Annotated in this window: 51 protein-coding genes, 2 tRNA genes and 1 pseudogene (2 of these 54 cut by a window edge); 29 read left to right on the forward strand and 25 right to left on the reverse strand. The window is 59.7% G+C overall.

The features are described from left to right. A protein-coding gene (locus tag H3T90_RS06425; protein ID WP_198230045.1) for a D-alanine--D-alanine ligase family protein crosses the window boundary here: on the forward strand, positions 1-978 show its 3' portion. 171 nt of this gene lie to the left of the window's left edge; the window shows 978 of its 1,149 coding nt (coding positions 172-1,149); its start codon lies off the left edge, out of view; its stop codon occupies positions 976-978. A 69-nt stretch (positions 979-1,047) separates the two neighbouring features. Further along, positions 1,048-3,576, forward strand: coding sequence for a DUF4268 domain-containing protein (locus H3T90_RS06430; protein ID WP_198229982.1), 2,529 nt, complete (start codon positions 1,048-1,050; stop codon positions 3,574-3,576). Between the two features lie 26 nt (positions 3,577-3,602). On the opposite strand, the gene H3T90_RS06435 is transcribed toward H3T90_RS06430, so the two are convergent. Beyond that, positions 3,603-4,433 carry a mechanosensitive ion channel family protein gene (locus H3T90_RS06435; RefSeq protein WP_110424933.1) on the reverse strand — a complete coding sequence of 277 codons (831 nt, stop codon included), beginning with the start codon at positions 4,431-4,433 and terminating at the stop codon, positions 3,603-3,605. A gap of 80 nt (positions 4,434-4,513) precedes the next feature. Next, complete coding sequence (locus tag H3T90_RS06440; protein WP_198229983.1) at positions 4,514-4,966, reverse strand: GNAT family N-acetyltransferase; 453 nt, start codon at positions 4,964-4,966, stop codon at positions 4,514-4,516. A gap of 201 nt (positions 4,967-5,167) precedes the next feature. Between H3T90_RS06440 and H3T90_RS06445 the strand changes: the two genes are divergently transcribed. Further along, the gene (locus H3T90_RS06445; protein WP_408610695.1) at positions 5,168-5,839 is read left to right on the forward strand and encodes a sugar O-acetyltransferase; all 672 of its coding nucleotides are present in this window, start codon (positions 5,168-5,170) and stop codon (positions 5,837-5,839) included. On the opposite strand, the gene H3T90_RS06450 is transcribed toward H3T90_RS06445, so the two are convergent. Next, positions 5,799-6,611, reverse strand: coding sequence for an ABC transporter ATP-binding protein (locus tag H3T90_RS06450; protein ID WP_198207446.1), 813 nt, complete (start codon positions 6,609-6,611; stop codon positions 5,799-5,801). The two genes, H3T90_RS06445 and H3T90_RS06450, sit on opposite strands and share 41 nt — an antisense overlap. Positions 6,612-7,006: 395 nt before the next feature. On the opposite strand from H3T90_RS06450, the gene H3T90_RS06455 reads away from it, so the two are divergent. From H3T90_RS06455 to rsmD, 4 genes and pseudogenes are all read left to right on the forward strand, one after another. Then, positions 7,007-8,032, forward strand: coding sequence for a helix-turn-helix transcriptional regulator (locus tag H3T90_RS06455; protein ID WP_198207445.1), 1,026 nt, complete (start codon positions 7,007-7,009; stop codon positions 8,030-8,032). 124 nt (positions 8,033-8,156) lie between these two features. Beyond that, complete coding sequence (gene rpmB / locus H3T90_RS06460; RefSeq protein ID WP_029677698.1) at positions 8,157-8,351, forward strand: 50S ribosomal protein L28; 195 nt, start codon at positions 8,157-8,159, stop codon at positions 8,349-8,351. A gap of 100 nt (positions 8,352-8,451) precedes the next feature. After that, positions 8,452-10,929 (forward strand): ATP-dependent DNA helicase RecG, encoded by a 2,478-nt coding sequence (locus tag H3T90_RS06465; protein WP_198229984.1) that lies wholly within the window; start codon positions 8,452-8,454, stop codon positions 10,927-10,929. A gap of 10 nt (positions 10,930-10,939) precedes the next feature. After that, a pseudogene (gene rsmD, locus H3T90_RS06470) lies at positions 10,940-11,545 on the forward strand (16S rRNA (guanine(966)-N(2))-methyltransferase RsmD); the annotation flags it as partial. Between the two features lie 25 nt (positions 11,546-11,570). Here the strand turns inward: rsmD and trmD are convergent. Then, positions 11,571-12,521: a tRNA (guanosine(37)-N1)-methyltransferase TrmD gene (trmD, locus tag H3T90_RS06475; RefSeq protein WP_198229986.1), complete on the reverse strand. Its 951-nt coding sequence runs from the start codon at positions 12,519-12,521 to the stop codon at positions 11,571-11,573. A 348-nt stretch (positions 12,522-12,869) separates the two neighbouring features. On the opposite strand from trmD, the gene H3T90_RS06480 reads away from it, so the two are divergent. The 3 genes from H3T90_RS06480 to H3T90_RS06490 all read left to right on the forward strand — a co-directional run bounded on the left by H3T90_RS06480 (position 12,870) and on the right by H3T90_RS06490 (position 16,558). Beyond that, complete coding sequence (locus H3T90_RS06480; RefSeq protein WP_198229987.1) at positions 12,870-13,493, forward strand: hypothetical protein; 624 nt, start codon at positions 12,870-12,872, stop codon at positions 13,491-13,493. Beyond that, complete coding sequence (locus H3T90_RS06485) at positions 13,490-14,599, forward strand: helix-turn-helix domain-containing protein (RefSeq protein ID WP_144178077.1); 1,110 nt, start codon at positions 13,490-13,492, stop codon at positions 14,597-14,599. The genes H3T90_RS06480 and H3T90_RS06485 overlap by 4 nt, the downstream gene beginning before the upstream one ends. 555 nt (positions 14,600-15,154) lie before the next feature. Beyond that, a complete protein-coding gene (locus H3T90_RS06490) occupies positions 15,155-16,558 on the forward strand; it encodes an MFS transporter (RefSeq protein ID WP_144178076.1) in 1,404 nt (467 codons plus the stop codon). A 29-nt stretch (positions 16,559-16,587) separates the two neighbouring features. On the opposite strand, the gene H3T90_RS06495 is transcribed toward H3T90_RS06490, so the two are convergent. After that, positions 16,588-17,604 carry a YdcF family protein gene (locus H3T90_RS06495; RefSeq protein WP_232350616.1) on the reverse strand — a complete coding sequence of 339 codons (1,017 nt, stop codon included), beginning with the start codon at positions 17,602-17,604 and terminating at the stop codon, positions 16,588-16,590. A 358-nt stretch (positions 17,605-17,962) separates the two neighbouring features. Here H3T90_RS06495 and H3T90_RS06500 point away from each other — a divergent pair, with 358 nt between their 5' ends. The 3 genes from H3T90_RS06500 to H3T90_RS06510 are packed head-to-tail and all read left to right on the forward strand — an operon-like array spanning position 17,963 to position 20,984. Beyond that, on the forward strand, positions 17,963-18,781 hold the full coding sequence (locus H3T90_RS06500; protein WP_198229988.1) for a (Fe-S)-binding protein: 819 nt from the start codon (positions 17,963-17,965) through the stop codon (positions 18,779-18,781). Continuing rightward, the gene (locus H3T90_RS06505) at positions 18,778-20,283 is read left to right on the forward strand and encodes a LutB/LldF family L-lactate oxidation iron-sulfur protein (protein WP_144178073.1); all 1,506 of its coding nucleotides are present in this window, start codon (positions 18,778-18,780) and stop codon (positions 20,281-20,283) included. The genes H3T90_RS06500 and H3T90_RS06505 overlap by 4 nt, the downstream gene beginning before the upstream one ends. Then, positions 20,280-20,984: a LutC/YkgG family protein gene (locus H3T90_RS06510; protein WP_046322446.1), complete on the forward strand. Its 705-nt coding sequence runs from the start codon at positions 20,280-20,282 to the stop codon at positions 20,982-20,984. Before H3T90_RS06505 ends, H3T90_RS06510 begins: the two co-directional genes overlap by 4 nt. Positions 20,985-21,091: 107 nt before the next feature. On the opposite strand, the gene rimM is transcribed toward H3T90_RS06510, so the two are convergent. The 5 genes from rimM to ffh form a co-directional block, all read right to left on the reverse strand. Continuing rightward, positions 21,092-21,667: a ribosome maturation factor RimM gene (rimM, locus tag H3T90_RS06515; RefSeq protein ID WP_198230047.1), complete on the reverse strand. Its 576-nt coding sequence runs from the start codon at positions 21,665-21,667 to the stop codon at positions 21,092-21,094. A 26-nt stretch (positions 21,668-21,693) separates the two neighbouring features. Further along, positions 21,694-21,927 carry an RNA-binding protein gene (locus H3T90_RS06520; protein WP_015021362.1) on the reverse strand — a complete coding sequence of 78 codons (234 nt, stop codon included), beginning with the start codon at positions 21,925-21,927 and terminating at the stop codon, positions 21,694-21,696. 36 nt (positions 21,928-21,963) lie between these two features. Continuing rightward, the gene (gene rpsP, locus H3T90_RS06525; RefSeq protein WP_046322448.1) at positions 21,964-22,422 is read right to left on the reverse strand and encodes a 30S ribosomal protein S16; all 459 of its coding nucleotides are present in this window, start codon (positions 22,420-22,422) and stop codon (positions 21,964-21,966) included. 171 nt (positions 22,423-22,593) lie between these two features. Beyond that, positions 22,594-23,556: an endonuclease/exonuclease/phosphatase family protein gene (locus H3T90_RS06530; RefSeq protein WP_198229989.1), complete on the reverse strand. Its 963-nt coding sequence runs from the start codon at positions 23,554-23,556 to the stop codon at positions 22,594-22,596. 30 nt (positions 23,557-23,586) lie between these two features. Beyond that, entirely contained in the window at positions 23,587-25,203 is a 1,617-nt protein-coding gene (gene ffh, locus H3T90_RS06535; protein ID WP_046322450.1) for a signal recognition particle protein, read from the reverse strand. 324 nt (positions 25,204-25,527) lie between these two features. On the opposite strand from ffh, the gene H3T90_RS06540 reads away from it, so the two are divergent. The 8 genes from H3T90_RS06540 (at position 25,528) to H3T90_RS06575 (ending at position 33,820) form a co-directional block, all read left to right on the forward strand. After that, positions 25,528-26,787, forward strand: coding sequence for an ABC transporter substrate-binding protein (locus H3T90_RS06540; protein ID WP_110424860.1), 1,260 nt, complete (start codon positions 25,528-25,530; stop codon positions 26,785-26,787). Next, positions 26,784-27,710, forward strand: coding sequence for a carbohydrate ABC transporter permease (locus tag H3T90_RS06545; RefSeq protein ID WP_232339504.1), 927 nt, complete (start codon positions 26,784-26,786; stop codon positions 27,708-27,710). The genes H3T90_RS06540 and H3T90_RS06545 overlap by 4 nt, the downstream gene beginning before the upstream one ends. A 1-nt stretch (position 27,711) precedes the next feature. Continuing rightward, positions 27,712-28,656, forward strand: a complete 945-nt coding sequence (locus H3T90_RS06550) for a carbohydrate ABC transporter permease (protein WP_232339503.1) — start codon at positions 27,712-27,714, stop codon at positions 28,654-28,656. 19 nt (positions 28,657-28,675) lie between these two features. Then, on the forward strand, positions 28,676-29,131 hold the full coding sequence (locus tag H3T90_RS06555) for a hypothetical protein (RefSeq protein ID WP_198229990.1): 456 nt from the start codon (positions 28,676-28,678) through the stop codon (positions 29,129-29,131). Between the two features lie 286 nt (positions 29,132-29,417). Next, entirely contained in the window at positions 29,418-30,728 is a 1,311-nt protein-coding gene (locus tag H3T90_RS06560) for an ABC transporter substrate-binding protein (protein ID WP_198229991.1), read from the forward strand. Between the two features lie 31 nt (positions 30,729-30,759). Further along, entirely contained in the window at positions 30,760-31,695 is a 936-nt protein-coding gene (locus H3T90_RS06565; RefSeq protein ID WP_024627639.1) for a carbohydrate ABC transporter permease, read from the forward strand. A 20-nt stretch (positions 31,696-31,715) separates the two neighbouring features. Then, the gene (locus tag H3T90_RS06570) at positions 31,716-32,597 is read left to right on the forward strand and encodes a carbohydrate ABC transporter permease (RefSeq protein ID WP_046322455.1); all 882 of its coding nucleotides are present in this window, start codon (positions 31,716-31,718) and stop codon (positions 32,595-32,597) included. 98 nt (positions 32,598-32,695) lie between these two features. After that, a complete protein-coding gene (locus tag H3T90_RS06575) occupies positions 32,696-33,820 on the forward strand; it encodes a glycoside hydrolase family 172 protein (RefSeq protein WP_232350633.1) in 1,125 nt (374 codons plus the stop codon). Between the two features lie 5 nt (positions 33,821-33,825). On the opposite strand, the gene H3T90_RS06580 is transcribed toward H3T90_RS06575, so the two are convergent. Both H3T90_RS06580 and cysS read right to left on the reverse strand, forming a co-directional pair. After that, entirely contained in the window at positions 33,826-34,854 is a 1,029-nt protein-coding gene (locus H3T90_RS06580) for a LacI family DNA-binding transcriptional regulator (protein ID WP_198229993.1), read from the reverse strand. A gap of 4 nt (positions 34,855-34,858) precedes the next feature. Beyond that, positions 34,859-36,436, reverse strand: coding sequence for a cysteine--tRNA ligase (gene cysS / locus H3T90_RS06585; RefSeq protein ID WP_198229994.1), 1,578 nt, complete (start codon positions 36,434-36,436; stop codon positions 34,859-34,861). Positions 36,437-36,527: 91 nt separating this feature from the next. Between cysS and H3T90_RS06590 the strand changes: the two genes are divergently transcribed. Next, entirely contained in the window at positions 36,528-37,253 is a 726-nt protein-coding gene (locus tag H3T90_RS06590; protein ID WP_198229995.1) for a type 1 glutamine amidotransferase, read from the forward strand. A gap of 2 nt (positions 37,254-37,255) precedes the next feature. On the opposite strand, the gene H3T90_RS06595 is transcribed toward H3T90_RS06590, so the two are convergent. The 9 genes from H3T90_RS06595 to coaD form a co-directional block, all read right to left on the reverse strand. After that, positions 37,256-39,220 (reverse strand): ATP-binding cassette domain-containing protein, encoded by a 1,965-nt coding sequence (locus H3T90_RS06595; protein WP_198229996.1) that lies wholly within the window; start codon positions 39,218-39,220, stop codon positions 37,256-37,258. Between the two features lie 62 nt (positions 39,221-39,282). Continuing rightward, a complete protein-coding gene (locus tag H3T90_RS06600; protein ID WP_198229997.1) occupies positions 39,283-39,942 on the reverse strand; it encodes a sugar O-acetyltransferase in 660 nt (219 codons plus the stop codon). Between the two features lie 30 nt (positions 39,943-39,972). After that, entirely contained in the window at positions 39,973-40,527 is a 555-nt protein-coding gene (gene ilvN, locus H3T90_RS06605; protein WP_015021375.1) for an acetolactate synthase small subunit, read from the reverse strand. A gap of 14 nt (positions 40,528-40,541) precedes the next feature. Then, complete coding sequence (locus H3T90_RS06610) at positions 40,542-42,482, reverse strand: acetolactate synthase large subunit (RefSeq protein ID WP_198229998.1); 1,941 nt, start codon at positions 42,480-42,482, stop codon at positions 40,542-40,544. A gap of 217 nt (positions 42,483-42,699) precedes the next feature. Continuing rightward, positions 42,700-43,461: a ribonuclease III gene (gene rnc / locus H3T90_RS06615; RefSeq protein ID WP_198229999.1), complete on the reverse strand. Its 762-nt coding sequence runs from the start codon at positions 43,459-43,461 to the stop codon at positions 42,700-42,702. A gap of 105 nt (positions 43,462-43,566) precedes the next feature. Then, positions 43,567-43,761 carry a 50S ribosomal protein L32 gene (gene rpmF / locus H3T90_RS06620; RefSeq protein WP_015021378.1) on the reverse strand — a complete coding sequence of 65 codons (195 nt, stop codon included), beginning with the start codon at positions 43,759-43,761 and terminating at the stop codon, positions 43,567-43,569. A gap of 64 nt (positions 43,762-43,825) precedes the next feature. Next, positions 43,826-44,446, reverse strand: coding sequence for a YceD family protein (locus H3T90_RS06625; protein ID WP_198230000.1), 621 nt, complete (start codon positions 44,444-44,446; stop codon positions 43,826-43,828). Beyond that, a complete protein-coding gene (locus tag H3T90_RS06630) occupies positions 44,443-45,135 on the reverse strand; it encodes an SPFH domain-containing protein (protein ID WP_198230001.1) in 693 nt (230 codons plus the stop codon). The genes H3T90_RS06625 and H3T90_RS06630 overlap by 4 nt, the downstream gene beginning before the upstream one ends. Next, positions 45,132-45,641, reverse strand: a complete 510-nt coding sequence (coaD, locus tag H3T90_RS06635) for a pantetheine-phosphate adenylyltransferase (protein ID WP_144178058.1) — start codon at positions 45,639-45,641, stop codon at positions 45,132-45,134. Before coaD ends, H3T90_RS06630 begins: the two co-directional genes overlap by 4 nt. Positions 45,642-45,703: 62 nt before the next feature. Between coaD and H3T90_RS06640 the strand changes: the two genes are divergently transcribed. After that, positions 45,704-46,015, forward strand: a complete 312-nt coding sequence (locus H3T90_RS06640; protein ID WP_024627652.1) for a DUF3039 domain-containing protein — start codon at positions 45,704-45,706, stop codon at positions 46,013-46,015. Positions 46,016-46,040: 25 nt separating this feature from the next. Here H3T90_RS06640 and H3T90_RS06645 read toward each other — a convergent pair whose 3' ends face one another. Then, positions 46,041-47,060, reverse strand: coding sequence for an aldo/keto reductase (locus H3T90_RS06645; protein WP_198230002.1), 1,020 nt, complete (start codon positions 47,058-47,060; stop codon positions 46,041-46,043). Continuing rightward, complete coding sequence (locus H3T90_RS06650; RefSeq protein WP_198230003.1) at positions 47,060-48,406, reverse strand: nicotinate phosphoribosyltransferase; 1,347 nt, start codon at positions 48,404-48,406, stop codon at positions 47,060-47,062. Before H3T90_RS06650 ends, H3T90_RS06645 begins: the two co-directional genes overlap by 1 nt. Positions 48,407-48,509: 103 nt before the next feature. On the opposite strand from H3T90_RS06650, the gene H3T90_RS06655 reads away from it, so the two are divergent. From H3T90_RS06655 to H3T90_RS06670, 4 genes are all read left to right on the forward strand, one after another. Continuing rightward, positions 48,510-49,148 carry a Pr6Pr family membrane protein gene (locus H3T90_RS06655; RefSeq protein ID WP_198230048.1) on the forward strand — a complete coding sequence of 213 codons (639 nt, stop codon included), beginning with the start codon at positions 48,510-48,512 and terminating at the stop codon, positions 49,146-49,148. Between the two features lie 65 nt (positions 49,149-49,213). Further along, complete coding sequence (rph, locus tag H3T90_RS06660) at positions 49,214-49,978, forward strand: ribonuclease PH (protein ID WP_046322477.1); 765 nt, start codon at positions 49,214-49,216, stop codon at positions 49,976-49,978. 35 nt (positions 49,979-50,013) lie between these two features. Continuing rightward, the gene (locus tag H3T90_RS06665; RefSeq protein ID WP_198230004.1) at positions 50,014-50,700 is read left to right on the forward strand and encodes a non-canonical purine NTP pyrophosphatase; all 687 of its coding nucleotides are present in this window, start codon (positions 50,014-50,016) and stop codon (positions 50,698-50,700) included. Between the two features lie 285 nt (positions 50,701-50,985). Further along, positions 50,986-53,865: a hypothetical protein gene (locus H3T90_RS06670; RefSeq protein ID WP_332468244.1), complete on the forward strand. Its 2,880-nt coding sequence runs from the start codon at positions 50,986-50,988 to the stop codon at positions 53,863-53,865. 78 nt (positions 53,866-53,943) lie between these two features. Here the strand turns inward: H3T90_RS06670 and H3T90_RS06675 are convergent. Together H3T90_RS06675 and H3T90_RS06680 are read right to left on the reverse strand one after the other, a co-directional pair. After that, positions 53,944-54,024: transfer RNA gene (locus H3T90_RS06675), tRNA-Leu, on the reverse strand. Between the two features lie 40 nt (positions 54,025-54,064). After that, a tRNA-Thr gene (locus tag H3T90_RS06680) sits at positions 54,065-54,137 on the reverse strand. Between the two features lie 123 nt (positions 54,138-54,260). On the opposite strand from H3T90_RS06680, the gene H3T90_RS06685 reads away from it, so the two are divergent. Further along, positions 54,261-55,385 (forward strand): mannose-1-phosphate guanylyltransferase, encoded by a 1,125-nt coding sequence (locus H3T90_RS06685; protein ID WP_198230005.1) that lies wholly within the window; start codon positions 54,261-54,263, stop codon positions 55,383-55,385. Positions 55,386-55,514: 129 nt separating this feature from the next. Then, positions 55,515-56,881, forward strand: partial view of a glucose-6-phosphate isomerase gene (gene pgi / locus H3T90_RS06690; RefSeq protein ID WP_198191483.1) — the 5' portion only. 331 nt of this gene lie beyond the right edge of the window; the window shows 1,367 of its 1,698 coding nt (coding positions 1-1,367); it begins with the start codon at positions 55,515-55,517; its stop codon lies off the right edge, out of view.

Below are 56,881 nucleotides of genomic sequence, written 5' to 3' on the forward strand. Positions count from 1 at the left end.
CAGTGGGGTCTGGGCGATGCCAGTCTGCCAACCGTGCAGATAACCGAAGGCAGCCGTCCGGTCATCCTCGACATGGCTCGCGGCAGGGATGGGTTTCTGATTGGTGACCATGCCGATCTGGTTTCTGGAGCAGAGCCTTCCAGGACCGTTGGTTCCCTGGAGCCTTTGGGGCATGTTGACGTGGTCTTTCCGGTGCTCCACGGCCCATACGGTGAGGACGGCACCCTGCAGGGCCTGCTTGAAATGATGGGCCTGCCCTACGTCGGATGCGGGGTCTTCGCCTCTGCTGCATGCATGGACAAGCACTACACCAAGATTCTGCTCAGCCAAGCCGACATACCTGTGGCGCCTGGCATCACCATTGACTCCCGTGAACAGCGGTCCGGGGCCAACCTGTTGGCTGCTGTGCAGAAGGCGGAGCTGCATTATCCTCTCTTCGTCAAGCCCTCCCGTGCAGGATCCAGCTTCGGCGTGGTCAAGGTGGAAGAGCCTCAAGCCGAAGCCCTGGCTGCCGCAGTCGCCGAGGCTGCCAAGCACGACTGGCGGGTCCTGATAGAGGAGGGCATTGAGGGGCGGGAGATCGAGTGCGCCGTGCTCGCCTCCAGCAAGGACAGACAGCCCCGTACAGCCTGGCCTGGCGAGGTGGTGCTGGACAAGGCTGATCAGGACGAGGCCTTCTACGACTTCGACAGCAAGTATGTGGACTCCTCCGCCTCCCACGTGGAGGTTCCCGCGGATCTGCCAGAGGAGACTCTTCAGAAGGTTCGCGACCTGGCTGCCAAGGCCTTCAGAACCGTGGACGGCGCCGGTCTGAGCCGTGTCGACTGCTTTGTGACGTCCGAAGGCAAGGTCATCGTCAACGAGATCAACACCATGCCTGGTTTCACGCCCATCTCCATGTATGCCAAGGCCTGGGAGGCCACGGGGATTACCTACACCGATCTGATCACCGATCTGATTGAGGGCGTATCGGCCTGACTTTAGCAGTGAGTGCTTCCTATAATGGGAACGTCCGCTCTTGTACTCGCTGGTAAGGCAAGGTTCCCCATGGATGCTGGTCCCGTTAAGCTGCTGAGTCTGATTGCCGATAAGAGCAAGCGTTTTATCGTCCCTGTATATCAGCGCCCCTATTCCTGGGATGAAAAACAATGCGAGCAGCTTTGGAGCGATGTGCTTCACGTTGAGCGTTTACGCAAAAGCACCCATTTCATGGGTTCAGTGGTATGGATTCAAGAGGGTACCATGTGCGCCGATGGGGTGACACCAGCCCTCATTATCGACGGCCAGCAGAGAATCACAACTGTCAATCTCCTCCTAGCAGCTCTTGCTGAATATGCAGACAGCCACCCAAACCAGGCCAAAGGATTGCAGTTTTCCTGCGACGAACTCATAAATGAATTTCTGGTCAATGCTTTTCGTGAAGGCGAAAGACATTATCGTTTATGCCTCTCGCAGGGTGATCGTGACACATACGAGTCCGTCATTCACCATTTGGAGGATTCTAAAGCTCCGATTACAAGTGAGTCTCATAGACTAATCAATAACTTCCAGTGGTTCAGCGATCAATTGAAGGAGATGAAGGATCCGAACAGTGTGTGGGCTGGGCTCAGGCGCTTGGAGGTAGTGTCGATCTCCTTGACACAAGATCAGGATGATCCACAGGCCATCTTCGAGTCCATGAACTCAACCGGCAAGGACCTGTCGACTGCAGATCTGGTTCGTAATTATGTGCTCATGCGGCAGCCCCTGGAGATGCAGGGACGGTTGTATGAAGATCATTGGAGAAGAATTGAAATAGCGCTTGGCGTGGATGTCTATGATGACGTTTTTGATGATTTTCTCTATGACTGGCTTGCCATCATCAACGCCCCCAGGCCTGTGCATACACGAGATGTATACCGGTTCTTTAAAGACTACGTGACCGACAATGGTTACGATAACCATGGTCAAATAGCCGGATTTCTAGATCAGATGAGCAGGTTTGCCGGGTATTATTCACGCATCACTTCGAGCTCGGGGGATGATCCAGAAATAGATCGATTGTTTGGTCGTATTCATGCTCTGAATATGTCCGTCGTCAACCCCCTGCTCATGACCCTTTTGGATGATTACCAGGAGGGGGATGATCTCTTCAGCCGGAGTGATTTTGTATCCATGCTGAAGCTGTTGGAGAGTTATCTCTTCCGCCGTATTGTCTGCCGGATGTCCAACAACGGGCTGAACAGTTTTTCACTTTCGGTCATAGCACGTCTCAGACAGATAAAGGAAGATGGATCACCCGGCTATCGGCAGACTTTTGAAGCAGCCTTGCTGGGCGGTGATGAAACGAGTCATCGGATGCCGGATGACAATGAATTTCGTCAGGCCCTTCTTTCGCGCGACTTCTATCCCTTTTCGCGTTGTTATTACATGTTGACAACACTGGAAAATGCTTATCATCCTAAGAATCCAATCAACTTTTCTTCAGGGAAACTCACCATTGAGCATATTCTGCCCCAGAATGCGCTCGCTCATGAGCAGTGGCGGCAGATGTTGGGTGCTGATTGCGAAAGGGTTTTTGCGGAGCATGTCAACAAGCTGGGTAATTTGACTCTGACCGCTTATAACTCGGAACTCTCGGATGGGTTGTTCAAGCAGAAGAGGGATCGAATTGTCGGTGGATATCAGGATGAATACCTGTCTATTTCGCGTGAGTTGCGTGATGCGGAGACTTGGAATGCCGAGTCCATCGAAGCCAGGACGTGTCGGCTAGCCGATGAGGCTCTGCAAGTCTGGTCTATGCCGAAGATCGATCGTGCGACCATCGACAAGTATCAATCTGATAAGCAGGCGAAGATTCCGGCAAAGATGGTTTCCTTGCACATGTTGGGTGTCAGTGGCCTGCTGAAGCCTGGCGATCAACTGGAAAGCCTTTCCCGCAAGTATGAGGCCAGCGCTCTGATTACTGAAGAGATGATGATTAGGGTCTCGGACGGGCGTGAATTTGAGAGTCCCTCGTCGGCGGCTTCGCATGTTCTCAAATTGGCTGGGGCGAGCAGCAGCTCAATCAATGGCTGGACGTTCTGGGGGCATGGGGGCATCAGCCTTGACGATTTTCGTTCTCGTTACCGGGTTTCGCAAGGTGATATGGAGTCTCTGGACCGCTCGAAGTTGAGGGCCATGTTCTGGGATGGGTTCGTTGACTTCTGCAAAACCAGGAATGACTTCATGGCCGCTTTCGGTTCGGCCTTTACCAGAGCCGACCATACGAGGTACCTGTTGAGTTTTGGCTCGCCCGTGTCTGGCTGCAATCTGGCAGGTCTCATCGGCATCAGGGACGGATACGCCACTGTTGAATTCCTCTTTCATGATCCTGTGCAATACATGGACTTCCTTAAGCACAAGTCTCAGGTCGAGAGCGACCTGTCAGACCAGGAGGGTGATGTGGACTGGGATGATAAGGATGCAGACAAGAAGTCACGCCACCTGACTCTGACTAGGCGTACTGATTACAAACAAGACCAATGGGATGATATCTATCGCTGGCTGGCCGACGCTTTGCTCAAGATGAAAAGCGTCAGCAAATACGTCCGCTAGTGATTTGGGGCCCAAACCTAAAGCAATCAGTTGGCTTGGTCTACATCGTTCTCTGATTGGAGCTCGGCCTCTTGGACCAGATAGTCCTGGCCGGCAAGAGCGCGGGTGGCGGCATCCTGCATATCGGCGGCGATGACGCCCTGCTTGGCGAACATGACCACTTGGCCCTTGATGCCATAAGGGGTGAAGCCCTGGAGCTGGACAATGGGCGGGTTGGATGGCATGGCCATGCCCTTGGTTGCCTGGGCCACCACCTGTGCAATGGAGTGGGAGGACTTGGCTATATCGGCATCTCCTCGCAGGGTGAAGGGAACTGTGGTGGCGGCTTCGCCGGCCTCGGTGATCTTCTCGAGCGCCGTGGTGTTGAGGATGGAGTTGGGGATCAGCAGCTGGTTGCCAGTTCTGTCGATGACGATGGTATGACGCCAGGTCACATCGCGGACGGTTCCGGTGGTGCCCTGGATGGTGATGATATCGCCGGGCTGGACCACCTTGCTGACCATCAGTCCAAAGCCGCCGACGATATTGGCGATCGTATCCTTCAATCCGAAGGAGAGGGCCAGGCCGCTGACGCCCAGGGCGGCGACCACTGTGGATGGGTTGATACCGAAGACGGGTTGCAGGACTGTGGCAGCAGCGAAGATCCAGATCAGGGCGCGGACAATGTTGACGAAGATGGAGGCACTGGGCAGGTTGGTCCGTTCCAGAGCGCGTCGCATGGCCGCCGCCACAATCTTGGAAATCAATGCAGCGCAGACAGCCACGACGATCAGAAGGATGATCTTTCCGAAATTCTGTCGAAACCAGTAAATGACGGCATCGCTGAAGCTGGAGATGGCCTGTTCGGACCTTCCCATGGGATCCTTATTCGGATTCATACCTGTGATGCTTGTGCTGGCTGGAGCTGATATTTCATTGGCAAAATTGGCGGTCAGATTCATGAGGCCTGGTCCTCTGGCTCGTTTCCGGTGCTGCCCGTCAGGGGCTTGTCCATCCACATGTGCGGGCATCCCTCGTCTTGATCGTGTATGCCCATGTCCCCATAGCCTAAAGACTCATAGAAGCCCGCCACCCGTTCCTGGGCGTGAAGCGTGAGCCGGTCGGCCCCGCGGCTCCGAGCGGTCTCCTCAGCCTTGCCTACCAAGTTCGAGCCCAGGTGCTGACCGCGGTAGGGCTTAAGAACGGCCAAACGGCCAAGGGTCCATGTATTGCCACGGTCGGGAAAGATTCGGCATACGCCGGCGGGATCATCCCCATCGTAGGCCACGATGTGAAGACTGACGTCATCGGTCTGGTCGAACTCGTTGTGAAAGCCCTGCTCCTCGACGAATACGGCCTTACGGATGGCCTTGGCATCCTCGGGAATAGCCTCGCTCACCTCATACCGCATGCTTCCTCCTCGCCACGGCCCTCCGCTGTCTCTAATCTACCAAGCCTGACCCTTGGCGTGAACGGATGTCCGCAACAGGATGACGAATGGTACGTATGGCTGCAGGCTGTCTGACCCAGACGATTACATGGACAGGGACTCTGTAAGCAGTGTGAGCTTGCAGAAGTGACAGTGAAGTGACACAGGAACGATGGGATGGCCATGGACAAGGACTCAAAACTGACAAGTGCGACTGGCGGAGCTGGTAAAGGGAATTGGCGCTCGCAGAAGGAGCGGATGCTTGCTGGCGAGCTCTATGACGCATCGGATCCCGACCTGAGCCAGCTGCGAGTCAAGGCCCACGAACTTTGCCGTCTTTTCAACGCGTCTTCCGAGCAGGAGCGGGAGCTGCGCAGTCGGCTTCTGGACGATCTGGTGCCCGAACATGGTCAGGACGTGGACTTTATGGGGCCTATCTACTTCGACTATGGGCGCTTCACCAAGCTTGGCTCGCGCATCTTTGCCAATTTCAACTTCACTGTTCTGGATACTTGCCCTGTGCAGATTGGCGACGATGTGATGATCGGCCCCAACGTCACCCTGGCAACCCCCCTGCATCCCCTGCGGTGGCAGGAGCGGAATCTGAGACGCCATGAGGATGGCACCCTCTACGACTACGAGTTGGGCGCCCCGATCACCATCGGCTCCAACTGCTGGCTGGCATCAAATGTGACTGTGGCCGGGGGAGTGACCATCGGCGATGGGGCGGTCATCGGGGCCGGATCCGTGGTCACCCATGACATCGCACCTGACTCCCTGGCCGTAGGCGTGCCCTGCCGAATAATTCGGGCCATCACCGAGGCTGATCGGATGCAGCTGCCAGTGGAGGGCTGAAGGCTTCCTGGTCTGGAACAGCATCCATGCTGGCCAGCTGCTGGGCTATGGTCTGCGGGTTTCCGCCCGGGCATGCCGCCTGAATGCGCCCGTCTTGGAGAAAAACGACGCGGTGGGCCCGGGCGGCGACGTTGGGGTCGTGGGTCACCATGAGGATGGTCTGGCCGCTGCGGACGGCCAGGTCGAAGAGGTCCATGACCTCCCGCGAGCTATGGGTGTCCAGGGCGCCGGTGGGCTCGTCGGCCATGATGATCTCCGGGCTGGCGGCAAGGGACCTGGCGATGGCCACGCGCTGCTGCTGGCCACCGCTCATGTCGGCCGGATAGGTGTTGGCGTACCCTTCCAACCCGACGTTCGACAGGGCAGACAGTGCTGCTTGGGTGGAGATTTTTCTGCCACCGAAGAGGCTGGACAACATGGTGTTCTGCAGGCAGGTGAAGGCGTTGACCAGGTTGTAGTCCTGGAAGACGAAGCCGATATGGTCGCGCCGAAGCCTGGTCAACTCCCTCTCTTTCATGCGCGTCAGGTCCTCCCCGGCGATGGCCACCCTGCCCTGCCTGACTTGGAGCAGTCCTGCGGCGCAATAGAGGAGGGTCGATTTGCCGGCGCCTGAAGGGCCCATGATGGCCGTCCAAGTCCCCGCCGGACATTCCAGGCTGATTTCGTCCAACACTCTTGTGCCTTGCTTCTGCCGGGTTCCGTAGTCGTAGCAGACCTTGTCCAGAATGAGCGGAATCTGTGCGTATGGATCCTTAGCCGTCCGATGCTGCATCGTTGCCTTCCTTTCGGTTGTCGCCTGCCTGGTTTCTTCTTCTATGAGACCATGGCGAGAGCTCCTGTCAGGGTGTTTTCAGGGTCGAATCGGGGACGGTTCAGGGTGGAATCCACAGGATTCGCATTTGCTTCTGAAGGGTATGTATCGTGAACGTAGAGGGGTCCCATTTCTTGCCGGAAGGGGGATTGATGGGCGGGTCGTCATCAGGATGACAGGACTTCAGTGATCACTTATTTCCTTGGAATTGCAAGGATGCAACCGTCAGTTGACAGCAAATATCGGTGTCTTTGCCGGGTGCAACCCAAAGCTGGTGGCGGTCGGAGCCCTGCACGTTTCATCATGGCCTCGTTGCTGGTTGAATCGGCATTCTGCTGATCGGGAGAAAGAACAATATGAGTTTCAGAACCAACGTGCAGTATCTGCGTTCGCAGCGCAATATGACTCAGGAGCAGCTGGCCATGCTGGTGGGGGTGTCCCGTCAGGCGGTGTCCAAGTGGGAGTCGGAAAAGGCATATCCTGAGATGGACAAGCTCCTGGCCATCTGCGACCTCTTCGGCTGCACCCTTGATGATCTGGTCCTGGGCGATGTTCGGCATCCGGGTTCAGGGCAACGTGCGTCCAAGCCTGACCATCAGGACGCCGCCCAGGCGACTTCGACAACCCATGTGACTGCGCCTGCCCAGTCTGCCATGGAAGACGTAACCGGCTACGCATCCTTCAGCAATGCCTACAGTCTTCGGATGGCTTTTGGCATCGCCCTTATCATGCTGGGACTGGCTTTCGGTGGTCTCTTTGCCGGAGTCAGCCAGCCGACCGACGCACAGAATGGTCTGGCCTTTCTTGCTCTGATGATCGGCATCGTCCTGGGACTGGCCTGTCTGATACCGGCAGTTTCCGCCAGGAGGGATTTCCGCCGCAGACATCCTTATGTGGCGGATTTCTATACCGATGAGGAGCGCTCGCGAGTATACCGGCAGACTACTTGGGAGTTGGTCTGCGGTTTGGCTGTCGTGCTCTTGGATGTGGGGATCAACTCTGCTGGGTTCCTGGTTTGGGGCTGGTCCCATCAGGTCAGAGGGTTTGTCTTCTTCCTTCTTCTGGCTCTGGGGATCTTCCTATTAGTCCATGCGGGAACGAGCCACAGAATGATGAACCTCCGAGCCTACAACAGGCAGATTGATTCCGTCGATGACGGTCGGTGGGACACCTATCGTTACGAACACCGGATAAGCAATGCCATCAGCGGAGTCATTATGGGCCTTTGCACGCTGGTGGCCCTGACCATGCTCTTCTCCGGCAATTACGACAACCTTTTCGGTTGGCGCATCCCATTCTGGGCCATCTGGATCATCGGCGGGGTATTTTGCGGAGTGCTTCAGTCTCTGATCGGCGTCTTCCGCAAGCCTCCTCGTGCCTGAAACTGTTAATTTGCCTTATTTGGCGGAATGTAGTAATCTAACAAAGTTGTGTGTTCAACCGTAGCCTTGTGTTGCGGCCTGGAGCACCTGGGACGACTTGGAAAACAACGTAAAGGAAGTCATCATGGCAGCTCGTTGCGCGGTGTGCGGCAAGGGCCCGCAGACCGGTTACAGTGTTTCTCATTCGCATATCCGGAACAAGCGCATCTTCCGCCCCAACCTGCAGTCGGTGCACACCACCGTTGATGGTCAGAACGTGCGTCTGCGCGTCTGCGTCAAATGCCTCAAGGCCGGCAAGGTGCAGCGCGTCGCCGCCTGAGTGCGGTTCGTCGGTCGTATTGGGACCCCCGGGGGCAAAGCTCCGGGGGTTCTTGTCATCCTAAGGGATGATGGTCGGCGCTTGCGGGAGGTGATCGGGTATGTCGGCAGTGGCTCATGTTGGGCTGCACAGCACCGTGGCCTCGCTGGTGGCCAACAGGCGTCGGGTGAGCGCTCTCAAGGCTCTCGGCGTGGTCACGGTCGGGGATGCGCTGACCTATTATCCTTTCCGCATCACCGATCCCATGCAGGTCACCACTATTGCCGGCATTCGGCTGGGTGAGCCCTGTGCCTTCGCCGCCCGGGTTGATCAGGTGCGTCTGGTGCCGCTGAGCGGTCACCGGGGCTTTCGGCTGGACGTGATGGTGGACGATGCGGCCTTCGTCAGCAGCCAAGGTGGCACTCCGCTGGCGGTCAGGCTGGTCTTCTTCTCTCATAAGAAGCCTTATATGGACTGGATGGTCCGTCGGCTGCAGGTAGGGGCGGATTTGGTCGTGGCCGGTGAGCCCGGCATCTACATGGACCAGCTCCAGTTCACCCACCCTGAGACCCTGGTTGTTGCTAATGCCGATCAGGAGGTTTCTGCGGACGCATCTCGGCCTGATGTGGCCAGCCTTGACGAGGCACTGGAGCGTGTGCGTCGACCGCGGCCGGTTTACCATGCCAGCTCTCGCATCTCCTCGGACCATATTCACGATGTTATTCTGGGGTTTCTGCGTCTGCTGGCGCAGGCTGATAATTCACCTGGCTCAACTCCCGCAGCCAGTGCTGCCGAAGAGGGGCAGCCCAGTGCCGATGTCCGTATCGATCCAGAAGCGCTGGGCTGTGCCATACCTGATGTGCTACCCGAGCAGGTCCGTGCCGACCAAGGGCTGTTGCATCGTGCCCGTGCCCTCTTGGGCATGCATGCGCCCGACAGTCCTGGCGACTTTGCTGCGGCGCGGAAGACCCTGCGCTATGAGGAGGCCTTTGTCTCGCAGACAGCTCTTCTGCAGACCCGTCGCCAGACCCAGCAGCAGCCCACTTATTCATGCATGGATTCGGGCGCTGACCGTCCAGACACCCTGCCTGCCCGTTTCATCGACTCCCTGCCATTCCAGCTGACCGACGGCCAGCGTCAGGTCATCAATGACATCGGCGTCGACATGGCTAAAGATCAGCCCATGCAGCGGCTTCTGCAGGGCGAGGTCGGCTCCGGCAAGACCGTGGTGGCCTTGGCAGCCATGCTCCAGGCGGTCCAGGCTGGCCATCAGGCTGTCTTGGTGGCTCCGACCCAGGTGCTGGCCGAGCAGCACTATGCTTCCATCGGTGGCATGCTCAAGGCTATGGGCACCGATGTGACCGCAACTGCCGTAGAGGGGCGTCACAAGCCTGTGGACAATGTCACCATGATTCGCATGACAGATCAGTTGGTCCTGCCTTTGGTGCTGTTGACCGGGGGTATGAGACTGGCCCAGCGCCGCTCCGCCTTGGCTGTTTCGGCCTCGGGCCGTCCCTGCATTGTCATCGCCACCCATGCGGCCTTCTCCAAGACCTTTCAGGCTCCCAATCTGGCCCTGACCGTCATCGACGAGCAGCATCGTTTCGGGGTTGAGCAACGCGAGGAGCTGCGCCGCAAATCCGAGCGCGTTCCCCATCTGTTGATCATGACTGCCACGCCCATCCCGCGTACAGCCGCCATGACCTGGTTCGGAGATCTTGACATCTCCACCCTGACCGAGCTGCCCAGCAACCGCAAACCGGTCCGCACACACGTCATTGCTGAGTCCGACGGAGCGACCATGGGCGCCATGTTCTTGCACTTACGTCGTCGGATCGAAGCTGGGGAAAGGGCCTACGTGATCTGTGCCCGTATTGACGATGAAGACGATCCTTCGGCCGCTTCAGACCGCTCCGGCCAATCCGGTGGGTCTGACTCCCAGCCTGAACTGCTGCTTGAGGAGGGCCAAGGTGATGGCCAGCGTCCGCCACTGCATTCGGTGGCTGAAATGAGTCAACGACTGGCCGCCCTGCCGCAGTTCCAGGGCATCGCCATGGCCACGCTGACCGGGCGAGACGACGATGCCACCAAGAACGCCGTCATGGCGGACTTTGCCTCGGGTCACACGCCCTTGCTGGTGGCCACCACTGTAGTGGAGGTGGGGGTGGATGTGCCCCAAGCCTCCTGCATTGTCATCTTCGATGCCGATCGGTTTGGGCTCTCCCAGCTTCATCAGCTGCGCGGCAGGGTGGGACGTGGCGGCACTGACTCTTGGGCCTTCATGATCTCGCGCGCCCCAGCGGATTCACCAGCTGCCGAGCGGCTTGAGGTCATTCGCGACACCACTGACGGGGCCAAAATCGCCGAGGAGGACATACGCATCAGGGGAGCCGGCGATGTGCTGGGAGATGCCCAGTCCGGCGGTCATTCTTCTCTGAAGCTTCTGCGGGTGGTCACTGATGCGCCCATGATCGCCCGCGCCCGCGCCCAGGCAGGCCAACTCCTGGAGTCCGACCCCACCCTGGCCGAGCAGCCCGAGCTGGCTGGCGCCGTTCTGGACTTCATGAGGGGCAACGAGGGTTTCCTGGTCTCCAGCTGAAAGGACAACGGACCATATGCACATCATCGCCGGCCGATTCAAGGGATTCCCCATTCCCGCAGCCCTCAGGGGCACCCGGCCCACTACCGAGCGGACCAAGGAGGCCATTTTCTCCCATCTGGAGTCCGAAGACCTGCTGTCCGGTGCTCGGGTCCTGGACCTGTTCGCCGGCACAGGGGCCTTGGGATTCGAAGCCCTATCCCGTGGTGCCCAGAGCTTGGTGGCTGTGGAGTCTTCTGGCCGTGTCGCTGGGCTGCTGTCACGTTCAGCTGCAGGGCTGCGCCATCACCCGGCTTGGGATTCAGCCATGGACATTCGCGTCAGCAGAAACCGTGCCGAGCGCTTTGTCCGTCCCCTCTCCTCAGGTCATGAGGATGCTGGTCTGTCCGAAGCTTGCTTCGACCTGGTCTTCATGGACCCGCCTTATGATTTGTCGACGGATGACTGCCAGAGCATTATGACCGGTCTGACTGCCCGAAAAATGGTGGATGATGGAGGCATGATCGTTCTGGAGCGATCGACACGCACCCCGGCGCCCACGGCTCCTGAAGGATGGGCCATTGATCAGGCTCGCAGCTATGGGGAGACAGCAGTCTACTATCTGACGGCCCGCTGATCAGCCCTGCAAATTTGACGGGCAATCAATTTGACGGCTGGTCCAGAGGTCTCGGATGGGTTTCCCCTGTGCCCCAACCCAGGTCTTCCAAGAGACGGCGGTCGTGCTTATCGAGAGTGGAGCAGTCCAATCGGGCGATCAGGTCGGGACGGATTCGACTGGTTCTCCTGATGGCCTCGTCGCGCCGGAATCTGTCCACCTTTCCGTGGTCGCCGCTGGTCAGTATCTCGGGCACAGCCATGCCACGCCAGGTGGTGGGGCGTGTGTACTGGCGATACTCCAGCAGTGGCTCATCCCCGGTATAGGACTCTTGCACGATGGATTCAGGATTGCCCATGAAGCCAGGCAGGAGCCTGGTGATGGCCTCCAGCATGACCGAGACGGCCACCTCGCCCCCATTAAGCACGTAGTCGCCAATGGAGTACTCACGAACGTCGATTCCCTGATTCCGGTAGTAGTCGGGGATGCGTGCGTCATACCCTTCGTAACGGCCGCAGCCGAATATCAGCCTCTCCGTCCGAGACAGCTCGGTCGCATCGGCCTGGGTAAACAGAGGAGCGGATGGGTTGGGGAAGATCAGGACTGGTCCGGCGAGATCAGCCTCATGGCTGTCTGCAGATAGATCTGCCTCGGATGCTATGCCGTGGCTTTTGTCGCCGGAACTCTTCATTGCCTCTTTTTCTTCTTCGGTATCGGCAGTGTCGGTTGTGTGATCCATGGTGGGTAGTTGCAGAGCCGACCCGTCTGGCATGTCCAGCAGATCGTCCAGGCACTGGCCCCAGACTTCAGGTTTCATGACCATGCCAGCTCCACCGCCCACCGGCGTATCGTCCACGGAGTGGTGCACGTCATGGGTCCAGTTGCGCAGGTTGTGGGCGCGTATGGTCACAAGGCCTTTCTCCTGCGCTTTGCCTAGCAGGCTGAGTCCAGTTACGTCAAAATACTCGGGGAAGACGGAGACGATATCGATTTGCATGTCACCAACTCTACTCAAGCTTGTTTGGGTTGGAATCGAGCGCGGAGTGGCACATTTTAAGTTCGCCTAAAGGTTCACCACGATGGCGAAATTCGTTTCCAACGAGTCTGTCAGATTGATGGCTGCTGTGCAGCAACTGTTCGGAGATGGTCAGCTCAGTGGGCTATATCGTCTCCTGGTATTTGTCGTCATGAAGATTCATGACAACATTGACGGTGAAAAGACAAAGCAAATCTGCATCTATTCTGACTTGATAGATTAATTTTGCGATAGTAAACTCAAACTCAAATAGTAAAATAAAACAATGCTCCAAATATCAAACATGAACGCGCGTTTTAAGGAGACTCCTTGGAAAAACTTGAGCTCATTCGTCAGAACCTCACGCCAATCAATGATGCCCTTCCAACATTGTTGCCGCAGGCCAGGCTTCGCTCACTGTCGGCCATGAACACGCTTGGCACTCCTCGAATTAAGTATCCGAAGCTCTATGCAGACAACTTCAATGCGACGCTCCGCGCAGAAATCGCAGATGAGCCAATCGACGGCTGGCAACTTACGAAGTCCACCTCTTGTCTTCATCTGCGCAATATCGGTTCAGGCCTCAGGCTTCGATTCCTCAAGAAGTTCAAATTCGAGGGAAGTGTTCCTCCAGCTGGTCCTAACTTGCGACGTAGGGAGGCATGGGTGCAACCAGCTATGCTCGACCAGGAGCTTTCAGGCAAGAAGCCGCTGAGCGACTCAGAAATTGTCTTGGTTTGGACCGAAGCAAACGGCATTTTCCATTGTTCTGCCTACCAGCCTACTGGAACCGGCCGGTTTCCTAAGGGCGCTCCCTGCATTGCCCTCATGGTTCTTCAGATGGGTGAAGGTTTCAACGGTATGGCGTTCAACGGTGATGATGAGGGGAATGAGCTGTTGGTCCCTCGCTCAAATACAATTGTCCAAGAAGAAAGGGAAGAGACAATCCGATGAATGAGTTCAATCCCACGCGCATTGAGCTTGCACGGAAGTATCGGGGTTGGACCAAAAAAGAGCTTGCCGAGCGTTCTGGCATGACCCCGACCTACATCGGCATGCTGGTTGGCAATCCGACCACTCATCTTACGGAATCGAGCGTCGAAAAGATAGCCTACGCAACCAGCCTTCCTCTGTCTTTCTTCATGCTGCGCGATCCAGGTCTTGACTGGAATCGCCTCGCTTTTCGTCGCAAGAAAACAATCACCAGGAATCTCAGCAATCGCATCTGCGCGGAGTTTGAGATGTTGGCGGACACGGTCTCCAGGGTCAGTTCGATGTCAAATGTGCCAGATAAGACGGCATCCTGGCTAGATGAGATTGCACCGACCTTGGACCCTCAGGCACAGGGAGTTCGCCGCATTGCGGCAAACGCGCGCGCGATACTGGGGCTGCCTTCCAAGGGAGCAGTGCGTAACATGATACGAAGCGTGGAACGCAAGGGAGTGATCATTGCACCGCTAACGACGAAGGTAGCTGATTCGGTCAGTGATGGAGTTACTTACCCAGACAAGGCCCTTATAGGCTATTTTCCCGAAAACAAGCCTGGTGACCGGCTCAGATTCACTATTGCTCATGAGCTAGGGCATCTGGTTCTGCACCGGTACCGCCGTCCCAAGGATGTGTCCTTGATGGAGAGGGAGGCTAACGAGTTTGCTGGCGAATTCCTTTTTCCTGAGTCCGACGCGCGAGCGATCATCAGCCCGAGCATGATGCTGGAGGACTACCTGTACGTAAAGTCCGGATGGGGAATTTCCATTGGTGCAGCTGTGCGCAGAGCCTTCGATCTGGGTCTGATCGATGGCGACAAATACAAATCCCTGTACGTTCGCATGGCGCAGCGTCATTGGATAAAGCATGAGCCCGTGGAGGTCAAGGCGGAGCATCCGGTACGTCTTGCTCAAACGCTCGGCCGTGCGTTCGGCGGACTGGACGACACTGGTCGTTCCACGGTGCCCAGGGATGGGATTGAGGGATTCCTTGGTGTTCCCTTCGAACTGGCGAACGATTGGTGTGACAACAGGCTGACGGAAAAGGCGGCGAGCTGGACGATCATGAGATAGGCAAAGCGGCTATAGAAGCATCTCCATAAAGGCCATATTCGTCAGCAAGATATTCGGAAATGACTTACATGCCGGTAATGTCAAGTCAAAAAAGAAGCTCAGTGGGTTCTTTGTTGACAGAACAGGAAAGTATGACCGGAACAGCGAGGGCTAGACTTGTCCAGGATCATCGAAGTCGTGGCAAAGTTAAAAAACCAACGGAGGGGTAGCCTGGCCTGATCGATGTTGAACGTGAGTTGCAGGAAACACATCAGCGTTAACAGCAAATCTCAATGTCACCAACTCTACCCAAGCCTGTTCAGGTACAGAGTGAGCGCGGATTGGTACCCCTGCGGGTGCTACACTAGCTGGGTCTTCAAAGGTTATGGAGGTGAACCGGCTCTTCGCAGCATGCGGCTGTCAGTCCGGCGCCACCTTGGAAGATGTCATCAACGCAGCCAGAGAGCTATAACCGTTGCGCAAACTGCAATGAGAGCGACATCGGATGATGCCATGCCGTACGGATCCGTGGAGATGGCTATGCGAACAGTCTGATGCGTGAGGAGCGGACGGTCCATGGTCGACCATGTTGATAAAAGAACAAAACTGCTGATTGCCGGCACTGCCGGGCTCGCCTTCTGCGGGGTCCTTTTGGAGACCTCGCTCAACGTCACTTTTCCGGAGATGACCCAGTACTTCAAAACCGGGCTGGGCACAGTTCAATGGCTGACTACAGGCTATCTGCTGGTGGTAGCCTTGACGGTTCTAGCCGCCGCCTGGCTGGAGCATTCATTCACGACCCGCGCATTGATCCTCGCCAGCGTGGGAATATTCCTGGGTAGCGACCTGATGTGCATCCTTGCCCCATGCTTTCCCGTCCTTATGGCGGGACGCCTCCTGCAGGGCATCAGCACTGGTATTGCTCTTCCCTTGGTGTTCTCTCTGATCATGAAAAAGGTTCCCCTTCACATCCAGGGCCGTTACGTGGGCAGCGCCGGCATGGCGGTGGCACTGGCACCCTCCTTGGGTCCGACCTTTGGCGGAGCCGTTATCCAAGCCTTATCCTGGCGGGCCATCTTCCTGATCGTGCTGCCCATCGAGCTGGTATTCGGGATTATCGCCTTCATCTCAGTAGACAGGGAGACGGCCCATGTCGGTGCTTTCGCCTGGCTCCAGTTCCTTTTTCTGGGTGTCTTTCTGACCGGTCTGACCATGGGACTGAGCACCTTGGATGTGCATGGCCCTGTCACTTGGCTGTCCTTGTTCATTGGGGTTCTGGCACTTGTTGCAGGCATCTGGACCCTTACGCACCAGCGCACCAGGCTGATCAACATTGCGGTCTTCCGGAACCGTACTTTCACCCTTGCCTTGATCCTCTACTTCCTGGTCCAGTTTGTTCAGATCGGCCTGACGTTCATCCTGCCCAACATGGCCCAGTCCGTACTGGGTGAGACCTCTACCGTGTCTGGCCTCCTTCTGCTGCCGGGGAGCCTGCTCTCTGCGCTCTGCCAGCCCGTCACAGGCGGCTATCTGGATGGCCATGGCCTGCGTGGTCTGCTCGCGGTGGGAAGCGCCGCTTTCTTCCTCTCGGCCTTTGGCTTCCTGGTCCTCAGCCGGCACTTGTCCGTTCCGCTGATGATTCTTCTCTACGCCTGCTACATGGTTGGTCAGGCCTGCGTCTTCAACAACCTGCTTACGGTCGGACTGCAGCATATTCCGGCGAGACTGGTGCCTGACGGCAACGCCCTCTTCAATACGCTTCAGCAGTATTCCGGCGCCGCCTCGACCGGCGTCCTGGCAGCCATCATCACTGGCATGCCCAAGGCCAGAGGGATTCATGCCGGCGCTCAGGCCTTCCAGTTCGGAGCCGTTTGGGCTTTCGTTTTCGTCTTTCTCATCGTCCTGGTCATCCTTCTGGTGGCCTGGTTCCTAGAACATAGCCTGGCCAGTCAGGATAAGGGTGGGGTTCAGGTTGTATGACCTCTGATTCCTTCTGGAAGGCAGTGGTTTTAATTCAGCAATGAGATACCGACCCAGACGGCCCAGCCCAGTGCAAGGACCAGGTAGGGCCACCAGTGCATGCGGGTGATGGCCACGAACTCCCGGATGAAGGCGGTCGGCCAGTAGTAGCCCTTGGTGTGTGAGCCGATTCCATCGGCATTCAGTCCGACCTTGCTGGCGTATTCGCTGGCCCGGAAGACGTGGTAGTCGCTGGTGACCAGGGCCACACGGTAATGCTCGGGTCCGGTGCCCATCTCGTAGCGGTCATCCAGGATCTGCTTGGAGTAGCGCAGGTTCTCCAGGGTTGTGGTCGACCTGTCCTCCATGATGATGGCCTCGGCTGGCACCCCGCAGGAGTTGCGCAAATACTGAGCCATGGCCCTGGCCTCGCTGATGACCTCGTCGGGACCCTGCCCTCCGGAGACCACGAAGCGCCCACGCCGTCCCTGCCGCTTCCAGAGGTCTACAGCCTTGTCCAGTCGTCCCCGGAGCAGCGGCGTAGGTTCTTCGCCGCGCAGGCCGGCTCCGTGGATGATGATGTAGTCGTAGTGACGCTTGCGGGGCAGCATCCTGTAAAAGTTGGAATAGAGCAGCAGGGCTAGGAAGGAGAAGAAGAACCAGGTGGCTTCCAGGTCGATCAGCCCGGCCAGCTTCTGCAGCCATGAGGGTGCGCCAAAACCAGCCAAGAGGGGTGAAAGAAGCATGTAGGCCACCACGGCCAGTGCAAGTAGGCCGGGCAGCAGAGTGGTCAGGGAGACCCCCTCGTGTCGGATGACGATGACCGTGTTGGCCAGCAGGAAGCAAATCACCAGCAGGGGAGCGGCGATGAGCAGGATGACCAGGGGCAGGATTAGCCAGCGCATGCCGAATTGCAGAAGAAGCGCTCCGCCCAGGGTCAGCAACAGGAGCAGCAACCAGATGGCATTGCGGAACTGCCGTGGCTCCTTGTGCAGGTCCCAGAGGAAGAGCAGGCCGAAGATGATGGCGGGTGCATAGAGCAGGAGGAGTTGCAGGTGGTTGGACATGCGCCGATTGCCCCTTTCACGAGAATGGCCGCGCAGGGTCTGAATCCACTGTAGCGAATCGACCAGTCACCTCCATCCTTGACATGCCAAAGACTCCTAGACCGCCGTGGTAAGGTATATGTGGTAAATCTCACACGTTCAAAAGCTGAGGGTGGGCGATTTTCGACGGCGCGAATTCCAGGTCGAGACCATGATAATGATGGGTCCTTTTCAAGGATTGCGCATCGATGACCGCATGAGCGTGGTGGTCGCAAGGCAGCGATGTGTTGGAAGGATTAGGGGTTCAGGTGATGTTGGGTTTCTCCGCAATCCAGAGATGGTTCGGACCTGGCGTGCAAGGTTGTAGAGAGGTGCGGTAATGAAAGTAGTTATATTCTCCACCTGCGTGGTGGACCTCATGTTTCCGAACGTGGGGAAGGCCATGGTGGAGGTGCTCGAGCGGTTCGGCTGCGACACCTATCTTCCCAAGGAGCAGATCTGCTGCGCCCAGCCCACTTTCAACAGCGGGTATGTCAAGGAGAGCATGCAGGTCATGCGCAACGAGGTCGATGCCCTGCTGAGCGTGGATGCCGACTATATCGTGGGTCCGGCAGGTTCCTGCGTGAATATGCTCAAGGAGCTGCCCTTCCATTTGCGGGCCGACCCGGTCTATGCAGCCAAGGCCCAGACCATGGCCGATAAGACTTATGAGTTCTCGCAGTTCCTCTACCGGGTGCTGGGTGTGCTGGATGCGGGTGCCGAACTCGATGCTGTGGCCACCTACCATCGCTCCTGCCACATGACCCGGCTGCTGGGGGAACGGACCAGCCCCTTCGTCCTGCTGGACCATGTCAAGGGCCTGACCATGGTCCCCCTGCCCCACATCGAGAACTGCTGCGGGTTCGGCGGCATGTTCTCCATGAAGGAGCCCGAGATCTCCAAGCAGATGGTCGATGAGAAGGTAAACGACGTGCTCAGCACCAAGGCCAGCGTCCTCATCTCCTGCGATCCGGGCTGCCTGATGAACATCGGCGGTCGTTTCAACCGGCGTGGCGAGAAGATCACCATCATGCACCTGGCTGAGGTGCTCAATCACAACGTGGATATGAGTCGCGTCAAGTATGTGGAAGGCCGCTCTGCTGGTGATGGGGCCGCGGGCTCCGTCAGGGCTGCCGAGGAGGAGGGGGCTCTGGTATGAGCAGCATGGTCAATGGCAAGAAGGCCGCGCAATATCTGCGGACCAGCAAGGCTCCCTTCCTGACCAGGGTCAAAGAATCCGAGCAGGACAAATTCGCCCAACAGGCCGTGGCCAAGGCCCAGGATGCGCAGTGGGTCAAGCGGGAGGCCGCCCGTCAGGAACTGGGCAACTGGGAACAGTGGCGCGACCTTGGCGAGCAGATTCGTCAGCATGTCATCCGCTACCTGCCTGACTACCTGGAGGAGTTCGCCGACAACGTGGAGAAGCGCGGCGGCCATGTCTTCTTCGCCCAGACCGACGATGAGGCTGCCCAGTACATCAAGCAGATCGCCATAGAAAAGAAGGCCAAGCACGTCGTCAAGAGCAAGTCCATGGTGACCAGCGAGATCAACCTGGATCCCACGCTGATGACTGTGCCCGGCCTGGAAGTGCTGGAAACCGATCTGGCCGAGTTCATCCTGGAGGAGGATGATTGGGACCAGCCCACGCATCTGGTCTTCCCCGCCCTGCACAAGAACCGCGAACAGGTTCGGCAGGTTTTCGAGAAGAAGCTGGGTTACAAGGGCGACAACGACCCTCAGCACATGGCCCGGTTCTCGCGCAAGGTTCTGCGCAAGCACTTCCTCGAGGCGGACATGGGCATCACCGGTTGCAACTTCGCCGTAGCCGACACGGGCATGATCAACCTGGTGACCAACGAGGGCAACGCCGACCTGGCCATGTGCATCCCCAAGACCCAGGTGGTGGTCATGGGCATGGAGCGCTTGGTGCCGACCATGAAGGAGGCCGAGACCATGGACAACATGCTGGCCCGGTCCGCTGTCGGCCAGAAGCTGACCTCCTACCTGACCTACACCGCGCCACGCACTGGTCAGGAGTCGGACGGACCGGACGATTTCTATGTGGTCATTCTGGACAACGGCCGCTCAAACGCTCTGGGAACGGTCTTCGAGCCCATCCTCCAGTGCATCCGCTGCGCCTCCTGCCTGAACGTCTGCCCCATTTACCGGCACATCGGCGGTCACGGCTACGGATCCATCTATCCGGGCCCTGTGGGCTCGGTGCTTTCGCCGGTGCTGGACGGCGGCTATGACGACTTCGGAGACCTGCCCTACGCCTGCAGCCTGTGCGCGGCATGCACGGCCACCTGTCCGGTCAAGATCCCCCTGCATCAGCTCATGATTGAGCACCGGCGGATCATGATGGATGACCAGTCCCAGGCCAATCTGATCGACGACACGGTCATGAGGGTCATGGGCCTGGGAACCGGCCACTCCTCGCTCTTCCGCACTGCACTGGGTGTGGATCACACCATGCTGACCCCCATATCCAAGAAGCAGCCGGAGACGGCCAAGAACCTCTTCGCCAGTGATCGGCATGTGGAATGGATGCCCTTCGTCTTCGGCGGATGGACCAAGGTACGTGATCTGCCGGATCCGCCCAAGCACGGGGAGAACTTCCGCAGTTGGTTCGCTCATCACAAGAAGGAGCAGCAGGCATGACCGATCGTGAGGTATTCCTGGACTATCTGGCCAAGAAGAGCGGACGGCCCCGTCACCAGCTCAAGGACCACCCTCTGGTGCCGGTCAACGATCTGCCGGAGACCACCCTGTCGGGTCATACCCAGGATGAGCTGCTGGAAATCGCCCGGAAGAGCAGCGAGGCTGTCCATGTGGACTTCCGCACATGCACCAAGGCTGAGCTTCCCACTGCATTGGACGAGTTCATCGATTCACGCAAGGACGACAGCGACCATGTGATGCTGCCCACCTCCGACCTGTTCGCAGACTTCGGGCTGGAGGAGTGGAGGGACAGCCTGAATCCGCCCGCCACTTTCTGGAAGCCGGGGGCCAGCCGTGAGGAGAACATCAAGACCGCCGACGAGTCAGGAACGGCCATCGCCTTTGCGGACTTCCTCCTGGCCGAGTCGGGCACCATTACCGTGGCTACCACTCCTGGTCAGGGTCGTGCCTTCCACTTCCTGCCGGTTCACTATCTGAGCATCATTCGCAAGTCGAAGATTCTGCCCCGAACCCGGCAGGCCATGGACTACTATGATCCCGCCCTGGTCTCAGGTGAGCTCAAGACCTCCAACATCAACTTCATCACTGGCCCCTCCAACACGGGCGACATCGAGATGGTGATTGTGGTGGGCGTGCATGGTCCCCTGGATATGACATATCTGGTGGTTGAAGACATGTAGCTCGATAAAATTTCCTGCTTATGCAGGCGCATTTCCCGCAAGTGGGGAGTCAGTGGCTTGAAGAAAGATGCTGACTCCCCACTTGCGGTTTTTGTTAAAAGACGGATTCAGCCCAGGCCAGGCAGAAGCCCTCCAGGTGGATCGATGGCCACATACCCGTTTTCAATGTCAACCTGGGGTACCAAGGCTTCGACGAAGGGTATCAGCCCCTCCGTTTCCTCGTCGTTTTCTGCGGTGGTCATGTGGACCTGCAGCTGCTGCTGGGCCACACCGTCCAGTACGTCGCTGACTTGGCCGACCACTCGTCCGGACGGTTCACCCAGTGAGTTACCCGGAGCCATGCGAACCTCGAGTCCAATCAGATCCTCGGGATACCAGGCATCCTCCTGCGCCAGCTCCTCGGCTGGATCAGCCTGGACATACAGTTCGATGCCGTTCAGTGCCTCAGAGGCGTTCCTGTCCTCCACCCCTTTGAAGAGGACGATCCAACGCTGTTTGAAGCGGCGGGAGGAGACCACCGTGAAAAACTGGCCGTCCTTGGTTTGCAACCGGGAGCCGGGAGCGAAGCGCCGCTCAGGCTCGTCGGTGTAGGCATAGACGTTGACCTCGCCCTTGAGTCCCTGGGCGCGGCCGATACGGCAGACCCTCAGCAACCTTCGCTGCTGAGGGTCCGGACCCTGCAGGTCGTGATTGGTGGACCGGCTGGGGCTCACCGGCGCACGTCCATGATGTCGACGCGCACCTTGTGGTCGGCCAGAGCCTGGATCACGGTGCGGATGGCGTTGGCGGTCCTGCCGCCCCTGCCGATCACGCGGCCGATGTCCTCGGGGTTGACCCGCACCCGCAACAACTCTCCGCGAGAGTTCTCGTGGGACTTGACCGACACGTCATCGGGAAAGTCCACGATGTTCCTGATCAGGTGCTCAACGGCCTGTGCAAGCATGATAGCCGGTCCTTCCAATCCTTAAGTGAATGTGCCTTACTCAGCTGCCTGCTCGGCCTGGGCTGCATCTGCCGACTCATCGGCCTTGGGGGCTTCCTTCTCTGCCTGAGCCTTGGCCTTGGCATCAGCTTCAGACTTGGCGGCCTTGAGCTTCTGAGCTTCGTTCTGTGCCTGCTCGATGCGGGCCTGGGCGTCGACCTCGGCCTGCGGCACCTTAAGGGTGCCTTCCTTGCCGGGCAGATCCTTGAACTTCTGCCAGTCGCCGGTGATCTTCAGGAGGTTGAAGACAGGGTCGCTGGGCTGAGCGCCCACACCCAGCCAGTACTGGGCGCGCTCGGAGTCGATCTTGATTGAAGAGGGCTGGGTGTTGGGATCGTAGGTGCCGATCTCCTCAATGACCTTGCCATCGCGCTTCTTGCGGGAATCGACCACGACCACGCGGTAGAAGGGATAGAACTTCTTGCCCATTCTCTTCAGACGAATTCTGGTTGCCAAAACGGCTCTCCTTGGTACTTGGTATGCCCGGCGGCGTCTCCATGTGGGGCATGGTGGCGCTCCTGGCGTGTTCCTCACGGCCGTCGGAATGAGAGGGCTCCTCCGGACATGAATAACAGCAAAAGTATACCTCAACCTTGGGATATGGCGGGTGGCGAGGCTGCATGGTGTTCAGAGCTGACGCGGCAGAGTCAGACGGGCCACTAGAGCTCGATGGTCGCTGCCTGGAATTCGGAGGGCACGCATGGATTGTGTGATCAGGTTGCCGTCCGTCAGAATATGGTCGATTTCGATTAACGAGGGCAGCGCGCTTGCGGAGGGGAAAGTCAGGTGGCTGCCGGCTTTCAGGTGCAAAGAAGCGTCATGCAGCCCGGATTCGGCCAGCATGGCCCGGAAGGTCGGATGCTGCAGGGTGGCGTTACAATCGCCCATGACTATGGTGGGCACGGTCGGATGAGTCAGCCTGGCCAGGGCAGCGATGCCCATGCCCCACTGTCTGGCGCCTCGCTGGGGTGATTTGGGATGGACGCTGGCCACTCGGATCGGTCCAGAGCTGGTCTTGAGCTCGACTAGGGGTACTGCCGCCGCCGGAAGGTTCACGGCCGATGGCGAAGCTTTAACGGGTTGGTGAGCCGAGAAGATAGCGTTGTAGCCGCCGTTGTCGCTAGGGCTGGCAGTCCCCTCTGTCAGATAGGGCAGGAGCTGATTCAAGCCCGCAGCCTGAAGTGATTCCAGCAGCTTCCCCTTTACTTCTTGCAGGGCCAGAACCTCTACTCCGTAGGCGCGCACGCAACGTACGATTTCCTCAGGATCGGCCCTGCCGAAGCGGCAGTTCAGAGTCATGACGCTCAGCCCATGGCCAGAAGATGATTGACGGGTCCGGTCTGCTGGAGGTAGTCGGTAGCGCAGGCGCTGGCAGCTGACCAGAGTAAGTTCAATCAGCGCCAGCAGGCATTGGGGCCATGCGCCTGCGACGACCGTCCATATCAGTATGGCCAACAGAGGAGCGGTCAGCAGGTCAATCAGGGCGATTAGCTCTACCAAGGGGCGGTGCCAGTCAGCCCCGGCGGGCAGGAAGCGCAGGGTAATCCATAAGGCGATGAGCCCCAGGAGAATCCAGAGAAGGGTGTTCACGTGCCATTGTCTCCTGCAGGAGGGAGGGGTTTAGCGACCGCCGAAGAGACCGCCCAATCCACCGCCCAGGTTGGGGGGCAGGTCAGGCAGACCCTCGGGCATCTGCGGGGCCTCAGGGTGCTTGGCGAAGGCGGAGCCGCCGGAGGACTTGCCCTTGCCGGAGAGGCGCTCGCGTAAAGCCTTCTCTTCGGCCTCCCGCTTCATGGGATTGCCTGAGCGAGAACCCTTGCGGCCTTTCTTGCCTTTTTTGCCCTTCTTGCCGCTGCCAGCGCCCATGCCGCCCATGCCGGGGATCGAGCGGCTGCCATTGGTCATACGCTTCATCATCTTGGCAGCCTGCTCGAACCGCTGCAGCAGGCCGTTGACAGCTGAGACCGTAGTGCCGGCGCCATAGGCGATCCGGGCCCGTCGTGAGCCGTCGATGATGCTGGGGTCGCGTCGTTCCTGGGGGGTCATCGATTGGATGATGGCCTGGGTCCGGTCCACCTCTTTTTCGTCGAACTGCTCCAGCTCTTTGCGGTGCTGGGCCATGCCCGGGATCATCCCCAGGATGCTCTTGAAGGAACCCAGCTTGCGGACCTGCTGGAGCTGCTCCAAAAAGTCATCCAGGCCGAAGCTGCCCTCGGACATCTTCCCGGCGGCCTTGCGGGCCTCCTCCTCGTCGAACTGGCGCTGGGCCTGCTCGATCAGGGTCAGGATGTCGCCCATGTCCAGAATGCGGGAGGCCATACGATCGGGGTGGAAGACCTCGAAGTCCTTGAGACCCTCGCCGTTGGAGTCGAAGAGGATGGGCTTGCCGGTCACCGAGGCCACCGACAGGGCCGCGCCGCCGCGGGCATCGCCGTCCAGCTTGGACAGCACCACACCGGTGAAGTCCACGCCCTGGTCGAAGGCCTTGGCTGTGGTGACCGCGTCCTGGCCGATCATGGCATCGATGACGAAGAGGATCTCATCGGGGTGGACGGCATCGCGGATATTACGGGCCTGCTCCATCAGCTCCTGATCCACGCCCAGCCGACCGGCCGTATCAATGATGACCACGTCGTAGAGCTTGTCCTTGGCCACCCTGATCGAGTCGGCCGCGACCTTGACGGGATCGCCCGTGACCTGTCCGGGGGCGGCCAGCTCGGATCCGCTGGTCTGTACGCCTGGCTCGGGTGCGTATACCGGCACTTCGGCGCGCTCGCCGACCACCTGGAGCTGGGTGACCGCGTTGGGCCGCTGCAGGTCGGCCGCCACAAGCAGGGGGGTGTGGCCGGCGTCCTTGAGCCAGTAGCCCAGCTTGCCGGCCAGTGTGGTCTTGCCTGCACCCTGCAGGCCGGCCAGCATGATGACTGTGGGTGGATTCTTGGCGAAATTGAGCGGTCGATCCACTCCCGCGCCCAGGATACTGGTCAGTTCGTCGTAGACGATGGAGACCACCTGCTGGGCCGGGTTCAGAGCCTTGGAGACCTCCTCGCCCAAGGCGCGTTCCCGGATGCGTCCGGTGAAGGAGCGCACCACATCCAGGGAGACATCGGCATCCAGAAGGGCGCGGCGGATCTCGCGGATTGTGCCGTCGATGTCGGCCTCGGTCAGCTTCCCCTTGGAGCGCAGATGGGTGAAGGCCTGGGAGAGCCGATCGGTCAAAGATGAAAATGCTGCCATAATGTCCCAAGTCTACCTGTCAGCCGGGAGATTGGCTCTGGTTTCAGCAATGCCTGTGCCCAAGACCTGCCTGGCTGGTTCTGATATGGAACGACGATTTTGTTCAATAGCAGAAGGCGTGTTACCCTGAATTTGCAACGTTGCAAATCAACATGAACCGGTCGGTCCGGCTCGCAGGGTGTTGATGTTTGATGCCCGGGGGCCGACGGGTTCTGAAAAACGATGCAGGGTTGCCGGCATACGGGTGTGCCGGTCCCATCGAGAGGAGCAAGAGGGATAGTGAGTGTCTTCAATGAAGAAAGACACGGGGGAGGTGGAACCCACATGCCCTTATTTGCGCGACGTTGGCTCAGGCTGTTGCTGAGCCTGGCGGCCATATGCGGCATGGTGGTCTCGACCGCAGGCTGTGGCGGCGGCGATCAATCCGCCAAGGAGATCTACTTCTGGAATGGTTTGACCGGCGATGACGGTCCGGCCATGCAGAAAATCATCAAGGCCTTCAATGCACAGAGCCCCGAGTATAAGGTGGTCTTCCAGCCCATGAACGGCGGAGATCTGACCACCAAGATCTACAGCGTCATGCAGACCGGGAAGAACATCCCCGATCTGGTCATCAACGATTCGTTCTCCACTTCGGTTCTGCAGAGCCAGGGGCTGCTCAACCCCTCCTCGGTGTGGACCAAATACCACCCGGAGCTGAAGGAGTCGAGCTTCCTGCCGCAGGCCTGGCAGAACACCGTCGTCAAGGGGAAGTCCTACGGCATCCCCCTGTACATGTTCCAGATGGCCATCTATTACAACAAGGATCTGATCCACAAGTACGGCCTGGACTATATCCTGGACGACCGGCTGGTCACCACCGATGAGATCGCCTCCATGAAGGGCAAGCTGCCCAAGGACGTCTATGGGCTCTGCCTGGGCAACCTGCCCTGGGCCATGATGTCCCTGTTATACAGCACCGGCACCAACATCGAGGATGGCGTCAAGGACATGACCGGTCCGGGCTGGCGCAAGCCGCTCAAGGCACTGCGCGACCTCAACGACCAGGGCATGCTCTCGCCCATCGACAGCGACGGTGAGCAGGTCTTCGCCTCTGGGCATGCGGTCTTCGGCATGCTGGGCACCTGGGCGCAGGGCAACATGTCCTCCACCCTGGGCAAGGACAAGGTTGGCGAGATCAACACCCTCCAGTACGGTACCGAGCATCCTTCCAACTTCCTGTACCAGCAGAACTGGCTCCAGCTCAAGGACAAGAACCGGCCCGAGGCCAAGGTCAAAGCGGCCGCCGACTTTGTGGACTTCGTCTACAGGAATTGGATGATGTGGTCGGACGTGGGATCCATCTCTCCGGCCTACCGTGACCTGAACAACCCGGAATACCAGAAGCTCATCCAGGCCTCCTTCACCAATGACAAGCGTGAACGGCAGTGGATCAAGACATCCAACTACATCTATGGCGGCTATGCAACTGCCGGGTGGGGATCCTTCATGGACATCGTCTATCGGAACATCTCCCTGGAGGAAGGTCTGAAGACGCTTGATCTGATGACCCAGGGCCAGATCCAGATTCAGGAGCAATCATGAGCGCACACGGCACAACCGCAGTCATGGATGGACGGGGCAAGCGCCGTCCGCTGGGACAGAAGTCCTTCTGGCATGCCTTCCCCTACATCGCCCCGCACATGGTGGTCTTCGCCATCTTCGGCGTCATCCCGATCTTCTTCGGCATCTACCTGGCCTTCACCAGGTGGAACCTGGTTGGTTCCCCCACCTGGGTCGGGCTGGACAACTTCAAGCTGATCTTTGACAAGTCCACCTACTTCTATTCCATTTTCTGGAGGGACATGTGGCACACGATCATCTTCGTGCTGATCAGCGTGCCCCTGACCATCATCGTCCCCCTGTTGCTGGCCTGCGCCCTGCAGACCAAGCACCTGAAGGGAGTGGGGCTCTTCCAGGCCATCTTCTATGTGCCCGGTCTGATCTCCGTGGCCGCAGGAGCCCTGGTCTGGCGGCTGGTCTTCAACTCCCAGTTCGGCCTGCTCAACACCACTTTCCGGTGGGACATCAACTGGCTGGGCAAGCAGCCCTGGGCCTGGATCGCCATCTTCGTCCTCAGTCTCTGGGGAGGCATCGGTGGCAACCTGATCATTTATCGGTCGGCCCTGTCCGGGGTAAGCCAGGATCTGTACGAGGCGGCCTCGGTGGATGGCGCCGGACCCATCCGGCAGTTCTTCAGCATCACCCTGCCGGCCATCAAGCTGCCACTCTTCTATACGACCATCATGACCACCGGCGGCGCCTTCAACGTCTGGGGCCAGCCACAAATGCTGACCGGCGGCGGTCCTGCCTACACTTCGCAGGTGCTGCTGATGGACATCAGGAACCTGGCCTTCCCGCAAGGGCCTTCGGCCGCTGGCATGGCCTCCGCAATGGCCCTGCTGCTGGGGATCATCCTCATGCTGATCTCCCTGGTCCAGATATTCTTCATGAACAAGGAGGACTGACATGAGTTCGGCAACCCTTGATATGGCATCCCTGGGCAAGGGGCTCAAGGCTCCTGGCCCCAGCGCAACGGTTCCCGGAGGCGAGAACGTGCCCGAAAACCACCACAAGGTGCTCAAGCCTTCACTGGTGGCCATCTATGCGGTGCTGATCGTCCTGGCTGTGGTCTGGATCATTCCTGTGGTCTATACCATCACGACATCGTTCAAGTCACCCCAGGAGTTCCTGAAGAACGCCTACAACTTCCTGCCTGCGCACTGGGTCACCGTCAACTATCTGACCCTGCTGCAGGCCTCGGCCTCCTACCCTGTCTTCAACTGGCTGGGCAACTCGCTGGTCATCTCGCTGTCCCATGGCATCCTGGCGGTCTGCGTGGTGGCTCTGGCCGGGTACGGCTACTCCCGAATCAACTTCAAGGGCAGGGACACGCTCTTCTTCGTCCTCCTGCTCATCTCGATGTTCCCGGGTGTGGTCAACATGATTCCCTCATACCGCATCGTGGCCACTTTCGGCTGGATCAACTCATACTGGTCCTGCATCATCCCCGGCTTGGGGAACGTGGCGAATATCTTCCTGGTGCGCAACTTCATGAAGGGGATCCCCAAGGAGATCGACGAGGCCGCCGAGATTGACGGCGCCGGCGATTTCCGCATCTTCCGCAGCATCATGCTGCCCTCCATCCGCCCGATCCTGATTGTGATCTTCCTGTTCGCCTTCACTGGAGCATGGAACGACTTCCTCTGGCCCACTTTGGTCTTCAACGACATCAAGAAGACCCCGGTCACGGCCGGCCTGCAGCTGCTGGGCAACCAGATGATGCAGTACAACCAGATGGGCACGCTTTGCGCGGCCACCTGCCTGGCCATCATCCCCACCCTGCTGCTCTTCGTATTCGCCCAGCGCTACTTCCTGCAGTCGCTGAACATCACCTCGGGCCTCAAGGGCTGAATCAGGAAAGGCGGCAACAATGGCAAAGGAAAACCGCAGTGATCATGCGGCGGGTAAGGACGTAGCGAGCAGAAAGACCGAGAAGATCATTCTCCTGGTGGCGGCAGCCATCAACGTGATCATGGCCTCGGTCACCATGTTCATCTACTCGCCCTGGTTCAAGGACGAGGGCTATGCCATCCTCGGCCGGGCCGGACGTCTGGCCGACGATATGGCCACAGTCAACGGCGCGGCCACCGTGGCCCAATCCTACGGTTTTCTGCTGCTTATTCTTGGGGCGGTCTCCTTCATCGTGGCTCTGCGGGCCATGCGGCCCTCGACGATTATTCGGGGGGTGCAGTACTGGATGATCTTCTGCATGGTCTTTTCCTTGGCCACGGCAGATTGGCTTTCGCTGATCGTCTACGGCCTGGCCTTCGTCACCTATGTGGCCAGGAACAAGACCATCCGCCGGATCTCGTCGAGTCGAAGGTGACCAGTCCCGGGGGTACGCGGCGCCCCTGACCGCTGCACTTCCAATCCACTCCCCCTTGTCCGAAACCATCGGGCAAGGGGGAGTGTTTTTGATTTTGGGGTAGTCTTCTTCAGCGCGCCTTGTTGACATGTCCTATGACAGACTCCTATAATGAGTCGAAACGATTCGATATTTCGGTTGCATCGACGAAGATGGTCAGCGCCTGCAGTACACCCGAAGTCGAAACCTTTCGACACATTGAATCGCAGTAGATGGATGCAAGGATGCAAGGAAGTTAGGAGCCATCATGAAGATCAGAAGAGGGATCGGGGCGGCCTTGGCCTTGGCCATGTCGATCCTGCCGCTGGCGGCCTGTGGATCGGGGGGCGATGCTCCCCAGGAAGCCCATCCGTCCAGCATCAAAATCTGGTACTACGAGGAGCCCAGCAGCGGTCAGGCCCGGGGCTGGCTGAAGGCTGCTGATATCTTTACCCGACAGACCGGCATCAAGGTGGATTTCGAGGTCAAGTCTTTCACTCAGATTGCCCAGAATGGCAGCCAGTTCCTTAATTCGGACGACGCCCCGGACGTCATGGAGTCCAATCGCGGCAACGGCTCGGCCGGGGTTCTGTCCACCCTGCAGCTGCTGACCGACCTGAAACCCTATGTACAGAAGTACGGCTGGGACAAAAAGGTACGCGGCCAGGCAGCAGCAGTGGGCAAGTATGACAAGCGCGGAGTCATGGACGGGAACACCTGGTACGGGGTTTCCTCCTATGCGGAGATGCAGCGCGTCTACTACAACAAGGACCTCTTTGCCAAGTACAAGATCCCCATCCCGCAGACCTTTGACCAGTTCGTGGCAGCCCTCAAGGCCTTCAAGAGCCACGGGGTCACGCCCATAGCGGCCGATGCCCAGGAATACGGTGTGCTGTGGCTCTGGTGGCAGCTGGCCATGACCAAGGCCGATGCCCGATTCGTCGATGATTGGCAGCTCTACAAGCATCCGGTCAACTGGCGCAGCAAGCCGCTGACCTTCGCCACCAATACCATCCGTGACTGGATCGACAAGGGATACATCTCCAAGAACGCCACCGGTATGAAGGCCGAGGACACGACCACGGCATTCATCAAGGGGACCTATCCCATCTACCAGACCGGCACCTGGAACCAGACCCGCTTCATGGAGCAGGTGAAGGCCTTCGACTGGACGGCATCCATCTTCCCAGGGGCCAAGATGGTCGAGGGCTGCGCGGGCAACCTGCTGGTCATCCCGCAGAAGTCACGGCGCAAGGATGCCGCAGCCCGCTATATCAATGTGGTCCTGTCCAAAGAGGTTCAGAACTACATCGGCAACAAGGGCGGCGTGCCGGTGGCGGCCGATACGGACGCCATCACCAACCCCAAGAGCCGTGACCTGGTCAACGAATACACCAAAGCCTCGGACGCCAGCCGGATGAGCTACTATCCCGACTACCCCGCGCCCAACCTGACCGACGCCATGCCGGCCGCCTTCCAGGAGCTGGTCAACGGCACCAAGAGCCCCGACCAGGTTCTGGACACCCTGCATAAGAACTACGACGACGGCGTCGCCCAGCTCGATCTGGATGACGACTGAGCTGCGTCAATCCGCCAAGGAGAGTACAAGCATGTCTGACACACATAGCAGGAAAAAGGCGCAGTCCCGAATCCCGGGCAGTGCGCCCTCGCGGTTCGTCCCTTATCTGATTCCCGGTCTGATAGGCATTGTGGCCATCGTCATCGTGCCCATCTTCTGGAACATCTACCTGAGCTTCACCCGCTGGAGAGGGGTGGGGCCAACCAAATGGGTGGGTCTGCGCAACTGGCGACGGCTCATGGGCGACTCGACCTTCTGGGTCTCCTTCGGGCACACCCTCTGGATCATTGTGGCCATCGTCATCATTCCCACGGTTCTGGGCCTGCTGATCTCCTCGGCCCTGACTGATGTGATCCAGAAGAAGTTCGGCCCTCATACCTCCTCGACCCTGCGGGCCCTCTACTACCTGCCCCAGGTTCTGCCTGTGGCCGTGGCCACCATCATCATGGGCTGGATCTTCCGGCCTGAAGACGGTGCGGTCAACGACCTGCTGACCAAGATCGGCCTGGGCGGATTGGCCCACAACTGGCTGGGTTCGACCACCACGGCCCTGCCCATCCTCATGGTCATCCTGATCTGGATCCAGCTGGGCTATCCCATCGTCATCTTCATGTCCGGACTGCAGCGGGTGGATCCCGAGCTCTACGAGGCGGCCAGCCTGGACGGGGCCAACTGGTGGCAGAAGTTCCGCGTCATCACCCTGCCCTCCATCATTCCCGAGCTGCTGGTGGTCATCCTCACCTCCACCATCGGCGCTCTGAAGACCTTCGCTCCGGTCTATCTGCTGACCAAGGGCGGGCCCGGCACCTCCACCATGGTTCCCTCCTACTACTCCTACAACCAGTTCTTCCAGGTGCAGCAGGTAGGCTACGGCGCCGCAATCTCAACATCCCTGACCGTGGTCATCGTCATCTTCTCCATTGTCTTCACCATCGTGCAGAAGCGCGTGCAAAAGAGCATCGCCTGAGGAAGGCTAGGAAGCACATCATGAATAATCAAGCCACACTGCAAGCCGACGCCCGGGTGTCCTCCCGGCACGCCCGTAGAATCCGCACCTGGGGGAACTGGGCCGGTCTGATCCTGCTCATCGCGGGAGCTGTGATCATGCTCTTCCCCCTGCTGATCCTGGTCCTGAACGCATTCAAGACCACGGCTGACTACAACGCCACGGGCCCCCTGTCCGTGCCCGCCCACTTCAGCATGGACGGCATCATCTCCTTCTGGAACAAGAGCAATTTCCCGCTCAAACTGGGCAACTCCCTGCTGATTTCCCTGGTGGTTGCCGTGGTCGGGGTCCTGCTTTCGGTCCTCAACTCCTTCGCCCTGGGCATCGGCAGGGTCAAGGGCAACACGGTCATCCTCCTGTTCATCATGCTGGCCAACATGGTTCCCCAGGAGGCCTTGCTCTACCCGCTCTACGTCATGTTCAAGTGGATGGGCTTCTATAACTCCCAGTGGTCCATCATCATCATCTTCACCATTATTCAGAGCGCCTACGGTACTTATCTGCTTTCCTCGGTCTACGGGACCTTCCCCCAGGCCATACTGGAGGCGGCCACCGTCGACGGGGCCTCGCGCTGGCAGATTCTTCGCAAGATCGTACTGCCGGTGTCCTGGTCGACCATCAGCGTCCTCTTCGTCTTCTTCTTCATCTGGACCTGGAACGAGTACATGATTCCCATGGCCTTCCTGATGAGCGAGAAGACGCAGACCATTCCGCTGGCCTTGGCCACCATGCAAGGGCAGCACACCATGGCCGCCACCGACCTGGCCTCCGCCTCCCTGCTCAGCATCATCCCCACCATCATCTTCTTCATCTTCTTCCAGAGGAAGCTCTCGCAGGGGATAGTGGCTGGCGCTGTCAAGTAATCGCCGCCGTACACGTACACTGAAATGGCCGCCTGCCGCAAGAAGGCAGAGGAGGGGAGCGGGCGGCCCGAATATGAAAGGCAATCACAACCATGGGTATGACCATGCCGAACATCACCAACGGTCTTGAGGCGCTGACCCGCCCATCCACAGACCGCACCCGCTGCATCAACGCCGAGAACCCCCGAGGTGGCAAGGGCAGAGCGGCTATGACGGCCAGTAATCTGGGCCCCTCAAGGAAGGGGACTCCTTGCCTGAAGAACATCCCTCCCGGGAAGGACATGGTTCTGGCTGACCTGTCCGGCGCGGGCGAGATCCGTCATATCTGGATGACGGTGACCGATGCCACCTCGCCCACCGGGCCCAACGTTCTGCGCAATCTGATTCTGGAATGCTACTGGGATGGCGAACAAACGCCGTCCGTCTGCGTGCCCCTGGGTGACTTCTTCTGCTGTGGTCACGCCCAAGCCTGCCGGGTTGAGTCCGTGCCTGTGGCCGTCTATCCGCGCCGGGGCTTCAACTGCTACTGGCCCATGCCCTTCCATGACGGGGCCCGGATCGTCCTGCGCAACCGGCATAACGAGCCCATTGAGGCCTTTTTCTACCAGATCGACTACGTGGAGAAGGACGAGCTGCCCGAGGAGGTCATGACTTTCCATGCCCAGTGGCGCCGTCAGCGGGTCACCGAACTGGGTCAGGACTACGTGATCCTGGACGGGGTGCATGGCCGGGGCTCCTACGTGGGCACCTATTTGGCTCTGACCGCTCTGGAGAGCCGCTGGTGGGGGGAGGGCGAGGTCAAGGTCTACCTGGACGGAGACAAGGACTATCCCACCTGGTGTTCCACGGGCAGCGAGGACTACTTCGGCGGCGCCTGGAGCTTTGCCGGGCAGGGCGCGGATGGCCGTATGCGCGAGGCCACCTACAGCGGGGCCTACATGGGATTTCCCTTCCACTCCAGGCAGTTGGACAACCGCGAATCCCAGTACTGGGATGCCGACACCCCGGTAACCAGGGGGTTCTACCGTTGGCACATCCCCGACCCGATTATTTTCTCCAGCGATATCAAGGTGACCTTGCAGCAGATAGGTGTGGACGAACAAGGCTACTTCGAACGTCAGGATGATCTGGCCAGCGTGGCCTATTGGTACCAGCAGGAGCCCCATAAGCCCTTCCCGCAGAACGTGCTGGAGACGGGGGAGCGGGACCGCCGACCCCGTTGATTGGCTCAGGCGGCCTCCTGCTTCTGTCTGCTGATGGAGGCGCGATCGATCAGCCTGGGGCGCTCCAGTAGGACTCGTCCAGCCAGAGAAGCCCCCTCCTCCACAGCCTGTGTCAGCAGATCCGCAGCCTTGGCGCACAGTGAGCGGGGGGTAAGTGGCATCTCAGAGATACCCTGAAGCTCAAGAGTATGGCTGACCTTGCCTGCAGCGCAGGACAGAACAGCCACGTCATCGGGAATGCTCATGCCGTCTGAGTGCATGCGGACCACCACAGTGTCCAGTAGGGAGGGGCGGATCTGGCCGATCAGACCATCAATGTGGCCGTGATGGATGATGTCCAGCACTCGCTGGGTGTAGGCCAGATCGCTGCCGGTAGGGCCCGGTTCAAGCTGCAGATCCATCCCCAGACGGCAGGCCCAGGTTTTAAGACTGCGTAGCAGGATGAGGCGGAAGCCGGACCCGCGCCGGTATTCGCCCTCCAGATCCTCCAGAAAGAGCAGGCGTTTGCGTCCCGCTCTGGCCATGGCTTCCACCGCCATACGACCCATCAGGTCAAAGTCCAGATCCACACAGGCGCATGCTGTGTGCTGCCGAGGCAACCCCAGTGCCACGCAGGGGCGTCCATACGAGGCGGCCTGGGCGGCGCGGATGTCATCGTCCACCAGATCCATCAGCACCACGCCGTCGGCCAGATTGCTACGGGTGACCCGCCGGATATCTTCAACGCCATTCTCGGCAGTCAGCAACAGGGAGTCATAGCCCCGGGCATGCTCGCAACTGGCCATCTCGATGAAGTAGTCCGCGTATGAGGCCCGGTTCTGACCGGGTCGGAGCGGGGCGCTCAGAGCGACGATCTGATTGCGCTTGGCCCGCAGCATCCTGGCGCCGGCATCCGGGGCGTAGTCCAGTTCGTCGGCGGCCTGCATGATCCGCTGGTAGGTTCCGGGAGAGACGGGACGTTTGCCGGAGAAGGCATAGGAGACTGTGCTGACCGAGACCCCGGCCCTTCTGGCGACGTCGCGTATGTCGGACATGGGTTCAGCGGCTCAGGTCCCAGGTGCTGCCAGCGGGTGTGTCAGCCACGGTCACGCCGGCCGCCGTCAGCTGGTCCCGGATGGCATCGGCACGGGCGAAGTCATGATCTTTTCGTGCTTGATTGCGTTCCTGCAACTGCTGGCCTACCAAGGCATCCAGGGTGTTCATGGCTCGATCGTCATGGTTGTCTGCAGCTCCTGCCCAGTGCGGATCGAGGGGATCAAGTCCAAATACGTCCAGCATGGCTCTGACCTGGAGCAGGGCATTGGCCAGCCACTTCCGGTCCGGGGTCTCAGAATCGGCATCCATAGCCGCGTTGGCTTGACGAATCAGTGCGTAAAGGGCAGCCAGGCCGCCAGAGACGTTGATGTCGTCATTCATGGCCTGCACAAAGTCTTCCGGCAGATCGTCCGCGTCCAGTCCAGTCACGCGGTCACGCTCGGGCTGTGCTCCCAGGATCCGACCGACCCGGTCCACGAAGTTGCTGATGCGCTCGTAGGCGCCTTCGGCCTCCTGCAAGGATTGGTCTGACCATTCCAGCATGGACCGGTACTGCACCGAGACCAGAGCGTAGCGCACCACCCAGGCAGGATGCTGCGACAGTACCTGGTCCACGGACAGCCCGTTGCCCAGGGACTTGCTCATCTTCTCGCCCTTCTGGGTCACCCATGCGGTGTGCATCCATCGATGGGCGAATCCCCAACCAGCCGCGTGCGACTGGGCCATCTCGTTCTCGTGATGGGGGAATCGGAGATCAAGACCGCCTCCGTGGATGTCGAAATCCGCACCCAGATAGCGGTGGCTCATGGCCGAGCATTCCAGATGCCAGCCTGGCCGACCTGTGCCGAAGGGGGTTTGCCAGCGGGCCGTGGGCGGATCGGTGGGCTTGGGTGCCTTCCAAAGTGCGAAGTCACGGGGGTCACGCTTGCCTGGCTCCTCCTCGGTGTCGTTATTCTGCCCATCGGTGTCGATACTGGGTCCCAGCCGGTCGTTGGCGGCGGCCTGCTCGTCAGCGGGCTGGGTGCCGGTCTGCTGGTGGGTCAGGGCGCCATACTCAGGCCAGGAGGCCACGTCGAAGTAGACGTTGCCTGATGGGCGGCCCTGTTCGTCGGGCACCACATAGGCGTGGCCGCGGTCGATGATGCGCTGGATCAGGTCGATCATCTCGGGGATGTGCCCGGTGGCTCTGGGTTCATAAGTGGGTGGCAGGACTCCCATGGTTTCATAGGCGTGGGTGAATTCGCGCTCGTAGATGTAAGCCCGCTCCCACCAGCGCTGGCCGTTGGCCGCCGCCTTGGTCAGGATCTTGTCGTCAATGTCGGTCACGTTCCGGATCAGGGTCACCTGGTATCCCAGTCTGAGCAGCCAGCGTCGGATCACGTCGAAGGCCAGGGTGGTCCTGATGTGGCCAATGTGTGGCGAGCTCTGCACCGTGGCTCCGCACACATAGATGCCGACCTTGCCCGGTTCAATGGGTCTGAAGGGGGTCACCTGGTGATCGGCAGTGTCATACAGACGTAGACCAGCTGCGGCCAGACTGACTGAAGCCTTGGAATCATGCGGTTGCGAACTCGTGTCCATATCCTTGAGCCTACCAAGGCTTGCTGACTGTCCAGGGGGAAATGCCGAGCCCGCAGACTCGGTCCGACGGCATGTGTGCAAGAATGGAATCATGGCGAAACCTAGGGTGCTGGTACTCCAGCATGTGGATTGGGAAAAGCCGGGTCGCATTCTCGACAATCTTCAGGAGTGCGGGCTGGACACCGAGATCACCAATATCGTGGATGAGAAGAAGCCCGAGCTGCCGCACTCGCGTGAATTGGCGGGGCTGGTCATCATGGGCGGGCCTATGTCGGCCGATGACTACGCGCAACACCCCGGACTCAAGGCGGAGACCAAGCTGGCCAAGGCGGCGATGGCTGCCAACAAGCCCATTCTGGGAATCTGCCTGGGACATCAGATTCTGGCGCGGGCCCTGGGAGGCACCCTGATGAAGGACCAGGAGCCCGAATACGGCATGGGGCCCATCCGCTGGGTGGGGCAGGACGACGATGTGGCCATGTGGAGCAAAAACACGGATGTGCTGCACTGGCATGCCGAACAGGTCACTCTGCCGCCGGGGGCCAAGCTGCTGGCCCGCTCCCAGGCTACCAAGGTTCAGGCTTTTCGGCTGGGATCGGCCCTGGGTCTGCAGTTCCATTTGGAGGTGACGGTGCCCATCTTCGAGGAGTGGATGCAGGTGCCGAGCATGGTCGGCACGATGAAGAAGTCCAAGATCGCTAAAATGCGCGACGAATTTATCAAAGGGATGCCGCAGATGCAGCCGTTGGCCGACGCAATCTTCTCTGCTTTTGCGGCACGATGCTCGACCCAGGCCGCCCAGCTGGCCGCCGCCTGAGATTACTCCAGTTCCTCCCCGATGGTCAGCCACTCCTCCTCCAGCTGGTCCGATTGCCCGGTCAGATCTTTGAGCTTGCTGTTGAGCTCGTTGAGACCCTGGTAGTCGCCGGGGTCGTGCTCGGCCATCTGTCGCTCAAGATCCTTGCGCTGATCGGCCAGCTTGGCCAGCTTGCGTTCGATGGCGGAGGCCTGCTTGTTCAGATTTCGTCTGGCAACACGTTCGGCCTTGGCCTGATTGGGATTCCCGGCCTCCTTGGCTGATGTCTGACTTGGAGCATCCGCAGCCTCCTGGTCGGCAGACTCAACCATATCCAGGTAGTCCTGAACACCGCCGGGCAGATGAACCACCTTGCCGTTGATCAGGGCGAACTGCTGGTCGGTCACCCGCTCCAGCAGGTAGCGGTCGTGGGAGACCACGATCAGGGTGCCCGGCCATGAATCCAGCATGTCTTCCATGACGGCCAGCATGTCGGTATCCAGATCGTTGCCAGGCTCGTCCATGATCAGCACGTTGGGCTCGTCCAGTAGGATGAGCAGGAGCTGCATACGGCGCTTCTGCCCGCCAGACAGGTCGCTGATCCTGGTCATCAGCTGGGAGCTTTCAAAGCCCAGGCGCTCCATCAATTGGCTCGGGGACACCTCCTTGCCTTCGACCAGATAGGTGGGCTTGTAGCGGCTGAGGACCTCTTTGATTCGATAGCGGCCGAGCTTTTCAAGCTCATCCAGACGTTGGGTCAGCACCGCAAAGCGGACCGTCTTGCCGACCTTGACGTGTCCTGCCGTGGGAGACACACTGCCGTCAATCAGACCCAGCAGAGTGGACTTGCCTGCCCCGTTGGCGCCTACGATGCCGAATCGGTCGCCAGGGCCGATTAGCCAGGTCACGTCGTCCAGGACCTTGTGTCCGCTGATGGTAAGGGTGTCGGCCGCTGCAGTGCCCGGACGGTCCTGGCCATCTTCGCCATCCTTGTCGGGATCAGCAGCCACTGTTACTGAGCCCATCAGAGGGCGTTCGGCATGAGGGGAGGGGACCCGGTTGTCATTGCCTTCGGCGGCATCGGAGTCGGTCCCCGGATAGATTTTGGTCACGTCGACCAGGTCCACCACCTGTTTGCCCAGGCGAGAGGTGGCCATCCGCTTGAGTTCCAGGCTGTTGCGCATGGGTGGTACATCGGCGATCAGCTCCTGCGCGGCCTTGACATGGAACTTCTGCTTGGTCGATCGGGCCCGGGCGCCTCGGGTCAGCCAGGCCAGTTCCTTGCGGGCCAGGTTCCGGCGCTTGGTCTCGGCCAGATCCGCCTGACGCTCGCGCTCCACCCGCTGGAGCATATAGGCGCTGTAGCCGCCCTCGAAGGGGTCGATGGTTCCGTCATGCACCTCCCACATGGAGGTGCAGACCTCGTCCAGGAACCAGCGGTCGTGGGTGACCAGCAGTAGGGCTCCGGAATTCTTGGCCCAGCGGTTCTTCAGGTGCTCGGCCAGCCAGTGGATAGTGAGCAGGTCCAGATGATTGGTTGGCTCATCCAGGGCCAGGATGTCCCAATCCTGGAGCAGCAGCCGTGCCAAATCCACCCTGCGGCGCTGACCGCCGGACAGGGTGCCCACCTTGGCCTCCAGCTCCATGCCACCCAGAAGGGACTCGACGATTTCGCGGGATCTGGGGTCGGCGGCCCACTCGTAATCTTGTCGGTTCTCCAAGGCCGCCTTGCGGACCGTGTCCTCGTCTTTCAGGGGGTCACGCTGGTCCAGCATGCCGAAGGTGAGTCCATTGCGCATGGTCACCCGGCCCTGATCGGGTTCCTGGGTGCCTTTCAGCAGGTGCAGCAGGGTGGACTTGCCGTCGCCGTTTCGGCCCACGATGCCAATCCGGTCACCCTCGAAGATGCCCTGCGTCACATCCGTGAAGATGGTTTTGGTGGCAAAGGATAGAGCGACGTGTTCCAGACCGAGATCATAGATGGGCATGATTCCTCAATCTACCGCCAGCCTTGGATGGAATGAGCTGTGGGCTTTTCAGGGAAGGGGGATTATTGGTCCTGGTCGTTCTCCTGGTCCCGCTGACGAATTCTGTCCAGATAACCGGTTCTGTCCGCATCGGTGATAGGCCGAAGGACAGTGCAGGGGTTGCCGACCGCAACTACCTGTTCCGGTATGTCATGAGTCACGACAGACCCCGCTCCGATGACGGCTCCACGGCCAATCCGCACTCCTCCCAGGACGACCACGTGACCACCCAGCCAGGCACCCTGGCATATCTCGATGGGTCGGGCCTGGCAGGCACCAGCCTTCCGCTCCTCATAGTCCAGGGCATGGTTGGTGCAGAAGAGCCCTGCACCGGGGCCTATCCATACGTTCCTGCCTATGGTGATCGGGGCGTTGTCCAGCATGACGGCGCCGTAATTGATTAGAGTCTGACTGCCGATCCGTATGTTGCAGCCTACCTCGCATCTGAAGTCCGGGTTGATGACGACATCCTGCCCCACTTGGCCGAGCAGGTCTTCCAGAATCCTTCGGCGTTCCTGCTTCTGTCCGGGGCCGGTCCTGTTGTATTCCATGAAGAGGCTTTCGGCCCGTTCCCTTTGGCGATCGATGTCGGGGTGGGTGTCCTGATAGACCTGGCCGGATACCATCCGCTCCCATTCGATTCGGCCCGTCCTGCTCATTCCCTTCATTGCATCGTCAGTCATGGGCACCACCTTCTAGGATTTCAGAATGAGTCAGCGGCCGGTGATCTGCGAGCCCAGTACCTTCTCGCTCAGGGCCCGGGGTCCCCGAGTGACGGCCACGGCGCCCGACCGGACCAGTTCGATGATGCCGAAGGGCCGCAGCAGCCGCAGCAGGGCTTCCAACTTGCCCTCGGCCCCGGTGGCCTCAATGGTCAGGGACTCGGGGTGGACGTCGACCACGCGCACGCGGAAGAGTTTGACGATCTCCAGCACGTCGGAGCGGTTGCGTTCGTTGGCCTTGACCTTGATCATGACCAGCTCGCGCTCCACGGCCTCGTCGCCCTTGAGTTCGACGATCTTGAGCACATGCAGGAGCTTGTTGAGCTGCTTGATGATCTGCTCCAGCGGGACGGCCTCCACGTCTGCCGTGACCGTAATCCGGGAGATATCGTCCCGCTCAGTGGACGATACAGACAGGGAGTTGATATTGAAGGCGCGCCGGGCGAACAGGCCGGCCACCCTGGCCAGGACGCCAGGACGGTTCTCGACCAGAACGGAAAGGGTGTGCCGTTCGGAACCGGGCTTGGATGCTGGATAATTGGCCATGTGGTGCCCCTTTCCTACTTGTTCATGCGACCGGCGGCGTCGCTGGCCATGGCTGCTCGATCGGCTCCGGTCTGCTCATGCGGCTCGGGCTGCTCCTGCTCCGGACGGATGCCGGCCAGGGGTTGCACGCCAGGCTTATAGATGATGGTGTCATTGGAGGCGCCTGCCGGGACCATGGGCCATACCATGGCATCCTTCCAGACGCGGAAGTCGATCAGGACCGGTCGGTCGGTCACTGCGTTGGCCTTGTCGATGGCCTCAAGGGCCTGCTCCTGGGTAAAGGCCCGCAGTCCCAGGCAGCCATAGGCCTCGGCCAGTTTGACGAAGTCGGGGATGCCGTTGCCGTCCGTGGGCTTTGCGCCGCCGTCCTCCAGGTTGGTCTGGGAATAGTGGCTGCCATAGAAGAGGGTCTGCCACTGACGGACCATGCCGTAGACCGAGTTGTTGAGTATGGCGATGCGGATGGGCAGTCCCGCCTGCCCGGCCGTGGCCAGCTCCTCGGAGGTCATCTGGAAGGAGCCGTCTCCGTCAATCAGCCAGACGGGCCGCGGGTCTTCCTCTTCCCTGGTGCCGATTGCTGTTCCTATTGCAGCGGGCAGGCCGTAACCCATGGTCCCCAGTCCGCAGGAGGAGACCCAGGAGCGGGTGCGTTCGAAGTCGATGAACTGGCTGGCCCACATCTGGTGCTGGCCCACGCCGGATACCCAGATGGTATCCGGATCGGCCTTGTTGCTCAAGGTCTGAACCACCCACTGGGGGGCCAGGGTGCCGTCTGGGCTGGGTTCAAAGGTGGTGGGGTAGTCGTGCCGCCAGCCGTCGATCAGCCGCCACCAGGGCTTGAGGTCGGGCTTGCCCCAGGTGCGTTGGGCCGCCTTGAGCGCCGGAATCAGGTCGTCCAGCACCTGGCCCACGTCCCCGACGATGGGTACGTCTGCCTGCCGGTTCTTGCCGATCTCGGCCGGGTCGATGTCGATGTGGATGACCCGGGCCACCGGAGCGAAGTCCTCCAGGCTGCCGGTCACCCGGTCGTCGAAGCGTGTGCCCACGGCCACCAGCAGGTCGGAGTGTTGGATGGCCCCGTTGGCGGCCACCGTGCCGTGCATGCCGGGCATTCCCAGAACTGCAGGATCGGAGTCGGGCACGATGCCTCGCGCAGGCAGGGTGGTGACCATGGGGGCACCGGTGGCTCGAACGAGCTCCTGGACCTGTCGACGGGCATCTGACCGGACTGCTCCGCCGCCCACATACAGGACCGGCCTGTGTGACTGGACCAGGAGCCGGGCGGCATCATCCAGGACGTGTCCATGGGCCCGCGTCACCGGGTTGTAGCCGGGCAGGATCATCTCCTGGGGCCAGGAGTAGAGCATTTTGCCGTTCTGAGCCGTCTTGCTCAGGTCTACCACTACCGGGCCCGGCCTTCCCGAGCGGGCGATGTGGTAGGCCTCAGTCATGACCCGGGGGATGTCCTGGGCCTTGGTCACCAGATAGGAGTGCTTGGCCACCGGGTAGGTGATGCCCACGATGTCGGCCTCCTGGAAGGCGTCGGTGCCGATGGAGTCCACGCCCACCTGGCCGGTCACCACCACCAGGGGAACCGAGTCCATCATGGCATCGGCTATGGGGGTGACCATATTGGTGGCTCCAGGTCCGGAGGTCACCAGGCAGACCCCCACCTTGCCCGTGGAGACGGCGTAGCCCTCGGCAGCATGCCCTGCGGCCTGCTCGTGGCGGGTCAGTGTGAAGTTGAAGCGCACCTGTTCATCAATGGCGTCATAGGCGGGCAGAATGGCCCCTCCTGGAACGCCGAAGACCTGGGTGACCCCCAGGTCCTCCAGGGACCGAATAAGCGCCTGGGCTCCCGTCATGGGCTCGCCCTGGGCGGGGACATCCTTGTCGTCGTGGTCCCAGTTCCTGGGTACCGAGCTGAACGCTTGCAGAGGTGTCGGCAGACTCATCTTTCCTCTCGACCTCCAGACTGCGCGCCGACCTGCGGCCGTGCATGTCGAAATACGAACCTGTCGGAGCGTCGGCGGGGTGGGCGGACGATTCCCGATCAGGAGGAGGCACCTATGCCGTTCGTGACGGCGTACCTCCGGGTTATGCCCATAGTCTAAACAGGGGTCTGGTCGGGGCGTGGCGGCAGTACCGCATGCCGGAATTCCGGCTCGAACTTCAGGCTGATTGCTCGGCGCGCAGGGCCGCAAGCAGATTCTGATCGTCCAGCCGCTTCCACCCCTGGGCGGCAGCAGCCAGCTGGGCCTTCCGCTTGCTGCTGGCCCGGCCTTTGCCGATCACGGTCCCGCCGTCCTCCAGTCGCAGTTCGGCGGTGAAGACCTGGGCGTATTCCGGCCCGGAGACCGCCATGGCGTACCGGGGCTCGCCCAAGCCCAGCTTGTGGGCCTTGACGGTGATCGAGGTCTTCCAATCCAGTGCTGGCCCCTCGGTGGCCACCTCGGCCAGGGTGTCGTCAAGAAGGGTATGGACGGTGGTCCTGGCCCCCTCGATGCCGTGCTCCACAAATACCGACCCGATCAGTGACTCGACGGTGTCGCAGAGTATGGAGTCCTTGTCGGCCCCGCCGTTTTCGCTCTCTCCCCGGCCCAGAAGAATATACTGCCCCAGATGCAGCTTCTCCCTGGCGATGGCCGACAGGGCTTCCTCGGAGACCGCCTTGGCCCGCATCTTGGCCAGTTGGCCCTCGGTCATGTCCGGATGGACCTTGTACAGGGTCTCGGTGGCCACCAGTTCCAGAACCGCGTCGCCCAGGAACTCCAGCCGTTCGTTGTTGGGCATGCCTGGGTGCTCATGGGCGAAGGAGCGATGGGTCAGGGCGTGCACCAGCAACTCCGGGCTGATCCTGCCACCTAGGGCCTGGAAGAGATCCTCAGCCGCCTGGTTGCCGGAATCCACTTGCTCCTGTTCCTCCTGCTGCATATGGTCTTTCTCGCTTTCCCGGCCTTGCCGTCTGATGATATGGAAAAACCCCTGCCACCCGTCGATGGCCGGGGTTCTCTCATTGCGTGTCGATCGCCGATCGGCTCACTTGCTGAACTGCGAGCGAATGGCGTCGCGGTAGACGCGCCCGCGGTACATGCCGCAGCTGGGGCATGCCATGTGCGGCAGCGCAGGAGCTCCGCAGTTGGGGCAGGTCACCGTAGCGGCGGCCTGGGTCTTCCAGTTGGCGCGCCGGGAATGGGTGTTGGCGCGCGAGGTCTTGTACTTTGGCAGTGCCATATTGTCCTCTGTTTCGATCGAATACTTCGAGCTTAAGCGTAGAGCAGTCTACCGCAACCTCCGGTCATTCGCCAGCCTGGCCGGCGCTGCCGGGGTTCTCCTCATGCTCCAGACGCTGCTTCAGGCCCTCCAGGGCCGCCCAGCGGTCGTCCATTATCTCGTGGTGGTGATCGGGATGGTCATTCAGATCCATGCCGCACTGGGGGCACAGGCCCCGGCAGTCGGGTCGGCACAGGGGCTGCAGGGGAAGGGCCTCCACCAGGGTGTCACGCAGGAGGGCCTCCAAATCCATAAAGGCGCCTCCGCTGACCAGAGGATAGGTCTGGCCGCTGGCCTCGTCCTGTTCGGCCAGAATCTCCTCCTTGCCATGGGTCGGCTCTGGTTCGGGCTCCTTGTAGGGGAAGAAGACCACCGGATCGTCCTGGATGCTGGTATTGACGGGCCTCAGGCAGCGGGTGCATTCGGTGTTCAAAGGCACGCTGATGTGGGCCTGCAACAAAAGGCCGTCCACCAGGGAGTCGATGTCACCCTCCACATGCACGGGCGTTCCTGCAGGGATGCCCACCACCTGGTCGCCGATGCCTTCCGGGGCTGGAAAATCACGGTCCACCCGGGTGCTCTGCCCTGCTCGCGTCGACACCTGAGCCACTGAAACCGCCCAGGGGGAATCCTCCGGTCTGCTCATCCCTGCGTCTCCTCTCCTTGGTCCGGAGCTGACGCGTTCATGCTACGCGCCGCCTCTTGCTCACGCTGGTGGAGAACCTCCAGGCCGGCACGCACATCCTGACCCATCTTGTCCAACTGGGTATCAAGCTCGCCCATGACCTGGGCGGCGTAGCCATTGGCTCCCTGGACCAGACGGTCTGCCTGGGCCTGGGCCGTGTCAATGATGGTCTGGGCATTCTGCCGGGCTATGGCCACCACATTCTCCTGGCCGGCCAGGAAGCGTGCCTGCTCGCCGGCCTCCTTGACGATGCCCGCAGCTCGACTCTGGGCATCGGATATGGTGGCGTTGGCCTGGGTCTGTGCCGTGTTCAGCCGACGCTCCGCCTCCCTCATAAGCGCCGAGGCCCGCTCCAGTTGCACCGGCAGCATTTTCTTGAGCTCGTTGAGGTCGTCGGACAGCTCGTCCCGGTCCACCTTGACCAGTCCCGGGCTGAAAATAGGGGCCTTGGCCTCATCCAGCATGGCCTGGATCCGGTCGATGATGTCATAGACGGTGGTGAATTCCGATCGAGGATTCCCGCTCTCGCTTCTATCCTCCTGCAGGTCGGGCAGGTCCTTCATGTCGACTGCGTGCCTGGGAGCGCTTGCTCTGGTCGAGTCATCGATAGGCTCGTTATCGTCCCTTTCCTGGGTCTGCTCGTTCATCATTGGCTCTTTTCCGTGTGCGGTGTGTCCCTGTGCAATGTGCCTATCAGTGCGTTCACGACGCTGTCGGGGACCATACCGGTGATGTCCCCTCCGTGTCTGGCCACGTCCTTGACGATGGTGCTGGAGATGTGCTCCCGCACCGGATCGGCTGGCAGAAAGAGCGTTTCAACCCCGGACAGCTTGCGATTGACCAAGGCCATACCCAGCTCGGCCTCATAGTCCCCGTTCTGCCTCAGGCCCTTGACGATGACCGAGGCGCCCACCTTACGGCAGTAGTCGGTGATAAGACCATCTGTAGAGGCTACGGTGATGTTCGGATACCCGTCCTCGTCCAGGGCCCGGCGGATCATGGCCACCCGCTCCTGTTCGCTGAACATGGGGGTCTTGGCGGCGTTGACGGCCACAACCACGTGGACCGTCTCGAAGAAGCAGGCGCAACGTTCGATCACATCCATGTGGCCGGAAGTGACCGGATCGTATGAGCCAGGGCATACAGCGATAGTCATGATTCTCAGCGTAGCGCGTCATAGGGAGCGAACGTGCAGCTCGCCGCCGTACCATAGATGTCATGACTGCAAGCAAGAGCATTCGCATGGAGGATCCAGAGCGGGAGCAGAACCCCGACCAGGGCACCGGTACGGCCGTTCTGGACCGTCCGGACACCGAGACCGCCGAGAAAACCCGGCTGAACGACCAGGGCGATGCCGACCGGTTCGCCCACTACGTCTCCCGTGAGCGCATCGCCGAGTCCAAGCTGACCGGCCGGCCTGTCGTGGCTCTCTGCGGCAAGGTCTGGGTGCCCAAGCATGACCCCTCCCAGTATCCGGTTTGCCCGGACTGCAAGCGCATCTACGAACAGATGACCGGCGGCAGCCACTGATCGCTACCGAGCGGTCCAGGCTCCTTCAGGACTGTTTGCCCAGGGCGATCCGATCAATCGTCTCCAGCTCTTCCTGGCTGAAATCGGCCGACTGCACAGCCTTGAGATTGTCCAGAATCTGCTCGGGCTTGGAGGCGCCAATGAGCACCGAGGTGACAGCGGGGTCCCTGAGCAGCCATGCCAGAGCCATCTCTGCCAGACTCTGGCCGCGTTGACGGGCCAGGTCGTTCAGCGCCTGGATCTGCTTCAGCCGCTGTGGGGTCAGGGCGGACTCCTTGAGGAAGCGACCGTCGGCACGAATTCGGCTGTCCTCGGGAATCCCATGCAGGTAGCGGTCGGTCAGTAGTCCCTGGGCCAGCGGGCTGAAGGTGATCAGTCCCTTTCTTTCTTTCAACACCGCCTGTTTGAGACCGTTGTCCTCGATGGTTCTGTCGAAGATGGAATAGCGGTTCTGGTTGATGACGAAGGGAACGTGCATCTCGGTCAGGATGGCTGAGGCCCGCTTCATGGTCGGCCCATCGTAGTTGGACAGTCCCACGTAGAGGGCCTTGCCGCTGGTGATCGCCTGGGCCAAGGCACCCATGGTCTCTTCCAGAGGCGTGTCCGGGTCGGGGCGGTGGTGGTAGAAGATATCCACATAGTCGAGTCCCAGCCGTTTCAGACTCTGGTCCAGTCCGGACAGCAGATGCTTGCGTGAGCCGAGGTCCCCATAAGGGCCGGGCCACATTTCATAACCGGCCTTGGTGGAAATGACCAGCTCCTGGCGGTGGTGGCTGAAGCATCTGTGCAGGATGATTCCCATGTTGCGCTCGGCGGCGCCTGGTCCGGGACCGTAATTGTCGGCCAGGTCGAAGTGGGTGATGCCATGGTCGAAGGCCGTCGTGCACAGCTCCTGCATACGTTCCAGGGGCGTGGTGTCACCGAAGTTGTGCCAGCAGCCCAGGCAGATGGGCGGCAGTTTCAGGCCGCTGTCGCCGCAGCGCCGGTAGGTTGTGGAATCGTATCGGCTCGGGTCGGGCTGGTAGGTTTCGGATTGCACGCTCATCAGATGCTCCTCACTAGGGTGGGCAGGACCGGTTCGCCTTTCATCAGGCTCAGGGCGTTGATGGGCATTTCCTCAAGGGCCTTGGCCCGATGCTCCCGGGCATCCAGAACGGCCTGCCCACCCTGGTACTCTGGCATGCTCTGGCCATGGTCCACATAGGTGACCAGCAGATCCCGCCAGTCCTGCTCAGGCTTATAGGCTGCCAGAGCCTCCTCGGCACCCGAAATGACGTGCTCGGCGTCGGCCACTCCGTTGTGGTAGGAGCGGTAGGCCAGCTTGCGCCCCGGCACCGAAGCCTTGCCCACCGACTTCTTGGCGACGGCCTGCATAACCCCGTCGGAGTTCTCCCGCTCGGTCAGTTTGTAGACCATGGCGCAGGTGGGGGCTCCCGAACCGGTGACCAGCATGGTGCCCACCCCGTAGGAATCAACCGGAGCGTCCTGCAGGGAGGCGATGGCGTACTCGTCCAGATCGTTGGTGACGGTGATGGTGGCCTTGGTGGCTCCCAGTGAGTCCAGCTGGGCGCGGACCTGCTGGGCCAGCGAGCCCAGGTCTCCGGAGTCGATGCGGACCCCTCCCAGCTCTGGTCCGGCTACCTCGACAGCCGTCCTTACGGCCTCCTCGATGGAGTAGGTGTCTGTCAGCAGGGTGGTTCCCTTGCCTAGAGCCTGAATCTGCCCTTGGAAGGCCTCGCGCTCGCTGTCATGCAGGAGGGTGAATGAATGGGCTGCGGTTCCGATGGCCTTGAAACCGTATTCTTTGGCTGCCAGCAGGTTTGAGGTTCCTTGGAATCCGCCGACTATGGCCGCTCTGGCCGCCGCCACGGCCGCATACTCGTTGGCCCGGCGCGCGCCCATGTCCATGCAGGGCCGGCCCTTTGCCGCGGTGACCATGCGGGAGGCAGCCGATGCCACAGCCGAGTCGTAGTTGAGTATGGACAGAATCAGGGTCTCCAGCAGGGTGCACTCGCCGAAACTGCCTTCGACCTGCAGAATGGGGGAGTCGGGGAAGAATATCTCGCCCTCCCGATAGCCGCGTATGGTACCGGTGAAGCGGAAGTGCTCCAACCAGTCGATGGTGGTCTGGCTGACGATGTGACGGTCGGACAAAAAGCGGAGCTCATCCTCGCTGGGGTGGAAATTCGCCAGCGCATCCAGAATCCGCCCAGTGCCTGCTACCACCCCGTAGCGGCGTCCTGCCGGCAGATGTCGGGTGTAGACCTCGAAGACGGATTGGCGTCCGGCCGTGCCGTCCTGCAAGGCGGCGTCCAGCATGGTGTATTCGTACATATCGGTCATCAGAGCCGTGGAGGTTCCGGTGTCCCTACTGTTGTTTTCGGCGTTCATATCTTCCCCTTTGTGGGTGGAAAAGCCCTTGGTTGGCACCCAGTCTAATCCTCTGACCACCTGGCTCGCCCTGCCCTCCCAAGGTCGGGATAAGCTGGTCCGCATGAGATTCGTTGTGGGCATCTACCGATTGCTGATCGCCTTTTTCTGCCTGGGCGGCACCTACGAGGCCTGGCTGCTGGGGATCGGCAATAAGTGGGTCTACTTTACCTTCCAGACCAATATCGCCTTAGGCCTGGTCATGCTCTGGGCCGGAGCGGCCACCCTGCTCAAGGGCATCCAGCCGCCAGCTTGGCTCAAAGGCTGCCTGACACTCTACATCGTCATCACCGGGTTGGTGGCCATTCTGGTTCTGGGGCTGAACAGCACGGATTACAAGCTGGTCCTGGGCATCCGGACCACATGGATGATTCACGTCATCAGCCCCATCCTGGCATCGTTGGATTTCCTCTTGTTCGACCCTCATCGTCGTTTCCACTGGCACAACGTACTTACCTGGCTGATCTATTTCCCCTTCTACGTAGCTTTTGTGCTGATCAGGGCCGCCATTTGGCCTCATTCAGGACCGGAGCCGGGCGGAAACCCCTACCCCTATGCCTTCTTGGACCTCAGACACCTGGGCTGGGCCCAGTTGATGGTTAACCTGGCTGAGTACCTGGTCGTCTTCTTCGCCCTATCGCTGGTCATCTTCCTGATTGATCGCATCCTGCCGGCCAAGACACCGCTGACCATTGATCGGTAGACGGCTGACGGAATAATGGGGACCAGACCAGGGGAGCCTGGGCGGAACGGAAAGGATCATCACTGATGGTTGCTATCAAGGACATGCTCCAGGAGGGTGCCGTGCTGCGGCCTGACGGCAGGGCGGCTGATGAGTTACGACCGGTCGTCATCACCAGGCATTGGACGGAGGCTCCTGAGGGTTCGGTGCTGATCGAGTGTGGCAAGACCCGGGTTATGTGCACCGCCTCCTTTACCCCGACGCTGCCCCGTTGGCGCAAGGACTCCGGCCTGGGTTGGGTTACGGCCGAGTATGCCATGCTTCCCAGGGCCACCAGCGACCGGACTGCACGAGAATCGGTCCGGGGAAAGGTCGGCGGGCGCACCCAGGAGATCAGCCGGCTGATAGGCCGTTGCCTGCGCGGTGTGGTGGATATGAAGGCTCTGGGCGAGAATCAGATTCAGCTTGACTGCGACGTGCTTCAGGCCGACGGCGGCACTCGTACCGCCTCAGTCACCGGCGCCTATGTAGCCATGGTCGATGCCCTCAGATGGGCCCAGGACCACCATCACATTCGTAGCGCCGACAAGGTGACCAAGGATTGCGTCTCGGCCGTCTCGGTGGGCATCATCGATGGCAAGCCCATGCTGGACCTTCCCTATTTGGAAGACAGCCGGGCCATGACCGATATGAACGTGTCAATGACAGGCTCCGGCGATTTCATAGAGATACAGGGAACGGCGGAGCATCGCCCCTTCAGCCGTCAAGAGCTCGGCCTTTTGCTGGACCTTGCATCCAAGGGGAACAAGGAGCTTCAGGCCGCTCAGCGCAAGGCTCTCGCAGCTGACTGACGCCCGGGGCGGGCATTTTAGCGAAAAGGATCGGTATGGGGCAGGTCAAAACAGTGGTTGTGGCCACACACAACGAGGGCAAACTAGGTGAGCTTCGTTGCATACTTGACGGTTTCCTGGCCGATGAGGGTCAGAGGATTGAGTTGGTTTCGGCCGGCCAGTTGGGCCTGCCCGATCCGGTGGAGACCGGCACTACTTTTCAGGAGAACGCCCTTCTCAAGGCTGGGCAGGCTGCCCATGAGTCCGGTCTGCCCGCGCTGGCGGACGACTCGGGGCTGGTCGTTGATGTGATGGGCGCCGCCCCGGGGATCCTTTCGGCAAGATGGAGCGGCCGCCACGGCGACGACCAGGCCAACTTGGAGCTCTTGCTGAACCAGCTGAACGACATTCCTGACGACCACAGGGGAGGGCGGTTTGTCTGTGCTGCCGCCCTGGTCGTTCCGGATGTGCCAGGATATGCCGTCCGTGGGTGCCAGGTGACTAGGCTTGGCGAGATGCCTGGAACCATCATCCACCAGGCACGTGGGGAAAACGGGTTCGGCTACGACCCGATCTTCGTACCGAGGGATCAGCCGCAGGGCACCGGCAAACAGCGACTGCTAACCTCGGCGGAAATGACCTCGGACCAGAAGAATGCCATATCGCACAGGGGCAAAGCATTGGCAGCCATCATGCCGATTCTCGTCAGCTGGGTGCTGGGGGACGGCCATATAAAAGGCTGATAGGCCTGGCGGAGTCAACACCGTGAAAGGCCGTGGAATACCGGCTGTGAAAACACCCTATTTGAATCCCAGATTACGCCTTCAATTTCGGTACCCTTAAAGCAAGTAAGGGGGATAGAAGACACCGTAAATGAAGATGCGGCACTTGTGATCTAAGGTTTCGTGGCCTGCACTGGGGACATATCAAGCGTGCAGTCCATCTGATCCTGGAGATGGTCTCATCGTGGTGTGGGGGGTAGCGTGTTGAAGCATTTGCAAGAACGGGGCACTAAGGGTCCACAGCATGTGGATCGCCCTATCATCGCTGTTTTGATAACTCTTTTGGCGACGCTGGCCATGGTCGTTCCCCTTGGGTTGAGCGCTCTGTCGGCAAACCAGGCCAATGCCACCGATGCGCAAGGCGCAACAGCAAGCGCAAAGCCGTTGCTCTATAAACTTCTGGCTTATAATGACAAAATCGATTCCTACGAGGATGAGCTGCGCATGGACTTCATCCTGCGTGTGAAGCATGGCGCATTCGATCCACAATGCCAAAACGGGGATGATTCCTCTGCGGCTGGAACGCAAACTTGTGCATTGTCTTTCTTCTACGAATTCGAGGGAGAGACCAACAAAACGCACTATCGGCGACTGCGTTATATGCAGACCATACCGTCAGACAGCAGTGATCCCAACAATCCAACTTCTATTGCCAACCCTGGCGCTGGTGCAGTGAAATGGGCATATAACCAGGGCGAATACTTCACGGTCCATAAGGTGATCAACTCCGGCCTTTATGATTTTCTGGTAATCTCCATTGAAGGCGATTTGTCTTATGGAGACAAAAACGATAATCCGCAATATTATCAGGCGGGAGGCTATCCTCAGCCGCTCAACCTCTATGCGGTTGTTGGTCCGCAGAATACTTTGACCTGCGGCTCTTCCCCGTGGGATTATAATGGTGATGATTGCTATGACTTCCATCCTGAATCTTTGGTCGGTTTAGGCGATACGGTCTCCAACATCACTGCAGATGAGGGGAAAAACATAAAGCTGTACATGGGCGATTGCTACGCCAACGATCCGAACCGCTGTAGCGGGCCTGCATCCTTTGTCGGCTGGGACAATTATCCGGTGCTGTGGAGCGGGCATCAGGCCAACTGGGGCCTGGTAACCGATTATGGGCTTTCAGTTGATCTGGGAAACAATCAGAGCAAACCCTATAACCCAGGGGTGGCACCACCAAACTCCTTCTTTGTCTATTGGTTCAATGTCCGAGGCGGGAGCAATATATGCTCCAAGACCGATTCTTACTACTACCAGTGGGTTGGTCTTAAAAACAGCCAGTGGATGCCTGTCGATTCCTTGACCCCCAAACCCGTACTGTTAGGCAATAAACAACAAATCAGTAAGAACAATGCAAAGACAACCTCCTGGGGCATTCAATACGATGTGGGAACCAACAACGCTAATAATTCCGGCGTTCAAGCCTCGAATATGGCGCAGCCGGCGACAGGTCCAGCAAACGAGCTGAACGTGAACGCAGCGAATCCGACTGGTCCGCAGGCAAAAGACGGGTCAATCGATTTCAAACGCATTACGGAACAAGAGGGCTTCGACGGGTACTTCAAGCTGGTCACCTGGCCTGTGACCAGGAATATGGATGACACCGGCACCAGCAACAACTGCACGGTCAACCCAGAAGTATACAACCCAATGCGAGTGGGTCTTGCCGGCATAACGGACGATATGGATGCTACGCAAAAGGATAAGAATCTGGACACGGGATGGACCATTGACACTGCCTTCTATAAGTATGATGTGCCACGTCCCAACGATCCGACCATAACCAACATCCAGAATGATGCCGACGGCTCCTTGAATGCCTCGGGGAGCGTCTATACCGGCACGCTTGATCCGGTGGTCAGCGGTGAGTGCACTCCCTCCAAAGACGACACGCATCCCAACACGGTTACCCTTTATGGCGAGGATCCCAGCAAACCCTTCAAGGAAGGGCAGAGTAAGAGCAGTGACGACTTGGTGAAAAGCTCGGACAACTGGGGGTTCAAACTGGGAGAGACCGTATGTAAGGTCGATCCCAAGAGCAAGCAGGGAGGGTCCTGGCAGATACAGGACACCAACAAGCAGTATCCGTCGCCTGATCCCGGCAATAAGTATAACGGCTACAGGCGCTATCACGCCTGGGTAACTGAGTCAGCCTCCGGGTTTGGTTTGACCTCGCTCTTCTCGAACATAGGAACAGCCTATTTCGTCTCCAACGAGAAGGCTCCCGACGGCAAGCTCTCTGTAACGGTGCCCCATACAAAAAACGGGAATCTGCCGGCAAACTCGGTCGTCACCTTCAAGGGCACGGTTTCACCCATATATACAGCCTGGTCTTCGGGAGGTCTGGGGATGACCGATTCCAAGATGGCCATTTCCATGAAACAGAACACTGCCTCGGACTGGACCAGTCTGGTGACCACACCGGCCAACACCTTCCAGAGGGACTCGGCGGTCAATACTACTGTGCCTTCCTTCACGGACCCCGCGTCAGGATCTGTGCTGAATGTCGTCAAGACGACGGCTTCCACATGGTCCTGGAGCTTGAACATACCAGCTGACAAATTCAAGGCCTACAACGGTGACGACGAGACAGAAAAGTATACCTTCCAGGTCAAGATGATCAACCCGCTGAATGCCCCTTCGGATCCGGTTTCCATCAATCAAAAGGTCGACATCACGCCAACCACTCTGACCTTGGAACGGTATGACGTCTTCCAAGTAGGAGGGAAAGCATACAAGTATGTCAACGGTAATACAAGGATTCCTGAGACCAAAGGCACTCTGGTCCATATAACCTGGCTCGGCAATACAAGCACCGATGTCGCTGTGGGAGACCAGGGTTCATGGCAGGCGAGTACCCCTGAGGGGATAAACAAGGGGGTAATCACTGCCCAGGTTTCTTCCGATGATGCTGAAAGCGCTGATCCTCAAAGCGGCAACTTCAAGGGAGGAAACGAGTCAGCCACAGTGTCGCACGAGCTGGAATTCCGGCCCTCCAATGCCTCCCTGCCCCTTACTGGAGGATGGCCGCTTTCCGTGCTCAAGATACTGTCGATGCTGGCACTGGGTCTGGTCGGCTTTGTCGCCTGTCTAAGGAACAGGCAAGAGAGCCGATACTGATTCCGCGGCATAAGGCAGGGTCTGCGCTCGTATCCATGGAATTTGGGGTATGAGCGCAGGCCCTGCTTGTGTTTCCTGTGCGCGAGATGGGACTCGAACCCACACGTCCGAAGACACAGGAACCTAAATCCTGCGCGGCTACCATTACGCCACTCGCGCGTACGACATACCTCGCCGTTTAAAAAGCAGCTGGTAGAAGAGCCACTTGACAGAATCGAACTGTCGACCTTCTCATTACGAGTGAGACGCTCTGCCAACTGAGCTAAAGTGGCCTTCGCCTCCCCTCCGGACATACCGGAAGAAGACAACATGCTACATCATACTGGATGCGCGCGATAAAAAACGCCTTGGGCCTTGGACCGAGGGTGTACAAGCTTCTTGACACAATGGAGGGCATGGATCTCAATGATTTCTATGCCGTCATTCCGGCCGGTGGCGTGGGTACCCGGCTCTGGCCATTGAGCCGCCAGGACCGGCCCAAGTTCCTCTACGATCTGTTGGGTTCAGGCAGAACAATGATCCAGGGAACTTTTGACCGGCTGGCTGGCATCTGCGGGGCCGATCATGTGGTCGTCTCCACTGGCCAGCGGCATGTGGACCAGGTGCGTCAGCAGCTTCCGGACCTGGCTGAGGACGCGCTCTTCGCCGAGCCTGTTCCTCGCGATTCCACGGCGGCTATAGCCTTGGCGACTGCTGTGCTGGCCCAGCGGCACGGAGGGAAAATCATCGTGGGCTCCTTTGCCGCCGACCACGTCATCCGAGACGACAAAGCGTTCGCAGCTTCAGTGGGGCAGGCGGTGGCGGCGGCGCGAGCCGGTTATGTGACCACCATCGGTATCGCCGCCTCCCGTCCCTCCACCGCTTTCGGCTACATCCACCAAGGCCCCTCCCTGGCCGATCGCATTCCCGGGGCTCCGGATGCCCACCTGGTCAGCGAATTCGTAGAGAAGCCGGATGCCTCTACGGCCCAGGCCTACCTGTCCACAGGGGAGTACCGATGGAACGCCGGCATGTTCGTCATGCAAGCACAGGTGCTCCTTGACTGCCTGCGTCGTTACAAGCCGGAGCTCCACGCCGCAGTCATGGCGATTGCCCGGGTTTGGGACCAGGGCGAGCAGGCGCGCAGCCAGGCCATGGAGGAGCACTGGCCGGGCATCGAGAAGATCGCCTTCGACTATGCCGTAGCCGAGCCATTATCGGCGGCCGGCGGCGTGGCGGTTGTTCCAGGGGGCTTCGATTGGGATGACATTGGCGACTTCAATTCAGTGGCGGGTCTGCTTCCGTCGTCCAACAGGCGCAACATCAAGATTCTTGGTGATGCCGACCGGGTCATGTACTTGGATTCAGCCGGAGACATGGTCGTGCCTGGCTCCGAACGCACGGTCGCTCTTCTGGGCGTGGATGACATGATCGTCGTCGACACTCCCGATGCTCTCCTGGTGGCCCCTCGGGCCCGCAGCCAGGAAGTCAAGGACATGGTGGCCAAGCTGGCCCAGTACGGCTGTGACGACATACTCTGAGAGCGATTTGGTCCAGCTAAGAAGGTTGGCCGATTTTGTTGTCTTCTGTCTGCTTTTGTGAGTAGTTTGGGATACAGAACCGGGTGCTCGGCAGACCGGGCATCACCTCATGAAAGGACCCGAACAACCATGGCCATCAATCCTCCAGTGGACGCTACCAGCACCAAGGCCTGGGCGGCCTTGCACCAGCACTTCGACGACATGCAGCGCCAGGGGATCGATCTGCGCGCATGGTTCGCCAAGGACCCGCAGCGCACCGAAAAGCTCAGCTTCGAGCTGGGCGATCTCTATATCGATCTGTCCAAGAATCTGATTCAGCCCGAGACCTTGTCCCTGCTGGCTCAGCTGGGCCGCGAGGTCGGCCTTGAGGAGCGGATCGAGGCCATGTTCAACGGCGAGCACATCAACAACACCGAGGACAGGGCCGTTTTGCACACAGCCCTGCGCCGTCCCGAGGAAGACCGCGGCAGGCTGATCGTGGACGGCCAGGATGTGGTGGGCGACGTCCGCGATACCCTCAAGCGCATCTATGCCTTTGCCGACCAGGTCCGCTCGGGCAGCTGGACCGGTCTGACCGGCAAGCGGATCACCACGGTGGTCAACATCGGCATCGGCGGCTCCGACCTGGGCCCGGTCATGGCCTACGAGGCCCTGAAGCCTTATGCTGATGCCGGCATCAGCGCCCGCTACATCTCCAACATCGATCCCAACGATCTGGCCGAGAAGACGCGCGATCTGGATCCGGAAACCACGCTCTTCATCATCGTCTCCAAGACTTTCACCACCCTGGAGACCCTGACCAACGCCCGCCAGGCCCGCACTTGGCTCCTGAAGAGCCTTGGGGAACGTGGCCTGCTGTCCAAGGACGGCCAGGACCTCTCGGCCGAGGCCATCCGTCGGCACTTCATCGCCGTCTCGACGGCCCTGGACAAGGTGCGCGACTTCGGCATCGATCCGGACAACGTCTTCGGCTTCTGGAACTGGGTCGGCGGCCGGTACTCAGTGGATTCCGCCGTGGGCACCTCCCTGGCCATCACTATCGGCCCCGAGCGCTTCGAGGAGTTCCTCAAGGGCTTCAACACCGTTGACCGCTACTTCCGCGCCACCCCTCTGGACCGGAATGTAGTGGCCCTGATGGGTCTGCTCAACGTTTGGTATGTCAACTTCTTCGGTGCACACTCGCACGCCGTTCTGCCCTATGACCAGTATCTACACCGCTTCCCGGCCTACCTGCAGCAGCTGACCATGGAATCCAACGGCAAGTCCGTGCGCTGGGACGGCACACCGGTGACCAGTCTGACCGGAGAAATCTTCTGGGGGGAGCCCGGCACCAACGGCCAGCATGCCTTCTACCAGCTGATCCATCAGGGCACCCGTCTGATTCCTGCTGATTTCATCGCCTTCGCCAACACCCCCAACCCGGCCAAGGACGGCGACCAGGACGTGCACGAGCTCTTCCTGGCCAACTTCCTGGCCCAGACCAAGGCATTGGCCTT

This window comes from Bifidobacterium polysaccharolyticum, assembly GCF_016101585.1.
GTDB lineage: Bacteria > Actinomycetota > Actinomycetes > Actinomycetales > Bifidobacteriaceae > Bombiscardovia > Bombiscardovia polysaccharolytica.

Coding starts and splice junctions, on each gene's coding strand:
- H3T90_RS06430 (WP_198229982.1), top strand. CDS start 1,048: ATGGATGCTGGTCCCGTTAAGCTGCTGAGTCTGATTGCCGATAAGAGC.
- H3T90_RS06435 (WP_110424933.1), bottom strand. CDS start 4,433: ATGGGAAGGTCCGAACAGGCCATCTCCAGCTTCAGCGATGCCGTCATT.
- H3T90_RS06440 (WP_198229983.1), bottom strand. CDS start 4,966: ATGCGGTATGAGGTGAGCGAGGCTATTCCCGAGGATGCCAAGGCCATC.
- H3T90_RS06445 (WP_408610695.1), top strand. CDS start 5,168: ATGGACAAGGACTCAAAACTGACAAGTGCGACTGGCGGAGCTGGTAAA.
- H3T90_RS06450 (WP_198207446.1), bottom strand. CDS start 6,611: ATGCAGCATCGGACGGCTAAGGATCCATACGCACAGATTCCGCTCATT.
- H3T90_RS06455 (WP_198207445.1), top strand. CDS start 7,007: ATGAGTTTCAGAACCAACGTGCAGTATCTGCGTTCGCAGCGCAATATG.
- rpmB (WP_029677698.1), top strand. CDS start 8,157: ATGGCAGCTCGTTGCGCGGTGTGCGGCAAGGGCCCGCAGACCGGTTAC.
- H3T90_RS06465 (WP_198229984.1), top strand. CDS start 8,452: ATGTCGGCAGTGGCTCATGTTGGGCTGCACAGCACCGTGGCCTCGCTG.
- trmD (WP_198229986.1), bottom strand. CDS start 12,521: ATGCAAATCGATATCGTCTCCGTCTTCCCCGAGTATTTTGACGTAACT.
- H3T90_RS06485 (WP_144178077.1), top strand. CDS start 13,490: ATGAATGAGTTCAATCCCACGCGCATTGAGCTTGCACGGAAGTATCGG.
- H3T90_RS06490 (WP_144178076.1), top strand. CDS start 15,155: ATGGTCGACCATGTTGATAAAAGAACAAAACTGCTGATTGCCGGCACT.
- H3T90_RS06495 (WP_232350616.1), bottom strand. CDS start 17,604: ATGTCCAACCACCTGCAACTCCTCCTGCTCTATGCACCCGCCATCATC.
- H3T90_RS06500 (WP_198229988.1), top strand. CDS start 17,963: ATGAAAGTAGTTATATTCTCCACCTGCGTGGTGGACCTCATGTTTCCG.
- H3T90_RS06505 (WP_144178073.1), top strand. CDS start 18,778: ATGAGCAGCATGGTCAATGGCAAGAAGGCCGCGCAATATCTGCGGACC.
- H3T90_RS06510 (WP_046322446.1), top strand. CDS start 20,280: ATGACCGATCGTGAGGTATTCCTGGACTATCTGGCCAAGAAGAGCGGA.
- H3T90_RS06520 (WP_015021362.1), bottom strand. CDS start 21,927: ATGCTTGCACAGGCCGTTGAGCACCTGATCAGGAACATCGTGGACTTT.
- ffh (WP_046322450.1), bottom strand. CDS start 25,203: ATGGCAGCATTTTCATCTTTGACCGATCGGCTCTCCCAGGCCTTCACC.
- H3T90_RS06540 (WP_110424860.1), top strand. CDS start 25,528: ATGCCCTTATTTGCGCGACGTTGGCTCAGGCTGTTGCTGAGCCTGGCG.
- H3T90_RS06545 (WP_232339504.1), top strand. CDS start 26,784: ATGAGCGCACACGGCACAACCGCAGTCATGGATGGACGGGGCAAGCGC.
- H3T90_RS06550 (WP_232339503.1), top strand. CDS start 27,712: ATGAGTTCGGCAACCCTTGATATGGCATCCCTGGGCAAGGGGCTCAAG.
- H3T90_RS06555 (WP_198229990.1), top strand. CDS start 28,676: ATGGCAAAGGAAAACCGCAGTGATCATGCGGCGGGTAAGGACGTAGCG.
- H3T90_RS06560 (WP_198229991.1), top strand. CDS start 29,418: ATGAAGATCAGAAGAGGGATCGGGGCGGCCTTGGCCTTGGCCATGTCG.
- H3T90_RS06565 (WP_024627639.1), top strand. CDS start 30,760: ATGTCTGACACACATAGCAGGAAAAAGGCGCAGTCCCGAATCCCGGGC.
- H3T90_RS06570 (WP_046322455.1), top strand. CDS start 31,716: ATGAATAATCAAGCCACACTGCAAGCCGACGCCCGGGTGTCCTCCCGG.
- H3T90_RS06575 (WP_232350633.1), top strand. CDS start 32,696: ATGACCATGCCGAACATCACCAACGGTCTTGAGGCGCTGACCCGCCCA.
- H3T90_RS06580 (WP_198229993.1), bottom strand. CDS start 34,854: ATGTCCGACATACGCGACGTCGCCAGAAGGGCCGGGGTCTCGGTCAGC.
- cysS (WP_198229994.1), bottom strand. CDS start 36,436: ATGGACACGAGTTCGCAACCGCATGATTCCAAGGCTTCAGTCAGTCTG.
- H3T90_RS06590 (WP_198229995.1), top strand. CDS start 36,528: ATGGCGAAACCTAGGGTGCTGGTACTCCAGCATGTGGATTGGGAAAAG.
- H3T90_RS06595 (WP_198229996.1), bottom strand. CDS start 39,220: ATGCCCATCTATGATCTCGGTCTGGAACACGTCGCTCTATCCTTTGCC.
- H3T90_RS06600 (WP_198229997.1), bottom strand. CDS start 39,942: ATGACTGACGATGCAATGAAGGGAATGAGCAGGACGGGCCGAATCGAA.
- ilvN (WP_015021375.1), bottom strand. CDS start 40,527: ATGGCCAATTATCCAGCATCCAAGCCCGGTTCCGAACGGCACACCCTT.
- H3T90_RS06610 (WP_198229998.1), bottom strand. CDS start 42,482: ATGAGTCTGCCGACACCTCTGCAAGCGTTCAGCTCGGTACCCAGGAAC.
- rnc (WP_198229999.1), bottom strand. CDS start 43,461: ATGCAGCAGGAGGAACAGGAGCAAGTGGATTCCGGCAACCAGGCGGCT.
- rpmF (WP_015021378.1), bottom strand. CDS start 43,761: ATGGCACTGCCAAAGTACAAGACCTCGCGCGCCAACACCCATTCCCGG.
- H3T90_RS06625 (WP_198230000.1), bottom strand. CDS start 44,446: ATGAGCAGACCGGAGGATTCCCCCTGGGCGGTTTCAGTGGCTCAGGTG.
- H3T90_RS06630 (WP_198230001.1), bottom strand. CDS start 45,135: ATGATGAACGAGCAGACCCAGGAAAGGGACGATAACGAGCCTATCGAT.
- coaD (WP_144178058.1), bottom strand. CDS start 45,641: ATGACTATCGCTGTATGCCCTGGCTCATACGATCCGGTCACTTCCGGC.
- H3T90_RS06640 (WP_024627652.1), top strand. CDS start 45,704: ATGACTGCAAGCAAGAGCATTCGCATGGAGGATCCAGAGCGGGAGCAG.
- H3T90_RS06645 (WP_198230002.1), bottom strand. CDS start 47,060: ATGAGCGTGCAATCCGAAACCTACCAGCCCGACCCGAGCCGATACGAT.
- H3T90_RS06650 (WP_198230003.1), bottom strand. CDS start 48,406: ATGAACGCCGAAAACAACAGTAGGGACACCGGAACCTCCACGGCTCTG.
- H3T90_RS06655 (WP_198230048.1), top strand. CDS start 48,510: ATGAGATTCGTTGTGGGCATCTACCGATTGCTGATCGCCTTTTTCTGC.
- rph (WP_046322477.1), top strand. CDS start 49,214: ATGGTTGCTATCAAGGACATGCTCCAGGAGGGTGCCGTGCTGCGGCCT.
- H3T90_RS06665 (WP_198230004.1), top strand. CDS start 50,014: ATGGGGCAGGTCAAAACAGTGGTTGTGGCCACACACAACGAGGGCAAA.
- H3T90_RS06685 (WP_198230005.1), top strand. CDS start 54,261: ATGGATCTCAATGATTTCTATGCCGTCATTCCGGCCGGTGGCGTGGGT.